The following is a 57,671-nucleotide window of genomic DNA, read 5'->3' as shown; positions in this document are numbered from 1 at the left end:
AACTTGGTGTTTTCAGCTTCTGTATGGTCCTCATAGTCCGGGATCTGCATTTCCTGCCCATGATTGGCAAACAGGTTGTTTACCGCCTGCTGTGTCCCGTTCTCTCCGCTGATCTGCTGTTCGAGCACGGATGAGCTGGTCTGCACCTGCTCAAAACTCTCCATACCCGCGCTCCACGCGGCCTGATAGACTCCATCGAACTGTTCAAGGATAAGCGCTGACTGCTCATAGTCCGGAGCGAGATCGAGTACATCAATATCCATCTCTACTTCCTGAAGCTCCGGCATCTGCACCGTCTCTCTCAGGTCATCTCCCCTGATTCCCTCCAGGGCATTCAGATCAGCAGTGTCATTCTCGCTGATCGTCCCTACCGCGTCCTGTACCTTATGGACTTCCGATAAGACAGAAGACAGGTATAACTCTCCGATCCCGTTGTTCAGGGATGCGTAAATATCCTGTACATGATCAACAGCATCGGCAAGAGCCTCTTTTGTAAGCTCCTGGGAGATCGCATACTCCAGGACCGCTTTCTGCGGAGATGTATTGATCGACTCTACCGCTGCGGAAAATCCGCCCGGCAGGATCAGGTACGCGCTGTATGTACCGTTCTCCAGGCCCTGTTTCGCCGCTTCCATGCCAGTAACCTCATAACTGACGTCCAGCGTTCCGAGCAGTGACTGGCTGTAGATGACAGTCTCTGACCCCTTTTGTACTCCTTCGTCCATATTCACGATCGCAATTAAGTCTGTATCATATTCTTCCTCATTCTCTCTGCTCTCTGCCGGGGGTGCTTCTTCCTGTCTGCCCGGATCACTCTGGCGTCCCAGCCAGTACCCGCCTCCCAGACAAAGTGCAATTACTGAGATTCCCAATACAGCTCTTACCCATTTGTTTTTCACAGTACTTCCTCCATCAAATAACTTTCCCATTCACTGATACAACAGCCACAAATTATTATCTTATGTATTCTACAACGGATACCAGGATTTTACAAGTTTTTGTAAGCCACGATCAGATCCACCATCCTGCTGTAACTCCGCACTCCGTCCGCCTGTCCGTTTACCTTGAGATATGTATCATTGATCTTGTCCGCTGTCTCAGATATCCTGCCCTCATACTCGTCCCAAAAAGCACTGTTTGCCTCCAGGTCCGGTCCCGCCTCCTCTGCGAGGAGCGGCCTCACCTCCTGCCAGCTCTCCTGATCCGCCCGGTACAGTGCATTCATGCAGTACACCCATCCTGAAAGATATCCGCTGTACTGGAAATCTGTCCGCTCTGACCCGATACAGGCAAGAAATGCGATGAAATTCGCTTCTTCCTCCTGCATGAACCCTCTCAGGTGTGAGAGCTCATGGCATGTGGTGAACGGAATGTTATACGCTGTCATATCCCCATTATAATTTGCTTCCACTGTAAATGGCGAATAGATCCCGGTCAGTCCCTGATAAGACAGGATCTCTGATACCAGCAGCTTCTTTGGCTGCGGGTAGTATCCTTCTAACGCAGGGAATTCCTCTGCCAGATCACGCATCGCCTCGACAGCGCCCTCTCCTTCCGGCGCTTCCAGAGTCATCACGCCGCTGCTGTCGCGGTCCACCTCACCGGAAAGGGCATTCACTTCTTCCGTCAGCCACAGGCACACATCCTTCAGCTCCTGTGCCGTGTACCGGTATGTGACGATCCCCTCCTCCTCAGAAAAGGATCTTCTGTGGTAATTGATCCCGCAGCATATGGTATAGAGAAATGCCAGGATACCCGCTGCGAGGAGGATGCAGGAGAGCCAGGATGCGGCGGCCTGCGCTGCATTCTGTACTGCAGTCTGTTCCGTACCCTGTACTGCGGTCTGTTCTGTACTCTGCGCCGCGGCCCGCGCTGCACCGGATGAAACAGCTGTATCTGTGCTGTGCCGCCGGACTGCTTTCTTTTCTTTCGCTCCTTTCACTGTCTTTGAAACCATAACAGCAGTAGACAGGACAAATGCCGCTATAAGTATATAAAGCGTGAGCTCGGATACTGAAAAAGGAAAGATCCCCCACAGCCGCCCGGCGGTATCCACAAAGACAGGGTATATATTTTCTGCATACCACTCCGCGAACTGCGGCCTGGCTGCTGCAAGCGCCATCAGTCCTGCGCTGAGTGCCAGAAGGACCACTGCCGCCGCCAGCCTTGGCCTCAGGCCCCGCAGGCGGGCCGGCCCGGGAGCTGCTGGTTTTTGTCTGTTAAACTGTATCTTCATCTGCTGTACCTTCCGCTTCTGACTTTCTGACTTCATGCTTCTTTTGTACAGACGGCCCCTCCGCCTGTATGGATGAAAACGGTCATGCTTATTATACAGTCTTTCCGGTAAGGGGGCAATGTACTGTATTCGCTTGTTTTGAGTTCTATTTGACAATCTTGCGAAAGGGGGGAGAAATCTGCTCAAAACTGACGGATAAATAACAGGGGCAGGAATGATTCTTACAAAACACTCCTGCCCCTGTGTATAATGATCTGTTTCCCGACAGTTCATTCTTCAATTATCTCTTTAATTCCAAAAGCCTTTTCCGAAACATTTCCGCTTCTTTTTCCATTCCACGGAACTTTCCCATATCCATTTCTCTGATCTGTCTCAGCCCGATCTGCCTGACAGCTTCCAAAGCAGCCTGCCTTTGCGACATCCTTTCCGGCAGGACCGTCAGACAGTTTGCTCCCTCCAGATCATTATATGCCTGAAAGCACTGATTAAAATCCATCACCGGATACAATGAAATATAAGTATTTGTTCTATTGTCAATAAGAAAACCCCAATTCTCCGGATGACGGTCTGTATTCCCCGTAAGATAATCGAGTATATTCATCCCATAATATGTGACTGGATCGATCTTTTTACAAATACTGACCGTATCAAGATCATGATTGCACGCATATACATCGAAGGCAAATTTTGATACCATAGAATATTCTTTTGACGTGATAAGGCTGCTCTCCGTCACTTTCTCCCCCTCAAATTCTGTCTCCTGGTATCTGACCTGAGGCACGTCGAAGCACTGGCATATCTCGCTTGCCAAAAGCTCTCTTCTGACAGCATCCTCCCCGCCGTCTTTCAGAAGACGGAATCCCTTATCATCCCGGATCCATGCTTTTGGAAAACATCCCTTTGTCGACAGATCCGGTGCGGCAAGTTCCTGGTTGGTCACTGTCATCTGGCGCCCGCGCAGCGAGATTTCCACAAATGCATTTCCCAGAGTATTATCATATAAATTGATCTGGCTGAAGCTTATGTGCTCCCGCCCCTTCTTCACCCAAAAAACGTCTGTCAGAGATACACAGTGATATGACAGAGCGATCTCTGCGCGGTCCCGGTCTGTTACAGCCTGAACAGCCCCTATACTGTTTAATATTTCTTTTGCATATTTTCTGTCTAATGATAAAACGCGCGAAGCACACCAATGATAAAAATTATTCAGGTTATTTATCCTTATATCAATATCATTATCAGAATAGTCCTCTTCAAGATACAGATCATATGGCATAAATTTTTCATTTATGATCTCAGCCTTACCTGCCAGAGACACAGTTGCCACGGGCTTTTCCATATGCATGATCTGATATGACTTTTCATATTGCATGGCGGTCTTGCTGTTGGAATTGATTTCTGATGATCGTTTATTCTCCGGTTTCCCCATATTGTCTCTGCCCTTTATCTCTAATTATTTATTTTCCTGTCCCCTGGTCCACACATGTACTACATCTGACCCCGGGCTGCACAGCTCGATCTGGCTCTTGTCTTCATTCAGAGTATACGCAAACTCCAGTGACCCTCCGGGCACAACAAGCTTCAGAAGAAGCGTTCCTTCTGCATCCTGCACCGCACTGAACGTTCCCTCTGTATCCTGGTCGGAACCTTTGACTGTCACACTGTTATCCTCTCCGAACACATAACTGTTTCCGCTCTCGTCTTTCCACTCCCCCACGATCCCTGCCGCGCGCTCATCTTCCATATCCAGGAATTCAAGGTCAGCAGGAACAAGCCGGATATCTTCCCCGTTATTGAGTGACGCGAGGTCAAGCCCGTATCCTGTCTCATCAGATGAGAGCGCATACAGCTCCGACTCATCCGCGCTGTCCAACGTGATCTCCAGAGTGATATTGTTATCTTCATCAAATCCACATTCAAACGTAAAAGGCTCCTCATTCTTCGTGCCTGTTCCGTCCGATCTCATTGTGTAGACATCGTTTTTTCCATCTACTTTCCATGTCTTTATCAGCAGGTTCCTGACCGCTTCGCTGGGTGCGATCAGTCCTTCCTGGCCTGCCTCCTGCATATCCTCTGCATACTGGTCCACTTCCTCCGTGATCGAAGCCGCGGTCTTATCCTTTTCTCCGCACCCTGACATACAGATCGCCGCTGCCAGAGCCAGGATCAATAACTTCTTTTTCATAACTGTCCATCTCCAATACGTGATTAATGATCTTTTACAATTGTACACTATTCTTTAAAGTGCGTACAGTTCTTTTCACATGTATGCAAAAAAAGAATCCGCTTTTATACCTCATAAAAACGAATCCTTCTTTATTATCTTCCATTTGAAAATGGAGAATACGAGAGTCGAACTCGTGACCTCCTGCTTGCAAGGCAGGCGCTCTCCCAACTGAGCTAATCCCCCAAAGTGTTCCCGAGAACTTTTTTAAGATACCATATTCCCGGGAAACTGTCAATAGTTTTTTCTGCATCCTGAAATCTGCCGCTAACCCCCGCCCTTGAATGACCGCTAAAAGCTAAAAACCGAGCAGCCTGAGCAGCAGTGGATTCGTCTCATACAGAAACCTCAGGATCCTGCTCTTCTCCATCATTTCAAAACAAGCTGTTCCCGCATCTGTCGAATAAGCCAGAGTCATGACCAGGAAGCCGACCCACACGATCACTACGGCAAGCACCAGACCAAGCACGCCGCCTGCTATATGGTTCACCAGACCAAGCACAGGCAGTTCTCCGATAATATTTACCGCAAACATCAGTGCCTTGACAATGATGATCGCCAGCAGGAAAGTCACCAGAAATGACACAAGCTGAAGCACCAGCCTTGATATATAAGCAGCTACATACTGTGGGAAACTGTCCGCCCCAAGCTCACTGTATATCGTGCTGTTATTATTTTCCATGAGCTGATCTTTTAAGAACTGCGGGATGGGCGCATCCTCGATCTCCTGGATCTGAGTATCCTTCGGGATCTCCCCGATGATGTCCAACACATCCTCGTATGTAATGCCCAACATCTCCCAGTTCAGATTGTTCAGATTTGCCAGCTGCTCAGGGGTCAGATCCTCCAGAGATGTCCCGCTCAGGTCAAGCTGTGCAAGCTGATCTGTCGGGATCTCCGGCATAAAAGCCTCCACGGTCTTTTTTTCTATAAAATCATCTACCGGCGTAAATTCAGCCAGCGCATCCGCCACATAGGGCGAGAGCAGCAGGACGATCACAAGTGTCAGGACCGTAGAGAGAAGAGATATCCCCAGTTTGAGAAATCCTCTGATATACCCCACTGCTATACAGACTATAAAAATCGTTGCAACAATGATCAAAAGCCAGTTATCCATAACATCTCCTATTTCGTCAGATAAATCACGCGTAATCCATCGACGCTCATCACATAGTACCTGTTTATTCCCGGCGCCTTGAATATTTCCAGCACCTCTGCACTGATGTCTCCTTCAAATTTCTTTATCCCGGCAGCCGTTATGATACAGCATCTGCTGCCATCAAACATAATGACCTCATCTCCGTCAATCTTTACATTACTGTATGTCCCGGAAATCTCCCTTCTGATGACCTGATCCCCGAGTCTGTTATACAGGCAAAGCTCATAGCCGGATTTTTCCTGGTTCAGGAGAATGAATCCGATATACCGGTCCGAGTGGAATACACTCCTGATCTCCTGCCCCAGTTCTATCTCTTTTTCTTTCTCCGGGATATCATTCCCCCTGTATATGACAAAGCGGTCGTCTCCTACGACGACTGAACGGTCGTCTCCTATAAAAAAGATTTCCGCCATCACTGTATCATCGTAATCATCCGACGATACAATATTATCCTGCTTCTCCTGTCCCGTCTCCCCGAAATTATAATAGATGACCCTGGACCTGACCGAAGCGGCGTCCATATACAGATAACTTGCCGCCAGGATATTCCCGTCGTCTGACATTTCTATCGCCACCGGGTATCCCATAGTGCTCATGGTCACCTGCTGCTCTACCAGGATATTCCCCACGGCATCGTAAGAGATGATCTTTGGTGAACTTTCATTTCTCAGGATCGCGGTGACGATACCCTGGCCGGAGACTGCGATCTTTTCGATCGGAAGAGTTGTCTCTATCTCTCCTTTAAGCCCTTTCTCTGTAAATACAAGTATTGTATTCCCGCCGTTGTCTGCCACGGCAAAAACCTTGTCCTTCACACTGATAATAGGATCCTGAAGCTGCGCCGACTGTATCCACTGTTCCTCATTTTTCCGGTTCAGAAAGACGACTCCATCTCTGTTGTAACGTACGATCCCATCCGCAAACTGTGCGTAGCTGCTGGAGTCTGTCCTGCCGCCCGGGTATTCCGACGCGGTCCGCGCCCTGGTGTACGTCTGATTATCCAGAAGAAGATACGTCCCGCATACAGCGAGAAGAATCAGGACAAGCGGCACGAGTATCCTTTTTATTTTTATGACTCGGAACTTCCGTACCTTGTGTTTTATCTCACTCAGATCTTCCGGGGGTGTTAAGATCTTAAACTGTGTTTTTTTCTTTTGCGACATATATCTCCCCTTATTTCCTGATCTCAGGTTCTTGTTGAGCATCCATACTACGTGCGCGGGAAAGGAAGCGCCGCGCAGCGGCATTTACTTTCCAAGCCGTAGGTCCTGGTAGAATCCCTGCGGAGCAGGGCGAAGCGGTGGAACCGCTTCGGATTGCACAACGTGCAATCATTATACCATGTGTTTACGGTAATAGCAATTTTTGTCCCACATAAATCAGATTCCCGTCTGTGATACCGTTCATTTTACAGATCGCGTCCACATGCGACACATCACCATACATTTTGCGGCTGATGATAGCAAGTGTATCACCTTCCTCTACGATATACACACCATCGCTCCCATTCTCTCCGGGAGCCGCGAGAATCTGGGCATCCCCGTCCGCGCCGCTGCCCGCGGCTTTGGCCTCCTCTGCCGCGCCGTCATCCTCTCCTGTACTGCTGTCATTGTCTGGCACAGCAGCACCAGTGTCATTCCCGGCAATTTTCCCTTCTGCCCCGGCAGCTGCTGCCGGCTCTCCATCCCCGTCTGCATCCGAAGCGCTGCCATCTCCGGTTTCCTGCCCGTCTCCGGCTTGTCCCTCGCCATCCTGTTCCTCTGTCACCGCGGTCACTGCCCCGCTCGTTTCCTGAGTCTCCACTTTATCCGATGCCCCTGCCAGCGTATCCAGCGTATTCTGTACGGATTTCATCCGGTCAAAGCTGTTGAGCATGGATACTCCCATAATGATCAGCACAAGCACCAGGCAGGCGCTGGCAGCATACATCACGCCTCCTGTTTTTCTTCCTTTCCGGCTCTCCCCCCGTTTTCTAACCAGATTACGAAAGTCCTTCGCAGCTCTGTCCTCAACAGTCTCTGTGGGAAACGCCCCATTTTTTTTTCGCGAGGAGATCATATAGTTCTGCATGCACGGATTCTTCTCATAATACGTGTAATGCCCGCCGATCTCCATCAGGTCATTCATTTTATGGACATAATAAGTTTCATCCTTTTCCACAGGATCTTTCATGATAAATACAGTATTCTTCTTTGGAAATGATTTTTTGTGCAGCTTCACCGTGGAAGCCTCCGGGATGAGCGGCACCCCGGGATGCGCCACAAACCAGCCCAGCATCTCGCCTTCCTCAAAATACTGCTTACAGTCCTCGTACGCCCGTTTCCATGTATCGTCATCGATCACATATTCATTTCCCGACATCTTCAGGTCATGCATCTGGATCGCTCCATATATGTACACATATTCCTCATCCGTCCCCGGCTGGATATCACCTACAAGGAACGCTCCCACAGGACCCTTGCCTGCCTTCTCGCACTTCTCACACAACTGTGCAAAAAAAGTATCCACATAATCTTCCACATAAATCTTCGGGCTGTCGCTCACATTCCCGATCTGCCTGACATTTTTAGGTAACTGTCTTTTCATTTATACTCATCCTCCTGACAAAAAAATAATTTCCCGGCGTCGTAAAGAGGATAGCACACAGAAAAAGACGATTTTATCAGTTATTGTCAGACGAATTCGACAAAAGGGGTCAGACCCCTTTTCAGAGGGGTCTGACCCCAGTGGCCAATATTTTCAAAAAATTCTCTATTTTTCCTTCCGTCATCCCAGTCTCCCTTTTGCAGAATGCTACCGCCCGCTGCCTCATATAAGGTACATCATCCAGTGTTTTAAAGCTTTTTATATCATTCTCACGTGCAAATATCAGCATCTGCCGCTCTACACGCTGAAAGTCATATTCCTCTTTTTCTTCTTTTATATCAATAAATTCCTGATTATCAAAAATATTGTGAAACTCATAAAACTCTTCCCAATTTCTGAATCTTTGTTTTATGTAAGAAAACACCTCTTCCGAAAGGTACCCCTCTGTCTTCTTTTTATATATTATCGTGTCATAATACTCCGCCGCACTGCTGAACGGATAATCTAGAATTGATGAAACCATATACGCCTTCACAGGATTATTATGTATATAACGGATACAGCTGTACAAATATCCCTCTGTCTCCACTACACTGCTGTAAAACCGCCCCTGAAAAACATGGCCGCTCTCGCCGTATTTATAATTATGGTAAATAGCATAAACGGAGTTAACTTCCTGCATAAATAGCGAAAGGTTCTTAAAATCTGATTTGAGCAGGATGTGGACATGATTGGACATAATACAGTATGCATACACCTTAACCCCAAATTTTTCTGCCCTGCTCCGCATAATTGACCTAAAATATTTCTTATCATCGTTTTTTTGCAGAATATGGTTCTGATTGTTCCCTCTGGATACGACATGATAAACATCTGTGCCACTTTGCTTTCTTTTACTTCTCGGCATACACATTCCTCCTGTTAGATATTGAATTTTTTTCGTCTGAATTATGTTCCGAATCGGATGTGATCTCTTAAGACCTCTCAACACTTAAATGAAACTTCAGAATAAATTAGATGTAAATATAAGATAACATTAAACCAACAATATTTCCAGGATTATTGTTTGGACTTTTTACTTTAGCTTTTTAAAAAGTGAACGGGGTCAGACCCCGTTCACAAATTTTTTTACCTTTTCGTATATACTCTTTGCATCCAGTCCGTATTTTTCGATCAGCTCCAGTGCCGGCCCTGATTCTCCGAACACGTCGTTGATCCCGATCTTTAGCACTCTGGTCGGTGCCTTCTCGCACAGTGCATCGCATACTGCGCTTCCGAGCCCTCCGATCACGGAATGTTCCTCAACTGTAACGACTTTTCCTGTCTCTCTTGCCGCTGCTGCCACAAGCTCTTCATCCAGCGGTTTGATCGTATGGATATTGACGACCTTTGCGTCGATACCGTCTTCGGCAAGCATTTCAGCTGCCTCCAGGCAGTTGTTCACCGGGAGACCTGTGGCAATGATCGCCACGTCTTTTCCCTCTCTTAATACAACGCCTTTTCCCATCTCAAATTTATAATCCGGTCTGTCATTGATCACCGGCACTGCCAGTCTGCCGAATCTTAAGTAAACCGGACCATCGTACTCATAAGCAGCCCTCACCGCTGCTCTTCCTTCTATATAATCAGACGGATTGATCACTACCATACCCGGTATCGAGCGCATCAGGGCGATATCCTCGTTACACTGGTGGGTCGCTCCGTCCTCACCCACTGAGATCCCGGCATGGGAAGCGCCGATCTTTACATTCAGATGGGGGTAACCAATGGAGTTCCTTACCTGCTCGTAAGCCCTGCCTGCTGCGAACATTGCGAATGAACTTGCGAACGGCACCTTTCCCGCTGCTGCAAGTCCTGCCGCGACTCCCATCATGTTCGCCTCCGCGATCCCGCAGTCGATGAAACGTTCCGGGAACACTTCGGCAAACTTGCCAGATCTGGTCGCTTCCGCAAGATCCGCGTCCAGCACTACGATATCCTCGTGCTCTTTTCCGAGCGCGATCAGCTCATCACCATAACTGTCTCTTGTTGCGATTTTCTTTACATCTGACATAACGCTTCACCTGCCTTTTCCAGATCTGCCATTGCGATCTTATACTCCTCATCATTCGGGGCCTTTCCGTGCCATGACGCTGCGTTTTCCATGAAGGAAACACCCTTTCCTTTCAGCGTTTTGGCGATGATCGCCGTAGGCTGCCCCTTGACGGCTCTCGCCTCTTTGAACGCTGACTCGATCTGATCAAAATCATTTCCATCAATATTGATCACATGGAAATTAAATGCCTCGAATTTTTTATCAATTGGGTACGGGGAATTCACCTTGTCGATCTCGCCGTCGATCTGAAGATTATTGTTGTCCACGATCACGACCAGATTGTCCAGTCTGCGGTGTGCGGCAAGCATGGAAGCTTCCCAGACCTGTCCCTCCTGGATCTCTCCGTCTCCGAGCATCGTATAGACACGGTAAGACGCGCCGGAAAGCTTTGCTGCGATTGCCATACCCACTGCTGCGGAAATACCCTGGCCAAGCGAACCTGAAGACATGTCCACGCCCGGGATCTGTTTCATATCCGGGTGTCCCTGGAGATAGGAACCTGTATGGCGGAGTGTCACAAGATCCTCCTTCGGGAAATACCCCCGCTCTGCGAGAACAGAGTAGAGTGCCGGGGCTGTATGTCCCTTGGACAGCACAAATCTGTCTCTGTCTTCCCTGCCTGGATCCTTCGGATCGATATCCATCTCCTCAAAATACAGGTAAGTAAGGATTTCCGCCGCTGACAGTGAACCGCCCGGATGTCCGGCCTTCGCACTGTGAACCGCAGTCACGATATCCTTACGGACCTCATTGGTAATCTTCATCAGCTTTAATTTGTCCATAGTATCTCCTTTTCTTAATATTCTCAATCCTTAGTTCAAAGGGTGCAGTTACTCTCCAAATACTGCTCTGTAATCTTCCTGGAATTTTCTGATGCCTGCATCTGTCAGTGGATGGTGCGTCATCTGCTCCAGCACCTTGTACGGCACTGTGGCAATGTCCGCTCCTGCAAGAGCGCAGTCTGTGATGTGCATGGGATTGCGCACACTGGCTGCGATGATCTCTGTCTCGATCCCCGCCACAGCGAAGATCTCCGCGATCTCTTCCACCAGCTCCACGCCTCTCACAGAAATATCATCCAGTCTTCCCAGGAACGGGGAAACATATGTGGCTCCGGCCCTCGCCGCAAGAAGCGCCTGGTTCGCCGTGAAGATCAGTGTGACATTTGTTTTGATCCCCTCGGCTGTAAGCACCTTTACCGCCTTAAGGCCTTCCACGGTCATCGGGATCTTAACTACCATATTCGGGTGGAGCTTCGCGATCTCACGCCCTTCCCGTATCATCCCTTCTGCGTCCGTGGTCGTGGCTTTTACCTCACCGCTGATGGGACCATCCACGATGGACGCGATCTCAGCGATCACATCCTCAAACCGGCGTCCTTCTTTTGCGATGAGCGATGGATTGGTGGTCACTCCGCAGATCACTCCCATGTCGTTCGCTTTTCTGATATCATCTACGTTTGCAGTGTCAATAAAAAATCTCATTTCAAGCCACCTCCTGATAAATCAGCCTCGTATTCCAGTCTTGATTATAGCCATTAATAAAACGCAGGTCAACCACTGATCCTGCGATCCTTACAGATCTCACTGTTTTTCTTTGCATACAATCCTGCTTTTTACGCTCTGTTTTACCTTTTTTATCCGGATCAGAGCTCTGTGCGCCCTTCCAGCGCGCGGAGGAGCGTGACCTCGTCAATGTATTCCAGGTCTCCTCCCACCGGGACTCCACTGGCGATCCTGCTGACTTTGATCCCCGCGGGCTTGATGAGCTTGCTGATATACATTGCAGTCGTCTCCCCTTCCAGGCTGGAGTTTGTCGCAATGATCACCTCATCCACATCCCCCTGAAGGCGCTCCATAAGCTCTTTGAGCCGGATATCCCCCGGCCCGATGCCCAGCATCGGGGAGATTGCGCCGTGGAGCACATGGTACACACCATTATATTTCCCCGTCTTCTCATATGCTGCAAGATCCCTCGGCGTCTCTACAACCATGATGGTCTTCTTATCCCTGTCCGGGTTACTGCAGATCGGACAGATATCTCTGTCCGTCAGAGTGCAGCACACTTTACAATAACGGACATTCTTCCTTGCATCCACAATGGCCTGCGCCAACCCTTCCACCTGGTCCACCGGCATATTGATAATATGAAAGGCAAGACGCTGAGCGGATTTGCTCCCGATTCCCGGCAGGCGCGAAAATTCCTCGATCAGCCGGCTGATCTGGTTACTGTAATAATCCATCCTGTTACACCTCTGTCGCAAAACACAAATTGAAAGGGGTCTGTCAGACAACTGACATCTGATAGCCCCTTTTGTTTTAGAATTTCGAAATATCGCGAATTTGTTTCCCGAAGGGGTCAGACCCCTGTTAACAGGGGTCTGACCCCTTTTACGAAAATTGTCAGAACATTCCCGGCATTCCCCCGCCGAGCCCTCCTGTCAGCTTTGACATCGCTGCCCCTGTCTCCTCATCTACCTTGCGGATCGCCTCATTGGTCGCCGCCACGATCAGGTCTTCCAGCATCTCGATGTCCTCAGGATCAACGACTTCTTCAGCCAGCTTCACTTTCAGGACTTCTCTCTTGCCGGATACAGTTACCTCGACTGCGCCGCCCCCGGCTGCCGCAGTAAATTCTTTCGCCTCCAGCTCTTTCTGCTGCTCTTCCATCTGGCGCTGCATCCTCTGCGCCTGTTTCATCAGGTTTGCCATGTTCCCCGGCATTCCGCCGCCCGGGAATCCACCTCTCTTTGCCATATTTAATCCTCCACTGTTATCTCCATATTGATCTTCTGTTCTATATCCACGAATGTATCTTCAAAATGCCTGCCTTCTTCCACCTGCCGCACATCGATCTCCACCTTCTTGCCGATCTTCTGCTCGATCAGCCCTTCCAGCTCCTGCACATGATCCTCTCTGCCCACCACGCTCGCCGCCAGGGTATCCGGCAGTACGATGAGCAGGCGGTTATCCCCGCCCAGGCTTAACCGGGCCTTTTTAAGATAACCCCTGACCATGCCGGAAGCTTCGTCCGCGATGGAGCGGAAATTCTTCACGACTTCCTGCACGTCCTCTGGTATGGCGTTCGGAAGCTCCGGCTTCGGTCCGCTATTCCTGCTGCCATATCCTCCGGCAGTTCCTCCCGGAAAACTTTCCCCGCCTCCGGGAATGCCATCGCCATTGACATAGACAATCCGGTCCTTCATATCCGCTGCGGCTTCTATCCCTTTCTCGACTTTTTCCTCCACAGCACGGATCCGCTCGAGGAGAGTATCCTGATCCGGCTCCATGGCAGGCGTGCACAGCTTGATCAGCGCCACCTCCAGCATGACCCTCTTCTGGGTCGCATACTTCAACTGCCCTGACAGTTCGGAGAAAATGCGGATATAACGGAACAGCATATCCGGCTCCACCATCTGCGCCTCTTCCTTAAGCTGCATCAGATTTTCTGTCGATACATCCAGAACATCCTCTATATTATCAGAAGTTTTTACCAGAAGCAAGTTCCTGAGATACCATGTAAAATCCGCCGCAAGCTGGCTCAGCTCCCTGCCCTGCATCACAAGGTCCTCCACCACATCCAGCACGCCGGACACATCCCGGTCTATCACTTTGCGCAGAAGCTGGCTGAACACATCCGTATCCACCGCTCCCAGCACTTCCAGCACATTGTCATAGGTCAGCTTCTGCCCAAGGTAAAAAGCAATGCACTGGTCCAGGAGGCTCAGGGCGTCACGCATAGACCCGTCGGCCGCCTTTGCGATATACCTCAGCGCCTTCTCCTCCACCTCAACATGCTCCGTATCCATAAGTTCCCGCATCCGGTCTGTGATCGTCTCTATACTGATCCGCCGGAAATCATAGTGCTGGCACCGGGACAGGATGGTGATCGGGATCTTGTGCACCTCTGTGGTCGCCAGGATAAAGATCACGTACTCCGGCGGCTCCTCTAATGTCTTGAGGAGCGCATTGAAGGCTCCTATGGAGAGCATATGCACTTCATCTATAATGTATACTTTGTACCGTCCCTCTGTCGGACGGTAGGCAACCTCCTCCCGGATCTCACGGATATTGTCCACACCGTTATTGGACGCCGCATCGATCTCGATCACATTCATCGACGTGCCCGCCGCGATGGACCTGCACATCTCACACTCGCCGCACGGGCTGCCGTCCACCGGATGCTCACAGTTGACCGCCTTTGCAAAAATCTTTGCCACGGTCGTCTTTCCGGTTCCCCTCGTCCCGCAGAAAAGATACGCATGCCCGATACGGTTCGCTTTGATCTGATTCTGCAATGTTGTGATAATATGATCCTGCCCCTTCACATCCCCAAACTCCGAAGGGCGGAACTTTCTGTAAAGTGCCGTATACGACATGTGTTACACCTCTTGTTCTCTATGATTTCTCTACTTAATACCGTATTAATTTAGTTTTTCCGCAGGCAATCTTCTGCAGATAATTTTTTGCAGACGTTTTACCACAGACAATTTTCCGCAGACAATTTACCTCAGACAACAGACCGCGCAGGGATCTGATCCCTGCGCCTCCCTCTGCCCTGTATTTCCTGCCTTCTCCAGCTTACAGTTTCCTGGTTTTAAAACAGTCTCCGTTTACTCGTCGCCAAAGCTGATGCCGATCATGCGCGCCTCTTTGATCAGGCTGCAGTTCGGGTCAACATATTTCAGCTTACCCGCCACTTCTTCCAGCGGCACCTTCACGGTCTCCCCGCCTTTCAGGCCGACCATGTACCCGTACTTGCCTTCCAGGATCAGCTGGGCCGCCTTTGCCCCGACTCTCGTAGCGATCACCCTGTCATACGCGCACGGCTCCCCGCCTCTCTGGGTATGCCCCGGCACTGTGATACGCACTTCCTTGTCCGTCTCCTTCTGGATCTGCTCCGCCAGCTCATAAGCGATAGACGGATATTTTCTCTTCGCCAGCTTCTCCTTGTATTCTTTTTTCTTTAACTTCGCGTCCTCTTTGGAGATTGCTCCCTCAGCCACAGCGAGGATGGTGAACGCCTTCCCTGCCTTTGACCGTCCGTCGATCACTTTTGCAATGGACTTGATATCATACGGGATCTCCGGAAGAAGGATAATGTCCGCGCCGCCGGCGATACCCGCGTGCAGTGTGACATGTCCCACCTTATGCCCCATTACTTCTATAATAAATACGCGGCTGTGGGATGTCGCTGTCGTGTGGATCCTGTCAATGGTATCTGTCGCGATATCCACCGCGCTCTGGAATCCGAACGTCATCTCTGTTCCCCAGAGGTCATTGTCAATGGTCTTCGGAAGTGTGATCACATTAAGCCCTTCTTCTCTTAACATGTTCGCCGTCTTATGCGTCCCGTTGCCCCCGAGGATCACCAGGCAGTTCAGGTTGAGCTTATGGTATGTATGCTTCATAGCCTCCACCTTGTCAAGCCCGTCTTTGTCCGGCACACGCATCAGCTTAAACGGCTGCCTGGATGTACCGAGGATCGTGCCTCCCCTTGTCAGGATCCCTGAGAAGTCCCTTGAAGTGAGCATACTGAAATCCGCATAGATCAGGCCTTTATACCCGTCCTTGAATCCATAGATCTCTACGTCGCTGCGCTTCGAACAGATCCCCTTTACCACGCCGCGCATCGCCGCATTCAGTGCCTGACAGTCTCCGCCGCTTGTCAACATTCCGATTCTTAACATAGTAACACTTCCTCCTTTATCCTTCCGGCCGGCACATGCTTGATATCCCGTTTTTCTCCTGCGGAAAATAATAAGCAGCCGGTCCTTTCCGACTGCTTATTATTATACCCCATTTATCAAAACTGAACAAGGAATTTCATGACAGAGGCTGCATGTCATTCCAAACGTATGCCCGGACTGCTTACAGTCTCTTGAGAAGCTCTTCTCTCTCCTCCTCATATCCCGGTTTTCCGAGCAGAGCGAACATATTTCTCTTATAGCTCTCAACCCCCGGCTGGTTGAACGGATTAACGCCGAGTAAGTATCCGCTCACGCCGCATGCGAACTCGAAGAAATAGAACAGCTCGCCCAGGTAGAACTCATTCTGCTCCGGGATCTTCACCATCAGGTTCGGGACATTTCCGTCCGTATGCGCAAGGATCGTCCCGTTCATAGCGCTCTTGTTGATAAAGTCTACGTTCTTTCCTGCAAGATAATTCAGTCCGTCCAGATCTACCGGCTCTTCATTGATCACGATCTCTTCCCTGGACTTTTCTACATTAAGAACAGTCTCGAACAGGATCCTGTTTCCGTCCTGGATGAACTGACCCATGGAATGCAGGTCTGTGGTCAGGTCTACAGATGCCGGGAAGATCCCCTTCTGGTCCTTGCCCTCGCTCTCGCCGTAGAGCTGTTTCCACCACTCGGATACATAGTGGAGGCTCGGCTCATAGTTCGCCAGCACTTCCACTGTCTTGCCCTTGCGGAGAAGGATATTGCGGATCGCCGCGTACTGCATCGCGTCATTGTCCGCGAAATCATTTTCCAGCGCAGCCTTCCTTCCCGCTGCCGCGCCTTCCATCAGCTTGTCGATATCAGCGCCGCTCACAGCGATCGGGAGCAGGCCTACCGCAGTCAGGACTGAGAAGCGTCCGCCCACATCGTCCGGCACTACGAATGTCTCGTATCCTTCCTCTGTCGCCAGGTTCTTAAGCGCTCCCTTTGCCTTGTCCGTTGTAGCATAGATCCTCTTCGCCGCTTCCTCCTTGCCGTACTTCTTCTCCAACAGCTCTTTGAATACACGGAAGGCGATCGCCGGCTCTGTGGTCGTCCCTGATTTCGAGATCATGTTAATGGAGAAATCACGGTCTCCCACAACGTCCATCAGGTCTTTGATATAAGTACTGCTGATGCTGTTCCCTACATAATAGATCTCCGGAGCCTTGCGTACGTCCTTTGAAACCACATTTGCAAAAGAGTGTCCGAGGAACTCGATCGCAGCCCTTGCCCCCAGATAAGATCCGCCGATACCGATCACGAGCAGGACTTCCGAATCCTGACGGATCTTCTCAGCCGCTTTCTTGATCCGCGCGAACTCCTCTTTGTCATAATCCACCGGAAGGTCGATCCATCCAAGGAAATCATTCCCCGCTCCGGTCCTTGCCAGCAGCTTGTCTTTCGCCTGAGCCGCAAGCTCGCTCATATACTGCATCTCATGCTCCTTAATGAAACCACATGCTTTTGAATAGTCAAATGTTACTTTGCTCATCGTTATCCTTCCTCTCCGATATCTTCTGATATCACTGTCATCATTTGAAGCCCGGCGCCGGTGCCCCGGCTGTCTCCGATACTCTAGGGATATTCTATCAAATCTGTTTTCCTTATTCAAGTAGGACGAAAGGGTTTCCCGACTCCGCCCAAGATCTGCCTAAGCAAGGAATTCTTCCAATATCTGCCGGATCGCCTCCTCCCTCAGCGCAGTCCTCTCACCGTCAGGACTGTTCTCTGCGGCACTGCGCAGTGCCTGCCGGGCGGCCTCTCCTCTCTCAGCCGTCCTCGGCTCTCCCTCGATATTAATGGGGAGCCGCTCCTCCCGGGATTCCTGTACAGCTGGTCCTGTCCTTTCTGCCCCCGGAGCGGAATACAGCGCTTCCTGTCTGTTCTGCTGCGCTCCGGACTGCTGAAGACCAATCTGCTGTGGTCCGGGCTGCTGGGAACCGGGCTGCTGCAGTCCAGCCTGCTGAGATCCAGCCTGCTGCGGCCCGGTCTGGTCATTCTGTCTGACAGCTGCCCGTGCTTTTTTTCCTGCTCCTTTCTCCTGTCCCCTTGCTTCTGTCACAGCCTGTGCCGCTCCTTTGCCCCCGTTTTCCGCTGAGATCACATCGATGGATTCCCGCTCCCTCTGAGTCTGCTTCCGCAGGCGGACCGCACAGATATTTTCCAGGTAATCCACCATGTACATCCTGACCGCATTGATCTTATACGGTTCGTCAGACAGCCTCATGATAACTGAAAGAAGCACCATCTCCGCGATACCGGCCGCAATATATTGGTAAACAGTCTCCGTAAGACCGAGAGAAAGGTAGTTGACCGACGCTCCCAGCGCCGCGAGTATCCCCGCAAACCACACGGTTAAGATTTCAATCTGTCTCCACGTATGGATGCGGAATAAAAAGCCTCTGTATTCATATATGTATTTTTCCACAAAGGCATCGATATTTTCCACAGAATCATGGATCATGCACGCATGTTCATATTTCGCCCGCACAAGCTTTATCAGTCGGTGTGTACTCTTCGGCATATTTCCCGCTGCCCTTACCAGCCTGTACAAAGTCAGCTGGTTGATGATCTTCGCCAGGATCCCCAGCACTCCGATCCCTGCCATCAGATACGCGATGACACGGGGATCCCCCGCCAATCCTTCTAACATAGCAAACCCTCCTGTTTATTTTAATGTCCACAACGCTTCCCCTGTCCTGCGGCGGTTCGGCTTGTGTTTGTGGACATTATAGCCCATCCTTCCCCGGTTGTCCTCAAAAACCGTTCTACATATTTCTACATCAGAAAAGCTCTGTCTTCACATTTTTAACCTCTTTTAAAGAGTTTCCCATATACCTGATATTACATTGATACAGTCCTGATAATCCTTTATACAAAAGGATTTCCCTTCCTGGCGAATACTGAGGATATTCCTGATCTGCGACTGTTCTTAAAATGTCACATCACAGCATAAATAAGCGAATGGTGGCGTTCAAAAATTTTTGTACGGTGGATATTTGTAATTTTTCTGATGATTTGCTATAATTCTCCGTGATAAGGAGGTAGGTAAGTCATGGATTATACACCAAAAGGCGTCTGTTCACAGCAGATCCATTTTGACATCAAAGACAATAAAGTAACGAATGTATCTTTCCGTGGAGGGTGCAATGGGAATCTTCAGGGAATCTCCCGCCTGATCGAAGGTATGGATGTAAACGAGGCAATTTCCCGCATCGAAGGCATCAAGTGCGGATTTAAGGCAACATCCTGCCCGGACCAGCTGGCGCAGGCATTAAAAAAAGCAGTCGGTAAATAGCCGTCTGCCTTTTTTGATATAATGATCCTTATTTTTTTATCCCTCTTTAAGCCCTGAGAGCAGCCGCCATATGTAACGCCGACGATTTGTGGTGTTTCTTCGGAACAGGTTTCTCAAATCAAGAATTTGAATTTTTTTATAGTTTCCGCGGCGATCCACCGGCGGCTGCTCTCAAGGCTTAAAGAAGGGTCTTATTCAATTATATGCAGGTCAGTTGACCCATATGCCATTTGTAAAGGAAGCTGTCTCTTCATAGGAATCTTCCTTTTCCACGATATGGTGAGCTCTGACCCTGTAATAATATCCGCCGTCCACATATACTGTTTTTGCCGTGGACATATAGATATCATTTTCCACATCTTCCATCCAGGAAGTCACATATCCCCACTCATCCACATCTTCCAGGTACCGGTCGACATACACGATGGTCGCGATATAGTCGACTTCATGTGTCGCCGTGGTAGAAGCATAGGCATATACCTTCCCTCTCCCGGCTTTGGAGATTGTACAGTCTCCGGTCATCAGGTGGACTCCTCTTGCCCTGTTGTCAGAATATCCCGTTGAACTTTCCTCGTGGGTAAGGTAAGACCCATCCACCTTCTTAGTTTCAGTTTCCGATGCCTCTGCCGGGATCATAGCGGTCGTCAGTACCATCGCAAAAACTGCCACACTGCTTATGATTGATAAAATCCGCTTTTTCATTTCTTCCTCATTCCTGTCTAAAAATACACTGTTAATATTTCCTATATTAATTAAACAACTGAGAACGAAAAAACTTACGCATTATTTATAAAAAAATCAAATTTTTTACAATTTTCTCAAATTCATCCTTCTGTATATCTCCCATGATCTGATACTGGGCATCTTTATATTCAAAATTTGTCATATATCTCCGGGTTTTTGTTTCAGCTATTTCATATTCTTTTATATATAATTCTCTCCCGTCAGCTGTTTCCACTGGATATTCATCGATTAATTCATCTGTTTTGATCTGTCCGAGCGAAGAATCTTCGTCATTCATATACATTGTATATCTGATAACCTGCCCATCATAATCATACAATAATATAGCCTTGCCCTGTCCTTTATCTAATTCATACTCCTTTAAAAATGTGTTTTCTGGAAAATACCCCCATCTGACTGTTGATATCCCCAATTCATTCCAAATTTCTTTATATACCTGTATTTCATCCACATCTTCTGTCTCATGTGACTCCATCTGCTCAACATCAATATGTGATGCTCTCTCATCTCCCGCCATTTTTTCCCACAGCACTTTCCAATACGACTTACTCCCAACACTTGTCATCACACTTCCGAATACAAGGACAAGCACAGCTGCGATCGCCAGTACTGCATAGCGCTTTTTCTTTTTGCGGTGCACGGTCTTTGACCGCCTGTCATACTCATAATCCTGTATCTTATTGAAGAGAGAGGTTTCCATCTTTTCTGACACAGTGATATCGTCAAGGTCATTTCGTTCCCTGACTTCCTTATCTATCTGTCTGGCTTCTCTGTCAACTTCTTCTCTCAGTGATATTTTTTTCAGTTCTTTCATTCTCTGCACCTTTTTTCTGTCCTATAATTTTCCTTGACATTTCACCAAATAAGGTTAAGATGAAATTAGCTTTAGCCGTGCATTACTACATTTTCTGGAGGTTGCTATATGAAACGAATCATCCTGACCGGCGGCGGTACTGCCGGACATGTCACCCCGAATATCGCCCTGGTACCCAGGCTCAGAGAGCTTGGATATGACATCCACTATATCGGCTCTTATAACGGCATCGAAAAGGATCTTATCGAGCCATTCGGCATTCCTTATCACGGGATTTCCTCAGGAAAACTCCGCCGTTATTTCAGCGTACAAAATTTTACAGACCCTTTCCGCGTGGTCAAAGGCTTTGGAGAGGCCCGCAAACTGATCAAAGAATTAGACCCTGATGTGATCTTTTCAAAAGGCGGTTTTGTCTCTGTACCTGTTGTTCTCGCCGGTAAGCGGTGCAAGGTCCCTGTGATCATACACGAGTCCGATATGACGCCAGGACTTGCGAATAAGATCGCAATCCCTTCCGCGTCAAAAGTATGCTGCAATTTCCCGGAAACTCTGGACTCTCTCCCCGAGGGAAAAGCTGTCCTGACAGGATCTCCTATCCGACAGGAACTCCTCTCAGGGAACAAGATCGCTGCTCTGGACTTATGCGGGTTCACATCAGATAAGCCTGTGATCCTCGTAATCGGCGGAAGCCTTGGCTCTGTTGTCATCAACAATACTGTCCGTCAGAGCCTTCCTGAACTTCTAAAGGATTTTCAGATCATCCACTTATGCGGAAAAGGTAAGGTAGATGACTCTCTCATGGATACAAAAGGTTACTGTCAGTTCGAATATATCAAAAACGAACTCAGAGATATTTTTGCTCTCTCGGATATTGTAATCTCTCGCGCAGGAGCAAATGCGATCTGTGAGCTGCTGGCTCTCAGGAAGCCCAACCTTCTCATTCCTCTGTCTGCCAAAGCGAGCCGCGGCGATCAGATCCTGAATGCCCGTTCATTTGAACGTCAGGGATTCAGTATGGTCCTTGAAGAAGAGAAGCTGTCCGGGGAAACCCTTATTTCTTCTGTCCATGAGCTCTACAAAAACCGCAATACATTCATTAGTGCAATGATGGATTCCGGTCAGCACAATTCCATTGATACGATCATCGGTCTGATCGAGGAAGCAGTCACCGGCAAATAAAGTCTTTTATAATGAGCAGATATCCAGTGGATATCTGTTCATTACTTTCTGTCCATTACTTTCTGCTCATCTCTTCATATTCCACGCCGTATGTTTTGCGTATCCATACTTTTGCTCTGTGGAGGATACTGTGCAGAACCCCGATCTTGACGCCCATGATCTCAGCCACTCTTTCCTGCGGAATATCCATGTAATATGAGAACAGCACTGCGTCATGCCACCTCTGATTCTTCTCCATCAATCCTGATAATATACGGTCATTCAGAGTTTCCTTTTCTGATGTGCGCTCTCTTTCTATGTAGCCTTCTTCTGTACTTTCAGTGGACAATATATTTTCCAGGCCGCTCTCTTCATCATCGATCGATACCAGACGCCCGTACTTTTTCCTGTAATTTACCGCTGAGTTTTTCGTAACAGTATACAGCCACGCAGGGATCTTTTCTCTTTTGAAATCTTTAAATCCTGTGTATAGTTTCAGAAATGTGTCCTGAGTTATGTCTTCTGCCGCATCGTAATTGTAGCCTGAATAAATGTATGCCACTTTCAGGACGAGATTCTTATACTTTTCATAAATCTCGTTAAATTCACGATTACCTGTCAACATAATTTCTCCGGTTTATTTCATTTTATCCAATATCTCATTTTTATCTTCTTCCGTCAGCTCTCCCATATGCCAGCCAAGCCCGACATTATCGCCCTTATATCTCGGGATCAGATGCATATGGAAATGAAATACTGTCTGACCCGCGCACTCCTCATTATTCTGGACGATATTATAACCGTCACATCCAAGTACGTCTGTCATTTTGGTTATCATTTTCTTTGCCAGCATCATAGCCTTTCCTGCAAGTTCCCCGTCGATGTCATACAAATTTCTGAAATGTTCTTTCGGGATGATCAGGGCATGTCCCTTTGAAGCCGGTCCAAGGTCGAGTATCACACGGAAATCATCATCCTCATACAGTGTCGCTGACGGGATTTCACCAGCTGCTATCTTACAGAATATACAATCTTTTTCTCTCATTTTATCTTCCTCTTTTCCACAGATTATTTATGTTAGTAGTATATCCCATTTTCTGGAAAAAGAGAAGGAAATTATCCGAAGAGTCCTGAGGCATCATCACAGTACTCCTGTGCTGTTGTCGAAATGTGTCGCACTGATCCTGTTGAACAGGTGCAGAGGGCATGCTAGACTAAACAATAAGAAAAGCCCGGTCTTCTGACAGTGACAGGAAGGTCCGGATATCACCAGAAAGAGAGGGATTCCCGTGTTCAGTAACATTGATATCAATAAAATGAACCACCTTATGGAAGAAAACAAAGAGGCTAAACAGATCATCTCACAGCTTCTCGAGAACCATCACACTTCCGTATCCATGATCGCGCATGAAATACGGAATCCTCTTACCCTCGTATCTTCATCTCTCCAGGTCATAGAGGCGCAGCACCCGGAAGTCAGACAGTTCCACAACTGGGAACAAATGATGGAAGATGTACAGTTCATGTGCAGCCTGTTAAATGAACTCTCTACTTTTAACAACAGTTCAACGCTCCATCATTCTGTATTCTCTATTGAGAGACTGCTGAAAAACGTTGCCGTTTCTTTTGCTATCTCTCTTGACGCAGATAATTCGGACATCGAGTTTACCTCCCGGATCGTACCCGGTATGGGAGATTTCACCGGAGATAAGATCAAACTGGAAGAAGTTCTCCTGAACCTTCTCCGAAATGCACGGGAGGCAGTCGGCGAAAAGGGCCGGATCTCCCTGTCCGCTGAACGCCGGGAAGACATGATCGTCATACAATGCCGGGACAACGGATGCGGGATTCCCGAGGATCTGACAGATACGATCTTTGAACCATTTGTCACCTACAAAGAGAACGGGACCGGACTGGGCCTCTCATCCTCAAAGCAGACAATAGAAGCTCACGGCGGTACCATATACGCACAGTCTTCCCCTGAAACAGGGACCGTCTTCACTGTCACACTTCCGGTCTGATATATGGAGAATATGGTTTTGGCCGCCGGTAAAGGATCACTGCCAGTATAAATCCGCTGATCAGTCCCCCGATGTGTGCCCAGTTATCCACACCGCTGCTTGTCAGCCCAAAATATAAGCTCAGCGCGACCATAAACAAAAGCCCCTTCCCTGAGAGTCTTCCAAGTCTTCCTTTATTAGCGATCACCACATAAAGGAGAGCTCCCATCAGTCCAAATACTGCACCTGAGGCACCGGCAGAAACAGCATAAGTCTCTGCTGCCACTCCGTGATACAGGGAAAGTATATTTCCACCAAGCCCGCTGATCAGATAAATGATCACAAAGCGCACCTTCCCTGTCTCTGATTCCAGGTTCCACCCGAGGGCTCCGAGCAGGACCATATTATTAAGCAGATGATCGATCCCGAAATGCATAAACATACTTGTAAAGATCCGGTAAAACTCATGATCCTGTGTGACCGCAGGTTCGTACATCGCCCCGTGGAGGAGCATAAATACTGCATCCTCTGTATTTCCTGCTATGGATAAGATCAAAAAAACTCCAACATTAATAATGATCATCGCTGCTGTGCATACAGCTTTTGGTTTCTGATCCACAACAAATCCTCTTTTCTTTTATGATCTTATTATTATAAATGTCCCTCCACTTCCTGTCCATCTATTTCTGTTATGAGATCTTCCCATCTTCCCCATCGTCCTCCCTTGAGTTTTTTTACGGCTTTTCCTATTTTTCCTAAATAAGAGGGTTCTTCCTTTACGATATTCGGATAAACGGTCTTATCTCTCTGTTTTTCATCGTCCTCATCCATACAAAACACCGCCGTATCCGGTATATCCGCTCTCTTCTCCATGCTTCTTTTCTGTTCACTTATATCTTCCTTTTCCTGTTTATACTCGTCCAGGATTTTCCTGAGATCAAAATTATCTTTCAGTGTCTCTCTGTGCAGTCTGTAAGCGAGCAGGATTCCTTCCGTATCTCTGTAATCCAGCCTTTTGACAAAATATTCCGTCATCTCATGAAACATAGTGCAGAGTGTCTTTTTGTTTTCTGTTTTCCCGGCCGGAAGATAACAGAACTTATATTTTCCCTTTTCAAAAAATACAAGGTCAGGCACAAGAAGCAGATTATCCGGCTCCAGCAGATATCCCTTTATTTCATCGATCATTTCTATAAACTGCCCGGTGAAGGTTTCCAGATCTTCTCTTTTTATTTCCCTTGCCCGGTACAGCTTTTCCAGGCTCAGTGCATTTCCCGGGTAAAATGTATACCTGCTCTTTCCTTCGCGCCCGATCCCGGTTACCTTCACCAGAGATTTCAGCTCATTGTGCCTGAGCATCCTCATCTGATAATTTTCTTCATAAGGAAGCTCTGTATCCACATGGACCACTGAGCGGTCCCATTCATTTTCATATATGATTTTCACATGATCCACCTCATTCGTCTGATCTTTTGCTCCGGTCTGACGATCCGCGCCTTTTGACATGCATCAACTTTCAGTAATCCTCTCTGAGCTGAAACTGATACTGTGATCTCCTCAGAAGTTTTCACGACCGACACATCCGTATCTCTCAGATAGATCAATTTGCCATTTACACGCTCTCGGAAAAAAGATTCCAGGTCATAGCTGCTCCCCTTTTTCCGTTCTTCCTGTGCTCCCACTGCCGCTGTCTCTCCTGCCGCTCCGTATATCACCGCTTTATCATGGTAATAAAATACGGTATGTATGATGATCACAAATAAAAAGAGGAACAGAGGCATGATGTATGACATCTCGATCACAGAGCTGGCGTTTAAATATTTCTTTTTGGAGCTCTTTGGGGAGCTCTTTTTGCAGCCGCCTTTCCTCTGCTTCATCTTGTTAATATGTCCCAATAAACATCCCTCCCAGATATGCCGCTGCAAGAAATGGCACGAATGGAAATGACGATTTTCTGTTGAACCGGTGCTTTATCATCATAACTGCTGAGAATACTGCGGCCATGGAAAACGCCCCCAGCAGAAGATACATGAGGTTCCAAAATCCCAGAAAGATCCCGATGATCAGGATCAGGATACTGTCCCCATATCCGAAAGATTCTCCTGATACCCTGCTGATAAGTAGAAAAACGATTCCCATACATCCGCCTGTCGCCAGGAGGACCGGAGAGATTTCCCTGCCGCAGAGACATCCTGCCGCTGCGATAAACAATCCTGACAGGAGAGTTTTTAAAGGAAGTTTTCTGTATTTAAAGTCCATAACAGCAAGTGCCGCTATATAAACCAAAAAGATACACTGGCAGATGAACCACCTGTTTTTTATGATGATATCCGCCGCATTCTCTATTGTACGCATCTGGAACAACCTCCCAATCCTCTGACTTCTGTTCGTTTTACTGCATGTATCGTCCTTTTGAGTCCGCTGCAGTTCAGGGAATTATGATATCTGTCTCCGGTATCAGTGATATATACGTTTCCCACAGGATTACCGAAGCCACATTTTTCACAGGCATGGTATATCCCGCCTCCTTCATTCCGTACTTCCTGTATCTCATCAAAGCTGACCGCCCGGATCGACAGATGAAGATGGGAACACCGGTAATCTTCATGGTAGACATCGCCATTATCTGTCACATATACGATATCTGCCCCGTCACTTCCATCGCCTCCGCTCATATATCCGGTCCATGCACTGATCTTAAATGACTGTTCCAATTCTGCCGAAGGCTGACCGATCAGCGGGATCGGAAGCTGTATTTCATAAGAGACCCTGATATTCATCTCTCCTGTCTGCGTGGATACATACGATCCCATACAGGATATCCCGTCTTTTCCGCCTTTAATGATACTCCTGTCAAGGCGCTCTTCCCCTGTCAGAGCCACAATATCTGATCTCAGCTTCCATACATTAAGGACCGGGATGACCGCCGTATCCTCAGCCGCACTTTTTGCAGCATTCTGTGCAGCGTTTGCAATGCTGAACCTGATACTCTGTAGTTCGATGAGCCAGATCAGGCACAGGACTGCAAACAGGAACAAAGGGATCCCAAATGCCGCTTCTATCGTGACACTGCCTGTGCTTTTTCTTCCTGTTATCTCCGGTGCAGATGCCCTTTCTGATTTCATTGGGGCTATTTCTTTATACGGTTGTATTTTCATCGCAGCCGATTTTCCTTTCTATGAATAACAATGTTAACAGTGGTATTTTCTGCCTGAGGGATGGCAGATTTAAGAAAGAAAGGGCATCTGCACCGGAGATAACTCTGTCATTCGTATCCAAAATATGCGGGATATGTATACGTGATATCCCCAAATATCACTCCGGTATTTTTTAATCCAAGTTTTGTAATACAGCAGTCTGTCCGGAACCAGTCCATTCCCTGTACTGCCGCAAGATTTTCTTCAATGCGGTCAAGCGTCCGCATCGCTGTCTGATCCTGGTCTTCCATAAAGAGAAATATCCTGAGATAGTCTTCATACGTTACTCCGCCTGCAATGTCTCCGTCTCCGTTTTTCCCGGAAGAACTCCCGAGAGTAAGCAGCTCAGGCAGCGATACCTGCCAGTTTTCTTTTGTTTTGACCAGCGCCGCCCTTTTCCCGTTCAGCAGAGTACGGATATCAACAGTGCTTTCCCCCGCTGCCCATGCAAACAGGATCAGCTGTTTTATCACCTCTGTCCCTTCGGGCATCAGGAGAAGAAGGGCTATAGTAGCAGCAAGAGCTTCCGCCTCTGCCTGCTTTCCGGAATCGCCGAGAAGATATACATAGTTCAAAGCAAGCCGTATGAGAAAAACCTTCGTCAGTACTGACTCCAGATTTTCCCTGTCAGAAGCTTTTCCTGAAATAATATACTCCACTTCATATTCGAGAGATCTCGGCTGGTCCTCTTCGGTATCTTTGACATTTATATCTCCGCTGTCATCAGAAGAGACTCTTTTGCCGGCGGCATTCCCGAAATTCTGAAGTATATACTCGTTAAACAGAAGTCTTCCTTCGATACCGTCGATCCCTGTCCGCGCCGGAAAACTTCCATAACCGGTATTAAGACTTCTCACGGATACCTGGTCTTCCAGGCTGATCTCTTTACCTGACAGTTCCATCTCCTCTGGCATTACAACAGACAAGATCCCCGTTTTTTCTATCTGCTCGATACACTGAAAAGGATTTCCGATTTCCTCACTTTCCGCATTCGGATCTTCTTCTGTAAGTTCAGGCATATCAGATGACGCTTCTTCTGCCGCTTTTTTCAATTCTTCAAATTGTTCTGTTACCTTTTCTTCCTCTGCCTGTATCTTTTCTCCTCCAATACACTGCTCTTCCCATTCTGCTGTCATTCCGGTAAAATCCCTGATCAGACCGATCCCATAACATTCCTCCATATATGCGGTCACCTGCTCCCGAAACGCCTGCCCGTGGTTATCTGTCAAAAACTGTATGCCTGTCACCTCATGGTCGGTATTGCCTGAACCATAATAATGCATTCTTCCGATCAGCCTTTCTTCCGAGAAATCACCTGTCTCATAAGTACCTTCTATGGCAAATATCTTATAATCTTCGAGCAGGTTTCTCTGATATTCCCCGAATAGCGAAAATACAGCACGGTCCGTCTCCAGACGGCTCATATTTTTTGAAGTATGGATGACAGTGATCTGCAGGATCCCCAGTATAAAGGATACAGTAAGTATCAGCGCCATGCTCAGGAACACCGTGATCTCCGCTTTCTTCATATCTAAATCCCGGAGCTTTCAGATGTGATCTTGTCGAAGATCGTATTGATCAGATCAATAAGCTGCGTTTTAAATATGAGGAGAAGGGCTATGATGATCACAAGTATCAAAACCAGCTCGATCACTGTGATCCCGGAAACATATCCCGGATGGATAAAAAAGTCTCTGACCTTCTCCTTCATGGACGCAAAAGCGGATACTGCCTTTATCTTTAAGTTGTTTACAGTCATATTCATAGATTCCATCCTCCTATTCCTTTTTTATATATTCCTGTAGCTTAAATACTGATCGAGAAAAAAGCAGGGACGATCACGATCGCAAATACAATGATCAGCATGAGGAATAATGGGATCACAAGCTTTGTGCCTGCTTCTTCCCCAAGTTTTTTCGCCAGATTTTTTCTTTCTTCAAAAGCCTCCTCAGCTTCTCTTCCGAGCAGGTCTGTCAGTCCCTTTGATCCTTTTCTCAGGTTCTGAGAAAGAAGCGTGCCAAACTTTCTGTAAGCAGATACATTACATCTCGTCCCATAATCTTCGTATGCTTCTCCCTCCGGTATGCCTCCCCGGATCTGGTTCATCGTACTGACCATCTCTTCATATGCCTTTCTCCTGCAGATTCCCTTATCTTTTTCTCCCTGTTTTTTCTCATAATCCTGCGCAATGCAAAACCATGCACGCCGTATCGTCATCCCTGCACGGATATACAGATTAAATTTATTAATGATCTGGGGGTAATCGATCTTCATCTGCCGGATCATTCTTTTCTCCTCCTCTTTTTTTCTCTGCGATGAGGATACAACGAACATACAGGAAGCCCCCATCCCGAGGACCAGTATCGCAAACGCACGTTTTTCTGTCCCGTATTTCCACCGGACCGGCTTCCCATCCACACTGTCCGGCAGTACAATATAATCTTCTGTCTTTGTCTTTTCATCAGAGAGAGAGACTTCCTCCATAAGGTTTTCCACTAACTGTTCGTCTTCGCTCAAAAGCGGCGGAAATACGCACACATAAAATTCATGGACAGCCTGTTCTTCCCCGTAACTTAACCTTGCTGTCAGACGTACCCTGGTGCCGGTATCAGGCAATCCATCACTTCCGATCTTTCCCTGGATATCGATCACATCATAATTATCCGTCTCCCACGCTGTCTGTATCCCTGTCCCCGGTATCTCACTGATAAGGTCAAGGTCATACCTTACTTCATCCAGGCTCTGATTTTCTCCAAGGATCAGGCCTTCAAGTTCCTCTCCTGCATCTGAAAACAGCTCCCTGATCTCTTCCGTGCTGTATTTTTTGCCTGACACAGGTATCTCGATCTTCCTGTCTGCCCCGGACTCACCGATCTTTACCTGCATTTCATGGATCGTCTGTTCTTCTCCCTGTTCCCGCTTTAGTACGGTCTCTCCTTTTTCATTTTTCTTTACCGTCCCCGAATTGTCTGACACATAGAGAGCAGCTGCACATATAACCGTTGCTGCCGCAAGGATTCCTGCTTTGATACAGGACGGATGCTCCTTAAAGTATTTTCTTATGATGCTCTTTATCCTTTTCATCGCTCATACCTCGATCCGTATGATCTTCCTGCCATAGACATACGCCCCCATATACACACAGATACAGATGCTCATGACTGCTGCTCCCGCCATATTTCCATAAAGAACATTTAAAAATTCTCCAAATGTCAGTTTCATATAAAGAATGATCGCAAACGGTACCGCGCACATGATATCGAATTCCATCTTCTTCGATGCGAGCATTGTCTGTATCTCCTTTTCCGTATCGATCTTTCCGCTGATGATCTTTACAGCATCCCTTATAATAGCGATACTGTCCCCTCCGCTCCTCTTTGCGGCGGCAAATACATTTACGAAATTTTCTATATCTTCCTGTCCTGTACGCTCTGCAAATCCCCGGAGGACATCTTCCACCGTCATATTCATATCCATCTGCCGTTCCATCCGTTTAAACTCTTTCCTTATCCTTGTTTCTTCCGGATACACAGGGGAAATATCTCTCCCGGCCTCTCTGATAGCATTTTCTACAGAATATCCCGCTTTGAGGGCAGCTGCCATTGACTGGATACTGTCTCTGAACTGCTGTCTTAATTCCTGTTCTTTTTTTCTCGACAGGTCATCCATCCAGTCTTTCATATAGATCACCCATACAGGAAGCAGCAGCGGCGCCGGGATAAAAGAATCATAAAATACATACAGCATTACCATGACTGACGCCGTTGCTTTCAGTATCCCTGCGGCATACTCATATTTACTGATATCCTGCCTCCATAAGCTTGTCCCTGTTTTCGAGTTCACTGACCTTCACAATGCATCCTTTAATTTTTTCATCTCCTCTTCCCTCCTCCCTGAATTCATACAGAGCTTTTGTCTGTATCCCTCCCTGGCTGTATCCCAGTACTTCTTCGATCCTCAATACCCGCCTGCTCTTGTCCCTGAGCCTCCCCAGATGGATAATGATATCAAGAGCCGATGCGATCTGCCGCTGGATCGCCTGAAGCGGAAGATCGATCCCCATCATCATCATCGTCTCGAGACGGCGGAGCATATCCGTGGGATTATTTGCGTGCCCGGTAGACATGGATCCGCTGTGTCCGTTCAGCATTGCCGATGAGATCATATCTACAGTCTCTTCTCCCCGCACTTCTCCCACAATGATCCGGTCAGGCCGCATCCTTAAAGCCGACCGGATCAGATCCCGGATCGTCACTGCCCCTTCCCCCTCCAGGTTCGGGCCGCGCGCCTCCAGCCTTACCAGATTCGCCACTCCCTGTATCTGAAGTTCCGCATTGTCCTCGATGGTGATGATGCGCTCATCCTTTGGGATATAATCTGACATGGCATTTAAAAAAGTAGTCTTCCCGGCGCCTGTGCCTCCGCTCACAAAAATGTTATATTTTGCCTTTACCAGTTTTACGATAAATCCCGCCGCCTCTTCTGTCAGACTTCCCATATGTATGAGCTGATTCATCGTGATCGCATCCGAAGGAAATTTTCTGATCGTCATGACCGGTCCGTTCACAGCCACAGGCTTGAGGACGACATTGACCCTGGATCCGTCCTTCAGCCTGGCATCTACGATAGGAGAAGTCTCATTGACATATCGGTTCGTCTCCCCGACGATCTGCTGGATCACATCGCCAAGGCGGGATTCTGAGATAAAATGCCTGTCCGTCTGAAAGATCTTTCCTTTCTTTTCGTAAAAGATATTTTCTGTCCCATTTACCATGATCTCTGTGATCTCATCATCTTCGATCAGGTCCTGGATGATATCCAGCCTGCGGAACGCGTTAAACAGCTCCCTGCTTATCTTTATCTTCTCGCCCAGGGACAGGAATTCTCTTTTTGCCTCTTCCTCTATCACACACCGTATGATGTCCTGAAGTTCCTCCTCGCCTGTCTCTTTTGTCATATCCATGCGGAGCATGACTTTTTCATACAGCAGTTCTATTCTTGTCATCCTTTTCCTCCGATCTTCCAGGAGACCTGTTGCCTTTTCCCACACGCTTTTTTACAGTCTTTGCCAGGATATCCGCGTACCCGGCAGCCCTCAGATTCTCTTCATACTGCTCCATTTTTGCTTCAGCAGCTCCCTCACAGATATACAGTGTATAGATCCTGTCACATTTCCTGAGGATATCGTACAGCCCGCAGACCGCATCCCCAAGGTCAAGTATGATAACTTCATAGAGACACTTCTCCCGGATCATATCCAGGAGGCGGATCCATTCTTCTGCTCTGACAGACCTCAGATCCTGTTCGTTCTTCATCGGGAATATGTAATCCATCCCGTTTTGCCTCACTGCCATCGACGCCAGCTTCAGCCCCCAGTCATCCCTCTCCTGTTTCAGGAAATACAGCAGATCACCCAGATCCTTATCTGCTCCATCCTGAAAATAATGCCCGACGCCCGAATAACCTTCCAGATTGAGATAAAGTACCGGTATCTGACGCGCCATCTTCTGCCCGAGGCGCAGAGCGAATTTTGTCTTCCCGATCCTGTGGACCGGCGAATAGATCCCGATCATCCCCCGGACCAGAGGCTCATCCCGAATGCGCACTTCCCCACGTTTTTCACGGACATATCCCTCCTGCCGTCTCTGTGCTGCTGAAGGCTCGTGTGTCATGCCTGTCCTTTCCTTCCGGGTATTTCTCCCTCTGCCATTTCCGCTGTCTGCGTATTTCCTTATCATTTTTATCATTCCTTCCGCCGACTGATAGCGGAACAGATAGATTCCCTCCGGTCCATCCTTTTCCCCGGGGATGCCTGTCAGTATAAATTTTTTTCCGGCACAGTACGTGCCTGCCGCCTCATTCCCGCATTCTTCTCCTATCACCAGGATCTCTGCGCTGCCTTTTTCCAGAAAATCCTTCATCTTCTGCGGATCATGGAAAAGGTGGAACTGATATTCACTTTCGAACTGTTCTGAAAGTATCTGGAAAAGATGCTCTGAATACTCCTTCTGTATGTCACAGATCACAAAACACCCTGATACACCTTTTATTTTATTTTCTGACATAATCTGAATTTTGCTGCGGATCCTTGCAGCACGAATAAAGAAATATGACCCTCCGGGGCAGTTTTTTCTCCCCGTTTTTCTGACACATGCTTTCCCTCAAAAGCCTGTGGTCCGGCAGGTGATCCCTGCTGTGTAAGACGCATTATAAACGGCGGATCCTGTTTTGTCCATAGCAAAATCAAGATCCGCCGATTTTTGTAAAAAGCTCACAAAATCTGATAGCACATAATCCCGTAAAGGAGCCCGACCCCAGGAATCCCAAGGGTTCCGGATGTCAAAAAGGATACCGCGTTCATGCCTACATTAATTGAAGAATCAGGTGGGATCACGTACTGGTTGATAAAGAAGATCAGCGCCATACCGATGGCTGCACGTATAAAAAAATTGACAACTGCCGTCATAAACTTCTTTCCCAAATCCTACCATTCCTTTCACGGGATATGCAGGCTGCACCAGCAATGATACAGTACATTTCTTCTGATACAGTCTATTCCCGCCCCGGGATTTTTATTCTTCCAGGCCGAGCCATTTCTCCGCTGCTTTTCCTGCTTCTGCCCGGGAGTAATTCCATTCCCTTAAGGACGGCTCCCCCTGCTGATCCAGAATGTACCTGAAATAAGCGTCCAGGCTTCCCCTGACTTCTGTGTCACTGATCTCATCTTTCTCCAGTTCCGCAAGAACGGGCGCCGTATCCATTGACAAGTTCATGAGATAATACACATCTGTTTCCGAACCTTCCCGCGCGCAGCTGATATTATACTCTGCGATAAACGTGTCCGGCCTGCTGAAAGAAAACAGGATATAGCATACAGATACCACTGCCGTGATATACCTGAACAGCCCGAAATCTCTTCTGTAAATGCTGTATATCACTCCAAAAAAGATGATCATGAGCACTGCCAGGAACCAGAGCACAAGCACGCGCAGAAAAGTAAGGTAATATTCAGACACATACAGGATCATCCGATACGCCGCGGATACGATCATGATACATGTACACGCGGATACCACGGTAAGGATTCCTTTCAGGATCCTGTTTTCATCAAATATCATCTGGCAGATCAGGACCGCCGCAAAATTGATCAGGCTCACGGCAAGAAGCTGCCAGAATCCCTGATGCGCATATTGTGAATAAGTCACCCCTTCCGGAAGTCCTGAATCCAGTCTCAGAAAAAGGAACAGGATCTGGATCCCTGAATAAACCACATACACTGCAGCCATGATGCCTGCAAATGTGATCCCCGCCACGGGGTCTGTCTTTCCCTGCTTCTTTTCCCCCTTTCCGCCAAGATTCATGCGGAAAAGCCCTGCAAAAAACGCATAGATAAATACAAGTCCAAAGAGAAATGTAAACACGATCCCCAGGATATTCCACACATCTATTTTCTCCAGCAGGATGAAAGGATTTAAAATATCAAAAAACCTGTTGAAAATGTGTGAAAAGATCTGGTCCGACGCCATTAAAAGCGGAAGTACAACTGCCAGCACGAGGACCGCTGCCAGTATCCCGAACAATACAGATCTGATCTCTTTTCTTTTTATCCACATGACCGCGGACTTATTTTCGGGATTATCCTCATCTTTTTTCCTCTTTTCCCCGCTTCTGTGGAAAATCTCCCCGACCGACAGTATCCATGTGCCTGCCATTACAAAAAAGTTCTTTACATATTCTGCAAATCCCCATTCCTGATCTTTATAGATCTGATGCGCCATGGACATCATGTAAAGGAGCAGGATCCCCACACAGTTAAAGAAATGAAAAAATATACTGTCTGTCAGGACTGTGGCTGTCCCCAAAAGAAGGATCCCTGCAAAATACCTTATTGTCCCTTTCTGAAACCGGATCCCTGCCTTCTGAAGGAACATAACGGAAAACCCGAGAGAAACTGCCGCGATCACTGGAAATGTGATCCCGGACATATTTTTGTACAGGCAGAAAGTAAATACAGCTGCATAGATCAGGCTCATCATAAGAAACCATCTGCGCTCTTCTCTCATCCGCTGAATAAAAATATTATCCATCCTCTTCCTCCTTCACATATTCTAAAATGTCTCCGGGCTGGCAGTCCAGAGCCCTGCATATCGCATCCAGGGTAGTAAATCTCACAGCTTTTGCCTTGTTATTCTTTAATATAGAAAGATTCGCCATTGTAATATCCACTTTGTTTGCAAGTTCCGTAACACTGATCTTGCGTTTTGCCATCATAACATCCAAGTTCACAACGATCGCCATCTCATGTCCCCCTTATATTGTCAGATCATTTTCTTCTTTATACTTTATCGCTTCTGAGAAGACCAGGCTCAGCACATGGCTGAACAGGCCTGCAATAAAGAAAGTAAGCACAATGATAAAAGTTGCCGGTGTGGGAAGCAGGAACAGTTTTATAAAAAACAGGACTGTGATCAGAAATGCCGCTGCCTCCATGATCCTCAGGCTTTTTGTATTTACATCTGAAAAGCAGTTTCTTCCTATAACAGTGCCGATCATTTTTCTGAGCTGATAAACGATCACAAGACCACAAATGGCGGACATCAGGAATATGAACAGCATGGAAATATAGTGCGCCTCCAATTCTTCTGAATAATACTCCCCGGCCACTTTCAGTGTAAACGGCAGCGAAGCTGCCACCAGGATACCTGTACAGAACATAAAATTCAAAAGATATTTTGTAAATAAAATAATTCCATTTCCCTTCATAATAACATCTCCTTTATTATTTTCATGCTTTGATCTGACCGTATTATAAAGCGCTCATATATTATATGTCAATATATTTTTATTGTTTTTCAATAAATATAATATGTTATTCAATAATTCAACAACAAAAAAACACCTATACCTAAAATCGGTACAGATGTTTTTTTGTTTCTTATATCAATATTGATTTTCTATACTTTTGAAATAAAATAATTTCTTTTATATTTTTATTATTTATTTTACTTTTCTTCTATTTCTTCTGAAATTTCTATATTTTCTCCGTCAATTTCAGCAGAAGCTTTTCGAACCTTTGCCACACTTGCCACTTTTTCATAGTCAGGTAAATTAATCAGTTTCACACCAGAAGTTATCCTTCCGTACTGAGAAATATCAGAGCACTTCATGCGGATCACGATTCCTTCTGTGTTAATGATCATGATCTCGCTGTCTTCATCCACAGCTTTCATTCCCACTACATTTCCGGTCTTCTCAGTGATCTTATAGCACTTGACGCCTTTTCCGCCGCGGTTCTGGGTGGTAAACTCATCCATGCCTGTGCGCTTGCCCATTCCCTTTTCAGAGACAATGAGCATATCTTTTCCCTGGCTGCTCATCTGCATACCGATCACGACATCATTGTCTCCCAGGTTCATGCCGCGCACTCCCATGGATACCCTTCCGGTAGATCGCACGTCTGTCTCATGGAACCGGATGCACTGTCCGTATTTTGTCACGAGCAGGATATCCTGCTGATCATCCGTTACCTTCACTTCGATCAGTCTGTCATCCTCTCTGAGGACGATCGCAGCCAGCCCTGTTTTTCTCACATTTGCATATTCCTGGATCGGAGTTTTCTTCACAAGTCCCTTTTCCGTTGCCATGAAGAGGTATTTTCCTTCTTCATATTCATAGATTGGGATCATTGCCGTAATCTTCTCCTCCGGCATGAGCTGGAGCAGGTTTATGATCGCTGTTCCCCTCGCTGTCCTTCCCGCCTCAGGGATCTCATATCCTTTCAGGCGGTATACTCTTCCTGTATTCGTAAAGAACATGATATAGTGATGCGTTGTTGTCACAAACAATTCACGGATATAATCATCTTCCAGAGTCTGCATGCCCTTGATGCCTTTGCCTCCTCGTTTCTGGCTGCTGAAGGTATCCATGCTCATCCTCTTGATGTATCCCAGGTTTGTCATGGTAATGACCACATTTTCTCTCGGGATCAGGTCCTCCATCGAGATATCGAACTCATCATACCCGATGTGTGTCCTTCTCTCATCCCCGTATTTTTCAGAGATAACAAGGATTTCTTTGCGGATCACTCCCAGGAGAAGTTTCTTGTCCGCGAGGATTGCTTTATACTCCTCGATTTTCTTCATAAGCTCTGCGTACTCTGCTTCCAGCTTTTCTCTTTCCAGACCTGTCAGAGCTCTCAGACGCATGTCAACGATCGCCTGTGACTGCGCGTCGGAAAGTTCGAAGCGCTCCATCAACTCCGCTTTCGCGATCTGGACGGTCTTTGATCCGCGGATGATCCGGATCACTTCGTCTATATTGTCCAGGGCGATGAGCAGGCCTTTTAAGATATGGGCGCGCTCTTCCGCCTTGTTCAGGTCATACTTTGTCCTTCTTGTGACTACCTCTTCCTGGTGCTTCAGATAATATTTCAGCATATCCAGGATATTCATGACCTTTGGCTCATTATTCACAAGCGCCAGCATGATCACTCCGAATGTATCCTGGAGCTGGGTATGCTTATAGAGCTGGTTGAGGATCACATTGGGATTGACGTCGCGGCGCAGCTCGATGCAGATCCGCATCCCCTCACGGCTGGACTGGTCGCTCAGATCCGTGATCCCGTCTACTTTTTTATCTTTCACAAGCTCTGCGATCTTCTCGATCAGCCTTGCCTTATTTACCATGAACGGAAGCTCTGTCACGATGATCCTGTTCTTGCCGTTCTGCATCGGCTCGATGTTAGTGACCGCACGGACTCTGATCTTGCCCCGCCCTGTGCGGTAAGCTTCCTCGATCCCTCTTGTGCCGAGGATCTCAGCTCCTGTCGGGAAATCCGGTCCTTTGATGATCTTTAGGATATCTTCGATCGTAGTCTCCCCGTTCTCATCAATCTGATCGTCAATGATCTTTACTACCGCGTTGATCACTTCTCTCAGATTGTGAGGCGGGATATTCGTCGCCATACCGACAGCGATACCGGATGTACCATTCACAAGGAGATTCGGAAATCTGGACGGAAGGACGGTCGGTTCCTTCTCCGTCTCATCAAAGTTCGGCGTGAAATCAACGGTATCTTTATTGATATCCGCTGTCATTTCCATGGAGATCTTACTCAGGCGCGCCTCGGTGTAACGCATGGCCGCGGCCCCGTCCCCGTCTACGGACCCGAAGTTTCCGTGCCCGTCTACGAGCGGATACCTGGTGGACCACTCCTGGGCCAGATTGACCAGGGCTCCGTAGATAGAGCTGTCGCCATGCGGATGGTATTTACCCATTGTATCACCGACGATACGCGCACATTTACGGTGCGGTTTGTCCGGCCCGTTGTTCAGCTCGATCATAGAGTAGAGGATCCTTCTCTGCACAGGCTTTAACCCGTCCCGCACATCCGGGAGGGCGCGGGAAGCGATAACGCTCATCGCGTAGTCAATGTAGGAAGTCTCCATTGTTTTCTTCAGGTCGACCTCATGGACTTTATCAAAAATATTATCTTCCATTGTTTATCTCCTTTTTATGAAATAAATATCCGGCTGGGCTCCGGGATCTCTGGCTGCTTCCGCTCGGGATCTCCGAAAGCTTCCGCTCCGGGATCCAGTTCAAAAACCTTCGGTTTTTTCACTGGGTTGGCATTTCCAATGCCAACCCTCACATCCGCTGCGAAGAAGAAATCCGAGCGAGCTCGATTTCTTCCTCACACCGGCTGCGATCCCGTCGCTGGTAAATCGCTAGATATCCAGGTTTTTGACGTATTTTGCGTTTTCTTCGATAAATTCTCTTCTTGGTTCGACTTTGTCGCCCATGAGTGTTGTGAATGTGAGGTCCAGTTCTGAGGATGTCTCTTCGTCCATGGTCACGCGGAGAAGGACTCTGTGCTCCGGATCCATGGTTGTCTCCCAGAGCTGCTCTGCATCCATCTCACCCAGACCTTTATAGCGCTGGATCTTATTATTGCTGTCCCTTCCGACTTCAACGAGAATCTGGTTCAACTCCTCATCGCTGTATGCGTACCATACTTTTTTGTTTTTCTCCAGCTTATACAGCGGCGGCTGTGCCAGATATACATATCCTTCTTTGATCAGGTCAGGCATAAACCGATAGAGGAAGGTTAATAATAATGTACTGATATGGGCGCCGTCCACATCGGCATCTGTCATGATGATGATCTTATGATATCTCAGTTTTGAGATATCGAAATCTTCATGGATCCCTGTCCCGAACGCTGTGATCATTGCCTTGATCTCCGCGTTTCCGTAGATCTTATCCAGCCTTGCCTTTTCTACATTGAGGATCTTTCCTCTCAGGGGCAGGATTGCCTGGGTCGCACGGTCTCTCGCTGTCTTTGCGGAACCACCGGCGGAATCTCCCTCTACGATATAGATCTCGCATTTCGCCGGGTCTTTGTCCGAACAGTCCGCCAGCTTGCCCGGAAGGGATGTGCCGTCGAGAGCGGATTTTCTTCTCGTCAGATCCCTTGCCTTCCTCGCCGCTTCTCTCGCTCTCTGCGCCATCACAGATTTTTCAACCGTGATCTTTGCCACATTCGGATTCTGCTCGAGGAATATCTCAAGCTGGGTGCTCAGGACACTGCTCACAGCTCCCCTTGCCTCGCTGTTTCCAAGTTTCTGCTTTGTCTGTCCCTCAAACTGCGGATCCTCGATCTTTACACTGATGATCGCTGTCAGTCCTTCCCTGATATCCTCACCCGCAAGTTTTTCGTTTTCTTTTATAAGTTTATTCTTTTTTGCGTAATCATTAAATGTCTTTGTTAACGCAATCCTGAACCCTTCTACATGGGTCCCTCCTTCAGGAGTTGTAATATTGTTTACAAAGCCATACGTATTTTCACTGTAAGAATCATTGTGCTGCATGGCAATCTCTACCGCCACGCCGTCTTTCATCCCCTCGCAGTAGATGATCTGGTCGTACAGAGGAGTCTTGCTCCGGTTTAAGTATGTGACGAACTCCTTGATCCCGCCTTCGTAGTGGAAGACATGTTCCCTGAGTTCCTCTCCTCTCCAGTCGCGCAGGACGATCCTGAGTCCCTTTGTGAGGAATGCCATCTCACGGAATCTCTGTTTCAGAGTGTCATAGTCGAAGATTGTGTCATCAAAGATCTCTGCATCCGGATAAAACGTTACTTTTGTCCCGGTCCTGTCCGGCTCGCAGTCGCCGACGATCTTCAGCTTATAGATCACTTTTCCTCTCTCATAGCGCTGCTTATAGATATGACCTTCATGGCAGATCTCGACTTCCAGCCACTCTGAGAGGGCATTTACGACAGATGCACCCACGCCGTGCAGACCTCCGGACACCTTGTATCCCCCGCCGCCGAATTTTCCGCCGGCATGGAGCACAGTGAACACGACCTCAACTGCTGGAAGCCCTGCCTTGTGGTTGATCCCGACCGGGATCCCGCGTCCGTTATCGCTGACCGTAACAGAATTATCCTTGTTGATATCGACCTGGATCTCATCGCAGTAACCGGCAAGCGCCTCGTCCACAGAGTTGTCCACGATCTCATACACAAGATGATGGAGTCCTCTTGTGGAAGTGCTGCCGATATACATACCCGGTCTCTTTCTTACAGCTTCCAGGCCTTCCAGGATCTGGATCTGGTCCGCCCCATATTCAGCGTCAAATTCTGTACTTGATGCACCCATGTAATAACCTCCTAATTTGCATTTACTGCATGCCCGTTTTTAATGTGGAATATTTTGTTGATCGAAAATCTGTGGTTTACAAATTCATCCAGCCCGGTACATGTGATTATCGTCTGTATATCATGAATACTGTCCAGTAAATAGTTTTGCCGGTGTTTGTCCAGTTCAGACAATACATCGTCCAGCAAAAGGACCGGCGTATCATTGATCACTCTTTTTACCAGTTCGATCTCTGACAGTTTCAGGGACAGGGCTGCTGTCCTCTGCTGTCCCTGGGAACCGAATCTCCTGACATCGATTCCGTTTTGGGTCGTAAAACAGATGTCATCCCTGTGCGGTCCCACAGTCGTGCTCTTCATCCTGATATCCCTGTCCCTGTGCTTTGCAAGAGCTTCCTCAAGAGACATATTACCTGTGCCGGACTCATACGAAAGAGTGATACGCTCTTTCCCACCGGTTAATTTATAATGCATATCAGAAATAATTTCGTTTACCTGGCAAATAAATTCTTTCCTTCTTTCCAGGACTTTTGTGCCGTAGGAAACAAGCTGCATATCCCATATATCCAGAGTTTCCATGAGATTTTTCTGTCCATATATATCTTTCAGCAGGGAATTTCTCTGATTGATGATGCGATTATAATTTGAAAGATTATTGAGATAAATCTTATCGAGCTGCGACAATTCCAGGTCAATAAACCTTCTTCTCCCCGCCGGTCCTTCCTTTATGATGTTCAGATCCTCCGGTGAAAAGAAGACAAAATGGACGATGCCAAACAGCTCTCCTGCCCGCCTGATAGGGACTTTATCGATTGCGATCCCTTTTGGGCTGTTCTTTTTCAGATGCATATCGATCTGAAAATTTATCCCTCTCTTTTCGATCGTTGTCTCTATATGGGATTCATCATATCCGAACTGTATGATATCCCTGTCCTTTGTCCCACGGTGGGACTTTGTCGTCCCGGAGAGATAAAGGGCTTCCAGGATATTTGTCTTTCCCTGGGCATTGTCCCCGTACAGGATGTTCGTGTTCGGATCAAATTTCAAATCTAAAAGGTCATAATTTCTGTAGTTTTTCAGCTTAAGAGATTTGATTACCATAACTTTCCCATCTAATCTATTTTACACTTTTTCCGGCATTTTTTCAACCGATTATCCGATGCGGAGCTCTTTTCCGTCATATAAGACGACATCGCCGCTGTGCAGCTTTCTCCCTCTCCGGGTCTCTGTCTCGCCGTTTACCATGACCAGACCGTCCTGGATGACTTCCTTTGCCTCAGCTCCTGTCTCTGCCATGCCGGCTGCTTTTAAAACCTGTCCGAGCCGGATGAAATCTTCTCCGGCTCTCAACTGAAACAGTTCCATTTTTCTCTCCTTTACCACTTCTGTGCCTATACTGCTGCGTTAAAATTCACCGGGAGGATCAGGTAAATATAGCTCTGTTCCTCGTCCTTGATGAAGCACGGTGCCTTTGCATTCATAAAATAAAGATCCACTTCTTCATCATCGATCACACGCAGCGCGTCGATCAGGAATTTCGGATTAAATCCGATCAAAAGGTCCTTGCCTTCTTTCATGCACATGATCTCTTCGTCCATGGATCCGATCTGTGATCTGATCTTAAATTCCATAGACTCATCCCTGATATCAATGATGATCGGCTTCTTGTCTCCTTCTTTGATGAGAAGGGTCGCACGGTCGATACAGTCAAGGAGCTCCCTTTTATTGATCCGTACCTTTGTCTCATAATCGCTGGAAAGCATCTGGTCGATCCTGAAATACTCTCCTTCGATCAGCCTGGATACGACGACCGTCCTGTCAAATTCAAATACAATATGGTTCCTTGTAAAGGAGATATCCACGTCCGCTTCCGCCTCTCCGCCGATGATCTTGCTGATCTCCTGGAGCGTCTTGCCGGGCACGATCACTTTCTTCGGAGAGTAGGAGTCTTTCAGCTCGATCTTGCGGATCGAGATCCTGTGCCCGTCAAGGGAAACGACCTTCAGGATATTGTCGTCGATCTCAAAGAGCTCTCCTGTCATCATTTTATTCGTATCGCTGTCCGCGATGGAGAAGATCGTCTGGCGGATCACTTCTTTCAGCGTAAATTCGGAGACCGTGATAAAGTCATCCTTCTCTACGGCCGGAAGATAGGAGAAATCATCTCCAGGCTGGGCCGCGATATTGAACTTCGCCTTTTCACATGTGATAAGAGCCTGGCTCTCACCCTGGGTCTCGATCACGATCTCGCTGTCCGGGAGCTTTCGTACGATTTCCGAAAAGATCCTCGCGTTCAGGGCGATGATTCCCCTCTCTATGATCTCACCGTCAATGGAAGTTTCGATCCCGAGCTCCATGTCGTTCGCAGTCAGTTTGATGATATCCATGGAAGCATCGATCAGGATGCACTCCAGTATGGGCATCGTCGTTTTTGACGGGACTGCTTTTGATACAATGCTGACGCCTTTTGCCAGGTTTGATTTTGTACATATGATCTTCATGTGATAGTAACTCCTTTCTTTGCCGGTGGCGTATGCGCCGGCAGAATGTCCTCCCGGTCAGAAGGGATTTCACGGTGTGTGGAAAATCCTTCCGGGGGCGCTTATATGTATTTTGATATAAAATCAATTCCGCATCCGTCTTATTAGGGGCTGTGAAAAAGATGATAACTGCTTCAAAGCCCGTTAAAATAAGGGATTGTCGCTTTGGATAACTCTGTTGGGAACGACTGGGGAGCGTGAGGACAGTGTGGGGAAATCTTCCTGGGCCATAACGCCCCGAAAAGATTATCCTCCGCTGTTTCCATCATAACCCACCGGTCTTCCACATAGTTATCCACAATTAAAGCGGATTTATCTTCTTCATAATAATATTCACTGTATTGTTAAGAGCTTCATCTGTCTTGATCTCTGCTTCGATCTTTTTGATCCCGTGTGTGACTGACGCATGGTCTTTACCTCCGAGGAATGCCCCGATGGCTTTTAAGGACGTATCTGTCATGACACGGCAGAGATACATCACGATCTGACGTGGAAGAACGATCTCTGCGTTCCTCTTCTTCCCTTTGAGGTCAGCTACAGGCACATTGAAATGCTCTGAAACGATATCAAGGATCAGCTCCGGTGTGACGACCCGGTTGTCGTCCGGGGATATCATGTCTTTCAGAGCTTCAGCCGCGAGAGGGATGTCGATCGGCTTATTCTCAAGGTTGGAGAGCGCGATCAGCTTGTTCAGCGAACCTTCCAGCTCACGGATGTTTGATTTGATATTATTCGCGATGTACTGCATGACATCGTCCGGGATATGATAGCGTTCCAGTCCGTCGAGCTCTTCTTTTTTCCTTAATATAGCCATCCTGGTCTCATAGTCAGGAGAGGAGATGTCTGCGATCAGGCCCCACTCGAACCTGGTCCTGAGACGGGCCTCCAGTGTTTCGATATCTTTTGGCGGCTTATCGCTCGAAATGATGATCTGCTTTCCTGACACATGCAGATGGTTGAATGTGTGGAAAAACTCTTCCTGCGTACTTTCTTTTCCGATGATAAACTGGATGTCATCGATGAGCAGCACGTCATTGTTCCTGTATTTTTCCCTGAATTTTGTCATCGCCAGCTCGCTTCCGGTCTTACCTGACTTAAGAGCCTCGATCAGTTCATTCGTAAATGTCTCGCTTGTAACATAGAGGACATTTTTTGAAGGGTCGTTCTCAAGGATAAAATGGGCGATGGAATGCATAAGATGCGTCTTTCCAAGCCCGACGCCTCCGTAAATGAAAAGAGGGTTATACGCCTCTCCGGGCGACTCTGCCACAGCAAGGGAGGCAGCGTGTGCAAAGCTGTTATTGCTTCCCACGACGAAGGTGTCAAATGTATATTTTGGATTTAAGTTTGCCCTTTCAAAGACTGCGTTCGCCCTGCTTTTCTTTATCAGGTTCTCTTTTTTCTCCTGGATCACAGTCTGATTGTCCGTGACAAAGGCAACTTCATACTCGATCCCCGTTACTTCTGCAATGCAGACCTTGAAGGGGAGAAGATATTTCTCTTCTATATGCTCCAGGCTTGCGCGAAGTTTCACAAGGATGTAAACCGTGTCATCCGTCACTTCGTACACCGTAAGAGGAGCGATCCACGTATTATAAGAAATGTTTGATGAGCAGTATTCAAGCTTCATCTTATTTAATATCTGGTCCCAGTTTTGTTCTACAATGTTCATCAAAAGTAACTCCAATCAATAGAATAGAGAGATATTAAGGCAAAATCTCTCTATTACATTTTACATCAAAAAGGTGGCTGAATCAACGAAAATAATATGTGTATAACTTTATCAACAGTTTTAACACCCTGAAAATAAAAGGTTGCATCAGAAAATAATTTTTATCTACATTTTATTTTGCAGTTATCCAACACTTATACACGAGTTATCCACATTATCTTTCAGAATTATCCCCATTGTGTGGATAAGAGTTGATAAAAATGTGGATAAATATTTGTTCCAACCCCTTGATTTTGCTTGACTTATGCGCTTTTTTTCACTATAATTAAGAGCAGTGTCTTTTTGGGTAAAGATGCGGAAAAATTTGTTAATCATTGTGAATACTTTAATTATAAAGTATGTCAGTCAAAGGGAGGTGTATGGGGATGAAGATGACATTTCAGCCGAAGAAGAGATCAAGATCCAAGGTTCATGGTTTCAGAGCAAGAATGAGCACAGCAGGCGGAAGAAAAGTATTAGCTGCCAGAAGAGCAAAAGGAAGAAAACAGTTATCAGCTTAGGCCGCATATATGTGGCCTTTTCTTCTATTTATTATTAGTTGAAAAGAAGAAAAAGAAAGAGGAAAAGAATGAGATTTTCCGAATCTTTAAAGAAAAACAGAGATTTTCAGACAGTTTATAATAAAGGAAAATCTCTGGCCAACAGTTATCTTGTCATGTATGTGATGGATAACGGGCTGGAGAAGAACAGACTGGGGATCTCCGTGAGCAAAAAAGTCGGGAACAGTGTTGTAAGGCACCGCTTAACGCGGCTGATCCGAGAAAGTTACAGACTGTCCGAAGAGCATTTCCGAAGTGGGATCGATATAATAGTGATAGCAAGGGCAGGCGCGAAAGAAAAAGGATACCATCAGATTGAGAGCGCGCTCATCCACCTCGGGAAACTTCATAAAATATATAAATAAAATAAGGCTGCAGAAAAAAGCAGTCCTGAAAAAGGAAGTGGCGCGGATGAAACGGTTCCTGTTATGGCTGATCCGTTTTTACAGAAAATATTTATCCGGTCTGAAAGGCTACAGTACGTGCAAGTATTATCCGACCTGTTCACAGTACGGGCTTGAAGCGATTGAAAAGTACGGCGCTTTCAAGGGCGGGGCCCTTGCCGTATGGAGGATCCTGCGCTGCAATCCATTTTCAAAAGGAGGATATGATCCAGTACCTTAAGGAGGACAAGTAATGGAAATTTACGGGCTTTTAGCTGTTGGCGGAGGAATCTACGACCTGCCGGTCATCAAGCAGATATCATGGGTGCTTGGCCAGGTCATGAACGGGCTTTATAATCTGATGAGCCTGATCGGGATCGATAATATCGGTATCAGCATTATCATCTTCACGGTCATTGTATATACGATCCTGATGCCCCTTACGATCAAACAGCAGAAATTTTCCAAAATGCAGTCAGTCATGCAGCCTGAACTGCAGAAGATCCAGAAAAAATATGCAAACAAAAAAGACCAGGCTTCTATGATGAAGCAGCAGGAAGAGATGAACCTGGTCTACGACAAATACGGAGTAAAGATGTCCAGCGGATGCCTGCCGTCACTGATGCAGATCCTGATCCTGTTCGGACTCTACCCGGTAGTTATGTATGTGCCGGAATATGTAACAAAGGTAAGGAATGTATTCCTTCCTCTTGTGGAAAAGATCCAGGCTACATCAGGGTATCAGGAAATCATTGAGTCTGTGTCAAAGACAGTCGTTCCGAATATTAATTCATTCGACCTGACAAAGCCAAGCGAATTATCGACAGTGCTGTATAAATTCCAGTCTTCAACATGGGATGCGCTGGGAGATAAGATCCCCGGGCTTCAGGGGACGATCGACAAGACAGTATCTGACCTTGCGGGAATGAACAATTTCCTGGGGATCAACATCGGTACACATCCGTGGGAGCTCTTAAAGGACGCCCTCGCGGCGGCGTCAGTCATCGGCGTGATCCTGGCGGTCATCATCCCTGTACTCGCAGGTGTGACACAGTTTATCAGCGTGAAGCTTTCCCAGATGGGCGCTTCGGGAGCTATGCTCCAGGATTCGGATAATCCGATGGCAAGCTCCATGAAGACAATGACATATACAATGCCCCTGATCTCTGTTGTATTCGGTTTCACACTCCCGGCAGGTCTCGGCCTTTACTGGGTAGCCAGTGCAGCGGTGCGCAGCATCCAGCAGCTGGCAGTAAATAAGTACCTGAAAAAGAAGAGCGTGGAAGATATTATCGAAGAGAACCGCAAAAAGGCTCAGAAAAAGCGCGAGAAAAAAGGAACCTCAGCGGAAGAGATCAACAGGATGGCTACAAAGAGCACTAGAAACGTAGGAGTTTCCACTGCAAAGAAATCCACCGCTGATCCGGATAAGGAAGAAAAGATCAGGAAAGCACAGGAACTTGCAAAGAGTGCAAAACCCGGCAGCCTTACTTCAAAGGCCAACCTCGTAGCGCGTTATAACAGCGGACATAAGACAGAGGATACGGCTGAGGAGAAGAAAGAAGAGAAGGCTGAAAATACAAAAGGGAAAAAGAAAAAATAAGTTGTCTGTCCAAGAGCAGGTCAAATAGAAGAACTGCATATGAGAAAGGAAGGAATCGGGATGAAAGGTAGTATCAGAGTATCGGCAAAGACACTGGACGATGCGATCACAGAAGCATTGATCCAGCTCGGAGTAACAAGCGACAGACTTGAATATAATGTGATCGAAAAGGGAAGCGCGGGATTCCTTGGGATCGGAATGAAGCAGGCTGTGATCGAGGCCTGGAAAAAAGAAGAAAAGACAGAGGAGCCTGATATCTCAGATTTCAGGGAGGCTGTAAAAGAAGAGATTTCTTCCATCCTGGACGAGCCTGTGAAAAAGGAAGAGCCAAAAAAAGAGAAGAAAGAGCCTGTAAAAAAGGCAAAAGACAGACCCGCGAAAATGCCGAAAGAGAAAAAGGCTGAGGAAAAGAAGGAAGAGCCTGCGAAGCCGGCAAAAGAAGAGCAGGTGCTCGCAGAAGTCGAAGAGCAGACGATAAAAGCAGTAGAACAGTTCCTGAAGGATACCTTAAAGGCAATGGACATGGAAGTTGAGATCACATCTTCCATCGACGGGGACGGCGCCCTTTATGTTGACATGAAGGGGGAGCATATGGGGATCCTGATCGGAAAGAGAGGCCAGACACTGGATGCTCTCCAGTACCTGGCAAACCGTGTGGCAAACAAACACCAGGCAGGTTATGTAAGGGTTAAGCTCGATACAGAGAACTACCGCGCGAGAAGGGAAGAGACACTGAAACATCTGGCAAAGAACATCGCGCATAAAGTAAAGAGAAACAGAAGGCCTGTTGTACTCGAGCCGATGAATCCTTATGAAAGAAGGATCATCCATTCTGCACTGCAGTCTGATCCTTATGTGACAACACACAGCGAAGGAGAAGATCCTTACAGAAAGGTAGTAGTCACACTGAAAAGATAATCTAACTCGGAAGCGAAAGGACGTTTGACGCTTCACGGATACTTTCGTGAAGGAGCCAGCGTCCTTTTTTAAAACTGGCATCATGAGAGAGAAACTCTTGCCGGATACCCATGTACCGGGAGAGGATACGGAGTCTGGAAAGTTATGAAAAAAGAAACGATAGCTGCGATCTCCACAGGAATGACGAATTCCGGGATCGGGATCGTCCGCATCAGCGGGGAAGACGCATTTGCCGTTGCGGACAGAGTATACAGGGGAAAACAGAGACTGTCAGATGCAGAAAGCCATACGATCCACTACGGTCATATCATTGACAGCGGGGAAACTGTGGATGAAGTACTCGTCATGGCAATGAGGTCTCCCCGCACTTTTACAGGGGAAGATACCATAGAGATCAACTGCCACGGCGGGACATTTGTCGTCAGGAGAGTGCTGGAAACAGTGCTGAAAAACGGCGCCCGCCCGGCAGAGCCCGGGGAGTTCACAAAGAGGGCATTCTTAAACGGTAAGATGGATCTGTCCCAGGCAGAGGCGGTCATCGATGTGATAAATTCGGAAAATGAGTATGCGCTGCAAAGCTCTTTAAGTCAATTAAAAGGAAGTATAAAAAACAAAATAATTGATATAAGAAATAAAATAATTTATCACACTGCGTTTATAGAATCAGCCCTTGACGATCCGGAGCATATAGAAATCGACGGATACGCGGATACTTTACTGGAAGCAGCAGAAGAGATCATACACGATCTGGAAGAAATGATCAGCTCCGCTGATAATGGGAGAGTGATCCGAGAGGGGATCAACACGGTGATCCTCGGGAAGCCAAATGCAGGAAAATCGTCCCTTCTGAATGTGCTGGCAGGGCATGAGAGAGCGATCGTAACAGACATAGAGGGGACAACAAGAGACATCCTTGAGGAACAGATACGTCTCGGGGATCTGAGCCTGAATGTGATCGATACGGCGGGGATCCGGCAGACAGAGGATGTGATCGAAAAGATCGGGGTCGACAGGGCGATGGAATACGCGGGAAAGGCGGACCTTATCATCTATGTCGTGGACGCATCGAGGGAGCTTGATGAAAATGACGAGAAGATCCTGCCTCTGATCAAAGATAAAAACACGGTGATCCTTCTGAATAAGTCGGACCTGGATACAGTAGTCACTGAAGAGATGATAAAAAAGAAGGCAGGTTCTATATGCTCCGGCTTCTCGGAAGAGGGAAAAACCAAAAAGGAAATCCCGGTCATATCCGTTTCCGCAAAAGAAGAAAAAGGAATTGAAAAGTTAGAAAAGAAATTAAAAGAAATGTTTTTAAACGGAATAGTTTCTTTTAACGACCAGATATGTATCTCAAATGTGCGGCAGAAAAATGCTCTGGCAGACGCAGAGGAAAGTATGAAAAAGGTAGTTGAGAGTATCAATGCAGGGATGCCGGAGGACTTTTATTCCATTGACCTGATGGATGCTTATGAGGCGCTTGGAAGTATTACGGGAGAATCAGTAGGAGAAGATTTGGTAAATGAAATATTCAGCAAATTCTGTATGGGAAAATAGTGACAGGTATGATATCGCAGTGATCGGGGCAGGACATGCCGGATGCGAGGCGGCGCTGGCTGCAGCAAGGCTTGGGTTTCGCACTGTCATGTTTACTGTGAGCGTGGACAGCATCGCGCTCATGCCGTGCAATCCGAATATCGGGGGCAGTTCGAAAGGACATCTCGTCAGAGAAGTAGACGCCCTGGGAGGCGAGATGGGAAAGGTCATTGACCGGACGTTTATCCAGTCGAAAATGCTCAATAAGTCAAAGGGGCCGGCGGTCCATTCTCTGAGGGCGCAGGCGGATAAGGCGGATTACAGCAGGGCCATGAGGCAGGTACTTGAAGAACAGGAAAATCTGGACATCCGTCAGATGGAGGTTACGGATATCCTTACAGAGGACGGAAAAGTGACAGGAGTGCAGACCTATTCGGGATGCATTTATCCTTGTAAGGCTGTCGTGCTCTGTACGGGGACCTATTTAAGGGCAAGGTGTATTTACGGCGATGTGAGTATGCACACAGGGCCGAACGGTCTCCAGAGCGCGGATCATCTGACGGAGTGCCTGAAAAATCTCGGGGTAAAGATGTACCGGTTTAAGACGGGGACTCCGGCGAGGATCGCGAGAAACTCTATCGATTTCAGTAAGATGGAAGAGCAGAAGGGGGATGAGAGAGTTGTTCCCTTCTCCTTCACAACTGACCCGGAAAGCGTCCAGATCGACCAGGCGTCCTGCTGGCTTACTTATACAAATGAGAAAACGCATGAGATCATAAGGGAGAATCTGGACCGGTCTCCGCTTTTTTCCGGTGCGATCGAGGGGACAGGGCCAAGATACTGCCCATCGATCGAAGACAAGGTTGTAAAATTCCCTGATAAAAACAGGCATCAGGTATTTATCGAGCCGGAAGGACGGCATACAAATGAAATGTATGTGGGAGGGATGTCCAGTTCCCTTCCGGAAGATGTGCAGTATAAGATGTACCGGAGTGTGCCCGGCCTGGAGAATGCGAAGATCGTCAGGAATGCCTATGCGATCGAGTACGACTGCATTGACGCAAGGCAGCTTAAGAGCACTCTTGAGTTTAAAAATATTGAAGGGCTTTTCAGCGGAGGGCAGTTCAACGGAAGCTCCGGTTATGAGGAAGCAGCAGCCCAGGGATTGATCGCGGGGATCAATGCCGCGCGGAAACTGCAGGGAAAAGACGGGATCATCATTGACCGTTCCCAGGGGTATATCGGCGTCCTGATCGACGATCTTGTGACAAAGGAAAGCCATGAGCCGTACCGCATGATGACTTCAAGGGCGGAATACCGGCTTCTTCTGAGACAGGACAACGCGGATATCCGCCTGACCCGCATCGGATATGAGGTGGGTCTGATCAGTGAGGAACGGTATCAGAAATTGCTTGAGAAAGAGCGGATGATCGAGGAAGAGAGGAAACGTGTCGAGCATACAAATATCGGTACTTCCCCGAAAGTCAGGGAAGTGCTGGAACGATACGGAAGCACGCCCCTGAGCTCCGGGACAACGCTTGCCGAGCTGATCCGCCGGCCGGAACTTTCCTATGAGAAACTCCGGGAGATCGATGAGGAGAGGCCGGAACTCCCTCATGACGTACAGGAACAGGTGGACATCAATATTAAATATGACGGCTACATCAAACGGCAGATGCGCCAGGTAGAGCAGTTTAAAAAGCTGGAGAATAAAAAAATACCGGAAGATATCAATTACGATGAAATACAGAGCCTTCGGATCGAAGCAAAGCAGAAACTGGATCAGATCCGGCCCGCTTCCATCGGACAGGCGTCCAGGATATCAGGTGTATCCCCGGCGGATATATCAGTGCTGCTTGTGTATCTGAAAATGTCATAAAAGTACAAGCCGTAAACAGGGAGATATATCCCCAAAACGCAGACTTGTGCAAAGAGTCAGAATCTTAGTAATGATAAAAAGTCAGGATTGGAAATATGGATAAATTTGCAGAAGAATTAAAAAAGACAGGGATTACTCTTACAGAGAGACAGAGAGAACAGTTTGACCGATATTATGAACTTCTCGTCGAGCGCAATAAGGTCATGAACCTTACAGGGATCACGGATTATGACGAAGTGAATCTAAAGCATTTCACAGATAGTCTTACAATTGTAAGATTAAAAGATATGTCAAAGATATCTACTCTCATCGATGTCGGGACAGGCGCTGGATTTCCGGGAATACCGATAAAGATCGCGTTCCCGCATATAGAAATAGTCCTGCTTGATTCGCTGAATAAAAGACTGAAATTTCTTGATGATGTGATCCGGGAGCTGGATCTGGAAGAAATAAGGACACTGCACGGCAGGGCAGAAGATTACGCAAAAAAAGCAGAATACAGGGAAAAATTCGATCTGTGCGTGTCCAGGGCAGTGGCAAATCTTTCCACACTTAGCGAGTATTGTCTCCCGTTTGTAAAAAAAGGCGGTTCATTCGTTTCTTATAAAAGCGGTGAGGCGGATGAGGAGATAAGATCGTCAGAAAACGCGGTCAACATACTCGGAGGGAAAATAGAAAAGATAGAAAAATTCATGCTGCCGGATACAGATATCGGGCGGGCACTCGTACAGATCGATAAGGTAAAGAATACGCCGGGAAAATATCCAAGAAAAGCAGGAGTGCCGGCAAAAGAACCGCTTTAAGCTGTATTTGTGGGGGAGCCATCAGTGGTGTAAACGGTCCGAAAACAGTGAAGCGCAGGTGTCGAGGGTGTATTCAGCGCGGGAATATGGGCGACTTCGGCTCCGGGGCTCCAGGGCAGCAAAAACTAAGAAATCCGGGATTATGCTAAAAACAGAGATCAGCAGGGAGCAACTGACGTTGCCTCAGACAAGCCCCCTGCTGATCTCAACGCATAGTCCCGGATTTCAAGTTTTTGCAAGAATACAACAAGAGAGGCACAGCTCGCTGTGCCAAATCGAACGACTAACTCCCTCCCGGAAGTCCAGCCTGAACTGCCGCTTATTTTAAATTTCTGTTTCTCCGCTGAAGTTCCCCTTTAGCTTAACTTTCGAAATCCTGCATTTGTCCGCGGGGACCTTCCGATCGGATGCGCACAGAAAACCGTTCCCATTTGATGCGCCTTTTGCGGCGGACGGGGATATGGCGACGGTGACTTGGAGTAATCTATTGGAAAGACTTAAAGGGAGAAAGCGTGGCGTTAATTGTCCGGCGGATGCCTGAGGCGGAGCCGAATCTTCCGCCGGACAATTGCTTTTAGCCATGTTTTCTCCCTTTTACGTCTTTACCAGATTACGGAACCGGAACCTGAGCCATATCCCCGTCCGCCGCAAAAACGTCCTGAATTATATAGAAGGTTTTCGGACGCTTCACCAATCAGCCGACTCCCCACAATTACAGATTTCTACTCTTCTTCGGAAAAGAGTATCTGTATCTGTTCTATGAATTCTTTCGGCTTTTCCACATGTGGAAGCTGTTTTGTCTCATCTATCCCCACTATTTCAATAGAAGGAAGCTGATTTTGGTATTGATTTGCTGATAATGTATTTTCCGGGTTGGAATTTCCCACTATAATAAAAATACTGTTATTTAACTTACTTAGGCAGCACAAGATGTTTGCGTTTGTAAATCTTGATTTTTTGCAGGCATAAAGATATTTTGAATGAGCTTTATGCTTGTGGGAAGATTCAAAGCAGGTTAAAATATCTTTCTCATCTACCTTATTATGATCATAAAAATATGAAGAAACAAATTTTTGAGATATTGTTTTCTTATTTACACTCATATTATAGATAAAAGTGCCTATTATAGGTGCTGACAAAAGATATTTAACTGTCTTTGTACGCTTTGTAGGTATTTTGGCAAGTGATACAAGATTCTGCGGGTTGATCATAGCCACTTTATTAATGATCGTATCATCATTAGAGCATGCCATCAGTACAAAAGGCGATGAATCTCCGGAAACAATGACATCAGTCTTTTCCCCTATAACGTGTTTGATAAAATCAGTTATCAACTGTACATATAAAAAGTTCGTATAAGTCAGGATAGGATGATCTGAGCATCCGCATCCTAAAAGATCAAGAGAGTAAACAGTATATGTTTTTGCAAGCGATGATTCTATTTTATTCCACTCATGGGAAGAAGAACATACATCAAGGTTGTGCACAAGGAGAAGAGGAGAACCGGAACCTTTTTTCTTATAAGCAATCTTTCCAAATCTCCATTCATAATATTCGTAAGTCTCTTCATTAAGCCTGTTGTCAGCTGTTGCAATATAATTAAAAAGTCGGTTTACAACATGCATTGTACCGAGTGCTGTCCCGATAAATACAGCTGCTAAACTGATATTTTTCTTCCAACTCACAAGTATTCACCACCCTTTTTTTGTTTTCTATTATTATACTACATGGATAAATTCAATTCAAGAATAGCTAAATGTTTCACGTGAAACATTTGGCTGAATATTAAACCGATAATATTTTTCCGTTACATCTGGATTTTGTTCGTTTGTAGTAAGTTGAAAAATGTGCGAATGTGTTATCATGTCATCAGGTAAATTAACAATGTTTCACGTGAAACATTAATGAAAAATAGATAAAATAATGTTTCACGTGAAACATTTTATAGATTAATAAATTGAAAAGTGTTATAATGAATAAGTATCTGAAAAAGAGGTTTTGTGAGGAGGCAAAAATGGGGAGAATCATTGCAATTGCCAATCAAAAAGGAGGAGTAGGAAAGACGACTACTGCCATTAATCTTTCTGCTTCTCTTGCGAGTATGAATAAGAAAGTCCTTGCGCTTGACATGGATCCTCAGGGAAATATGACGAGCGGACTGGGCGTTGATAAGGACGAGGCAGAAAAAACGGTTTATGACCTTATTATAGGCAATGCCGGGATTGAAGAATGTATTTGCAGAGATGCTTTGGAAAATCTCGATGTACTTCCTTCGAATATTAATCTCTCCGCCGCAGAAATTGAATTGATAGGCGTTGAAAATAAGGAATATATTTTAAGAAGTGAAGTTGAAAAAGTAAAAAATGATTATGATTTTATTGTAATAGACTGTCCGCCGGCGTTAAGTATGCTGACTATAAATGCAATGACTACCGCTGACTCGGTGATCGTACCGATACAGTGCGAATACTATGCACTGGAGGGATTGAGCCAGCTGATACATACAATAGAACTTGTACAGGAAAGATTGAATCCTGAGCTCGAAATAGAAGGCGTCGTGTTTACTATGTATGATGCCAGGACGAATCTTTCATTACAGGTAGTGGAGAATGTCAAAGATAATCTTAATCAGAATATCTATAAGACAATTATCCCGAGAAATATCAGACTGGCTGAAGCGCCAAGCTATGGCATGCCGATCAATCTCTATGACCCAAAATCAACAGGGGCGGAAAGCTATATGCTGTTAGCGGAAGAAGTTATTCATAAAGGAGAAGAATAGTTATGGCGGCAAAAAGAAATGGATTGGGAAAGGGATTGGACAGTCTTATCCCGGATAAAAAGGTGAAACCTGCAGTTTCAGATAAAACAGAAGGAAAAGAAAAAAAAGAGGAATCCGGTAAAAGCGGTGAAATCCTGGTGAAGATCAATGAAGTTGAACCGAACCGTGAACAGCCGAGAAAAGATTTTGATGAAGATTCTCTTATGGAATTAGCTGACTCTATCAAGCAGTTTGGAATTCTCCAGCCTCTTCTCGTACAGAAGAAAAAAGATTATTATGAAATAATTGCCGGAGAGCGAAGGTGGAGAGCAGCAAAGATCGCAGGGATAAAAGAGGTTCCTATTATCGTTAAGAATTATACGGATCAGGAAATTGTGGAAATCTCTCTTATCGAAAATATCCAGCGGGAGAACCTTAATCCAATCGAAGAGGCGATGGCATACAAGAGACTTCTTGAAGAATTCAACCTGAAACAGGATGAAGTTGCCGAGAGGGTTTCTAAGAGCAGGACTGCTGTTACAAACTCAATGAGACTTTTAAAATTAAGCTCCAGAGTACAGCAGATGATCGTAGATGATATGATCAGTACCGGACATGCACGGGCTTTGCTCGCGATCGATGATGAAGAACAGCAGTATATGCTTGCAAATAAGATCTTCGATGAAAAACTGAGTGTCAGGGAAACAGAAAAGCTTGTTAAAGCATTGAAAAATCCTAAAAAAGAAATAAAGAAAACAGTGGTCGAACACACGTTTGTGTACGAGAATCTGGAAGAGCAGATGAAAAATATCATCGGAACAAAAGTAAGTGTGAATCCAAAAGCGAATGGAAAGGGTAAAATAGAGATAGAATATTATTCGGAAGAAGAATTGGAACGTATCTATGACCTGATCATGTCGATCCATGCGAAATAGTCAGGTCAGTAAAACCGGGGAGTTGTATGATTAAAAGGAGATGTAGGAAAGAATGGATGGGATATTGGGCAGTTTAGGGATCGACCCGTTTTATATTTTTGTGGTCCTTTTTATAATGCAGATCATACTTATCATCCTGCTCGTACTGCTGGGTGATAAATATAAAAGACTGAAGAAAAGTTATTCCGTTTTTATGCGCGGCAAGAATGGAAAAAGCATCGAACAAACAATATTTAATAAATTTGAAGAACTGGAAGAAATCTCGGACCTGGTCAAGATCAATGAAAAGGAAATTGAAGACCTGAGAAAAAAGGTGGAATCCCATTATCAGAAAGCTGGGATCGTAAGATATGATGCATTCCATGAAATGGGAGGAAATCTGAGTTTCGCCCTGACTATGCTGGATGAAAATGATAATGGATGGATCTTAAATGCCATGCACAGCCGGGAAGGCTGCTATACTTATATCAAAGAGATCGTAAGAGGAGAAAGCTATATCGAACTTTCAGAAGAGGAGAAGCAGTGCCTTGAAAAAACGATCTATCAGGAAAAATACGATATAAAAGACATGGAAAAATAAAAGAAATGAGAGGATAAAAAAGTGTTAGACATTAAATTTTTAAGAACAAATCCGGATGTAGTAAAACAGAATATCAAAAATAAATTCCAGGATGAAAAGCTTCCTCTGGTGGACGAAGTGATCGGACTGGATAAGAGAAACCGTGAGATCAAGCAGGAAGTGGAGGCTCTCCGCGCTGAAAAGAATAAAGCGTCCAAACAGATCGGGGCCATGATGGCTCAGAAAAAGTTTGAAGAGGCGGAAGCACTCAAGAAAAAAGTGGCAGAGAGCGCAGGACGTATCGATGAATTGTCCACAGAGGAAAAAGATGTAGAGGAAAAGATCAAAAAGATCATGATGACGATTCCGAACATCATCGATCCGTCTGTGCCGATCGGAAAAGATGACAGTGAAAATGTCGAGCTGGAAAGATTCGGAGAGCCGGTGGTACCGGACTTTGAGATCCCGTATCACACAGAGATCATGGAGTCCTTTAACGGGATCGACCTTGACAGTGCGAGAAAGGTCGCGGGAAACGGATTTTATTATCTCATGGGAGATATCGCAAGACTGCATTCGGCTGTGAT

Annotated in this window: 58 protein-coding genes and 1 tRNA gene (2 of these 59 only partly in view); 15 read left to right on the top strand and 44 right to left on the bottom strand. The window is 46.8% G+C overall.

The features are described 5' to 3' along the window. From B5G27_RS08405 to B5G27_RS08320, 18 genes are all read right to left on the bottom strand, one after another. On the bottom strand, positions 1–899 hold the beginning of the coding sequence (locus B5G27_RS08405; protein WP_087178441.1) for a YhgE/Pip domain-containing protein. 1,354 nt of this gene lie to the left of the window's left edge; only the first 899 of its 2,253 coding nucleotides appear in the window; the start codon lies at positions 897–899; its stop codon lies off the left edge, out of view. Between the two features lie 89 nt (positions 900–988). Then, a complete protein-coding gene (locus tag B5G27_RS08400) occupies positions 989–2,236 on the bottom strand; it encodes a DUF3810 domain-containing protein (protein ID WP_242958272.1) in 1,248 nt (415 codons plus the stop codon). Between the two features lie 280 nt (positions 2,237–2,516). Next, a complete protein-coding gene (locus B5G27_RS08395) occupies positions 2,517–3,608 on the bottom strand; it encodes a hypothetical protein (protein ID WP_087178499.1) in 1,092 nt (363 codons plus the stop codon). An 81-nt stretch (positions 3,609–3,689) separates the two neighbouring features. Beyond that, positions 3,690–4,421, bottom strand: a complete 732-nt coding sequence (locus B5G27_RS08390) for a hypothetical protein (RefSeq protein ID WP_087178440.1) — start codon at positions 4,419–4,421, stop codon at positions 3,690–3,692. Positions 4,422–4,573: 152 nt separating this feature from the next. Next, positions 4,574–4,646, bottom strand: a tRNA-Ala gene (locus B5G27_RS08385). Between the two features lie 112 nt (positions 4,647–4,758). Further along, entirely contained in the window at positions 4,759–5,577 is an 819-nt protein-coding gene (locus B5G27_RS08380; RefSeq protein ID WP_087178439.1) for a CvpA family protein, read from the bottom strand. A gap of 8 nt (positions 5,578–5,585) precedes the next feature. Further along, the gene (locus tag B5G27_RS08375) at positions 5,586–6,782 is read right to left on the bottom strand and encodes a DUF5711 family protein (RefSeq protein WP_087178498.1); all 1,197 of its coding nucleotides are present in this window, start codon (positions 6,780–6,782) and stop codon (positions 5,586–5,588) included. 184 nt (positions 6,783–6,966) lie between these two features. Next, positions 6,967–8,205, bottom strand: coding sequence for a LysM peptidoglycan-binding domain-containing protein (locus B5G27_RS08370; RefSeq protein WP_087178438.1), 1,239 nt, complete (start codon positions 8,203–8,205; stop codon positions 6,967–6,969). A 121-nt stretch (positions 8,206–8,326) separates the two neighbouring features. Beyond that, on the bottom strand, positions 8,327–9,112 hold the full coding sequence (locus B5G27_RS08365; RefSeq protein WP_162611221.1) for a transposase: 786 nt from the start codon (positions 9,110–9,112) through the stop codon (positions 8,327–8,329). A gap of 198 nt (positions 9,113–9,310) precedes the next feature. After that, positions 9,311–10,258, bottom strand: a complete 948-nt coding sequence (locus B5G27_RS08360; protein ID WP_087178436.1) for a transketolase family protein — start codon at positions 10,256–10,258, stop codon at positions 9,311–9,313. Further along, entirely contained in the window at positions 10,246–11,082 is an 837-nt protein-coding gene (locus B5G27_RS08355; RefSeq protein WP_087178435.1) for a transketolase, read from the bottom strand. The genes B5G27_RS08360 and B5G27_RS08355 overlap by 13 nt, the downstream gene beginning before the upstream one ends. 48 nt (positions 11,083–11,130) lie before the next feature. Beyond that, entirely contained in the window at positions 11,131–11,784 is a 654-nt protein-coding gene (gene fsa, locus B5G27_RS08350; protein WP_087178434.1) for a fructose-6-phosphate aldolase, read from the bottom strand. Positions 11,785–11,945: 161 nt separating this feature from the next. After that, positions 11,946–12,542, bottom strand: coding sequence for a recombination mediator RecR (gene recR, locus B5G27_RS08345; RefSeq protein WP_087178433.1), 597 nt, complete (start codon positions 12,540–12,542; stop codon positions 11,946–11,948). 160 nt (positions 12,543–12,702) lie between these two features. After that, positions 12,703–13,056: a YbaB/EbfC family nucleoid-associated protein gene (locus B5G27_RS08340; protein WP_087178432.1), complete on the bottom strand. Its 354-nt coding sequence runs from the start codon at positions 13,054–13,056 to the stop codon at positions 12,703–12,705. A 2-nt stretch (positions 13,057–13,058) separates the two neighbouring features. Then, positions 13,059–14,678 carry a DNA polymerase III subunit gamma/tau gene (dnaX, locus tag B5G27_RS08335; RefSeq protein ID WP_087178431.1) on the bottom strand — a complete coding sequence of 540 codons (1,620 nt, stop codon included), beginning with the start codon at positions 14,676–14,678 and terminating at the stop codon, positions 13,059–13,061. A 234-nt stretch (positions 14,679–14,912) separates the two neighbouring features. Further along, complete coding sequence (locus tag B5G27_RS08330) at positions 14,913–15,989, bottom strand: 6-phosphofructokinase (RefSeq protein WP_087178430.1); 1,077 nt, start codon at positions 15,987–15,989, stop codon at positions 14,913–14,915. Positions 15,990–16,170: 181 nt separating this feature from the next. Continuing rightward, on the bottom strand, positions 16,171–17,517 hold the full coding sequence (locus B5G27_RS08325) for a glucose-6-phosphate isomerase (protein WP_087178429.1): 1,347 nt from the start codon (positions 17,515–17,517) through the stop codon (positions 16,171–16,173). Between the two features lie 159 nt (positions 17,518–17,676). Beyond that, positions 17,677–18,678, bottom strand: a complete 1,002-nt coding sequence (locus tag B5G27_RS08320) for a hypothetical protein (protein ID WP_087178428.1) — start codon at positions 18,676–18,678, stop codon at positions 17,677–17,679. 402 nt (positions 18,679–19,080) lie between these two features. On the opposite strand from B5G27_RS08320, the gene B5G27_RS08315 reads away from it, so the two are divergent. Next, a complete protein-coding gene (locus tag B5G27_RS08315) occupies positions 19,081–19,323 on the top strand; it encodes a TIGR03905 family TSCPD domain-containing protein (RefSeq protein WP_087178427.1) in 243 nt (80 codons plus the stop codon). A 210-nt stretch (positions 19,324–19,533) separates the two neighbouring features. Here B5G27_RS08315 and B5G27_RS08310 read toward each other — a convergent pair whose 3' ends face one another. Continuing rightward, positions 19,534–20,025 (bottom strand): DUF6147 family protein, encoded by a 492-nt coding sequence (locus B5G27_RS08310; protein ID WP_087178426.1) that lies wholly within the window; start codon positions 20,023–20,025, stop codon positions 19,534–19,536. An 85-nt stretch (positions 20,026–20,110) separates the two neighbouring features. Then, positions 20,111–20,881: a DUF4367 domain-containing protein gene (locus B5G27_RS08305; protein WP_087178425.1), complete on the bottom strand. Its 771-nt coding sequence runs from the start codon at positions 20,879–20,881 to the stop codon at positions 20,111–20,113. Positions 20,882–20,989: 108 nt separating this feature from the next. Here B5G27_RS08305 and B5G27_RS08300 point away from each other — a divergent pair, with 108 nt between their 5' ends. Continuing rightward, a complete protein-coding gene (locus B5G27_RS08300) occupies positions 20,990–22,060 on the top strand; it encodes an undecaprenyldiphospho-muramoylpentapeptide beta-N-acetylglucosaminyltransferase (protein ID WP_087178424.1) in 1,071 nt (356 codons plus the stop codon). 55 nt (positions 22,061–22,115) lie between these two features. Here B5G27_RS08300 and B5G27_RS08295 read toward each other — a convergent pair whose 3' ends face one another. Both B5G27_RS08295 and B5G27_RS08290 read right to left on the bottom strand, forming a co-directional pair. Then, entirely contained in the window at positions 22,116–22,664 is a 549-nt protein-coding gene (locus tag B5G27_RS08295; RefSeq protein WP_087178423.1) for an RNA polymerase sigma factor, read from the bottom strand. A gap of 12 nt (positions 22,665–22,676) precedes the next feature. After that, positions 22,677–23,084 carry an HIT family protein gene (locus tag B5G27_RS08290; RefSeq protein WP_087178422.1) on the bottom strand — a complete coding sequence of 136 codons (408 nt, stop codon included), beginning with the start codon at positions 23,082–23,084 and terminating at the stop codon, positions 22,677–22,679. Positions 23,085–23,328: 244 nt separating this feature from the next. Here B5G27_RS08290 and B5G27_RS08285 point away from each other — a divergent pair, with 244 nt between their 5' ends. Further along, positions 23,329–24,060, top strand: coding sequence for a two-component system sensor histidine kinase NtrB (locus tag B5G27_RS08285; RefSeq protein WP_087178421.1), 732 nt, complete (start codon positions 23,329–23,331; stop codon positions 24,058–24,060). On the opposite strand, the gene B5G27_RS08280 is transcribed toward B5G27_RS08285, so the two are convergent. From B5G27_RS08280 to dnaA, 21 genes are all read right to left on the bottom strand, one after another. Then, on the bottom strand, positions 24,044–24,658 hold the full coding sequence (locus tag B5G27_RS08280) for a rhomboid family intramembrane serine protease (protein ID WP_087178420.1): 615 nt from the start codon (positions 24,656–24,658) through the stop codon (positions 24,044–24,046). The genes B5G27_RS08285 and B5G27_RS08280 overlap by 17 nt on opposite strands. A 32-nt stretch (positions 24,659–24,690) precedes the next feature. Further along, complete coding sequence (locus B5G27_RS08275) at positions 24,691–25,485, bottom strand: DUF6382 domain-containing protein (protein ID WP_087178419.1); 795 nt, start codon at positions 25,483–25,485, stop codon at positions 24,691–24,693. Further along, positions 25,482–25,934 carry a TadE family protein gene (locus B5G27_RS08270; RefSeq protein WP_242958270.1) on the bottom strand — a complete coding sequence of 151 codons (453 nt, stop codon included), beginning with the start codon at positions 25,932–25,934 and terminating at the stop codon, positions 25,482–25,484. The genes B5G27_RS08275 and B5G27_RS08270 overlap by 4 nt, the downstream gene beginning before the upstream one ends. Then, positions 25,921–26,394 (bottom strand): prepilin peptidase, encoded by a 474-nt coding sequence (locus tag B5G27_RS08265; protein ID WP_087178418.1) that lies wholly within the window; start codon positions 26,392–26,394, stop codon positions 25,921–25,923. Before B5G27_RS08265 ends, B5G27_RS08270 begins: the two co-directional genes overlap by 14 nt. Beyond that, positions 26,382–27,164, bottom strand: a complete 783-nt coding sequence (locus B5G27_RS08260) for a pilus assembly protein (RefSeq protein ID WP_191374613.1) — start codon at positions 27,162–27,164, stop codon at positions 26,382–26,384. The genes B5G27_RS08265 and B5G27_RS08260 overlap by 13 nt, the downstream gene beginning before the upstream one ends. Before the next feature lie 140 nt (positions 27,165–27,304). Continuing rightward, entirely contained in the window at positions 27,305–28,765 is a 1,461-nt protein-coding gene (locus tag B5G27_RS08255) for a DUF5702 domain-containing protein (protein ID WP_087178416.1), read from the bottom strand. A gap of 2 nt (positions 28,766–28,767) precedes the next feature. Further along, entirely contained in the window at positions 28,768–28,947 is a 180-nt protein-coding gene (locus B5G27_RS08250) for a Flp1 family type IVb pilin (protein WP_242958277.1), read from the bottom strand. 95 nt (positions 28,948–29,042) lie between these two features. Next, positions 29,043–30,320: a type II secretion system F family protein gene (locus B5G27_RS08245; RefSeq protein ID WP_087178414.1), complete on the bottom strand. Its 1,278-nt coding sequence runs from the start codon at positions 30,318–30,320 to the stop codon at positions 29,043–29,045. A gap of 3 nt (positions 30,321–30,323) precedes the next feature. Next, positions 30,324–30,941: a type II secretion system F family protein gene (locus B5G27_RS08240; protein WP_087178496.1), complete on the bottom strand. Its 618-nt coding sequence runs from the start codon at positions 30,939–30,941 to the stop codon at positions 30,324–30,326. 91 nt (positions 30,942–31,032) lie between these two features. Beyond that, positions 31,033–32,241, bottom strand: coding sequence for a CpaF family protein (locus B5G27_RS08235; protein ID WP_087178413.1), 1,209 nt, complete (start codon positions 32,239–32,241; stop codon positions 31,033–31,035). Further along, the gene (locus tag B5G27_RS08230) at positions 32,216–33,301 is read right to left on the bottom strand and encodes a hypothetical protein (RefSeq protein ID WP_206608988.1); all 1,086 of its coding nucleotides are present in this window, start codon (positions 33,299–33,301) and stop codon (positions 32,216–32,218) included. Before B5G27_RS08230 ends, B5G27_RS08235 begins: the two co-directional genes overlap by 26 nt. 206 nt (positions 33,302–33,507) lie before the next feature. Next, on the bottom strand, positions 33,508–33,702 hold the full coding sequence (locus tag B5G27_RS16895; RefSeq protein ID WP_087178412.1) for a pro-sigmaK processing inhibitor BofA family protein: 195 nt from the start codon (positions 33,700–33,702) through the stop codon (positions 33,508–33,510). A 106-nt stretch (positions 33,703–33,808) separates the two neighbouring features. Beyond that, positions 33,809–35,323, bottom strand: a complete 1,515-nt coding sequence (locus tag B5G27_RS08220) for a DUF4153 domain-containing protein (protein WP_087178411.1) — start codon at positions 35,321–35,323, stop codon at positions 33,809–33,811. After that, positions 35,316–35,534, bottom strand: a complete 219-nt coding sequence (locus B5G27_RS08215) for a helix-turn-helix domain-containing protein (protein ID WP_087178410.1) — start codon at positions 35,532–35,534, stop codon at positions 35,316–35,318. The genes B5G27_RS08220 and B5G27_RS08215 overlap by 8 nt, the downstream gene beginning before the upstream one ends. 12 nt (positions 35,535–35,546) lie before the next feature. After that, entirely contained in the window at positions 35,547–35,999 is a 453-nt protein-coding gene (locus B5G27_RS08210) for a DUF2975 domain-containing protein (protein WP_087178409.1), read from the bottom strand. A 239-nt stretch (positions 36,000–36,238) separates the two neighbouring features. After that, a complete protein-coding gene (gene gyrA, locus B5G27_RS08205; RefSeq protein ID WP_087178408.1) occupies positions 36,239–38,734 on the bottom strand; it encodes a DNA gyrase subunit A in 2,496 nt (831 codons plus the stop codon). A gap of 228 nt (positions 38,735–38,962) precedes the next feature. After that, positions 38,963–40,897 carry a DNA topoisomerase (ATP-hydrolyzing) subunit B gene (gyrB, locus tag B5G27_RS08200; protein WP_087178407.1) on the bottom strand — a complete coding sequence of 645 codons (1,935 nt, stop codon included), beginning with the start codon at positions 40,895–40,897 and terminating at the stop codon, positions 38,963–38,965. Positions 40,898–40,908: 11 nt separating this feature from the next. After that, a complete protein-coding gene (gene recF / locus B5G27_RS08195) occupies positions 40,909–41,997 on the bottom strand; it encodes a DNA replication/repair protein RecF (protein ID WP_087178406.1) in 1,089 nt (362 codons plus the stop codon). A gap of 51 nt (positions 41,998–42,048) precedes the next feature. Continuing rightward, positions 42,049–42,261 (bottom strand): RNA-binding S4 domain-containing protein, encoded by a 213-nt coding sequence (locus B5G27_RS08190; protein ID WP_087178405.1) that lies wholly within the window; start codon positions 42,259–42,261, stop codon positions 42,049–42,051. Between the two features lie 26 nt (positions 42,262–42,287). Next, a complete protein-coding gene (gene dnaN, locus B5G27_RS08185; protein WP_087178404.1) occupies positions 42,288–43,397 on the bottom strand; it encodes a DNA polymerase III subunit beta in 1,110 nt (369 codons plus the stop codon). 340 nt (positions 43,398–43,737) lie between these two features. Further along, positions 43,738–45,108 carry a chromosomal replication initiator protein DnaA gene (gene dnaA, locus B5G27_RS08180; protein ID WP_087178403.1) on the bottom strand — a complete coding sequence of 457 codons (1,371 nt, stop codon included), beginning with the start codon at positions 45,106–45,108 and terminating at the stop codon, positions 43,738–43,740. A gap of 425 nt (positions 45,109–45,533) precedes the next feature. Here dnaA and rpmH point away from each other — a divergent pair, with 425 nt between their 5' ends. The 8 genes from rpmH (at position 45,534) to rsmG (ending at position 52,829) form a co-directional block, all read left to right on the top strand. Continuing rightward, complete coding sequence (gene rpmH, locus B5G27_RS08175; protein WP_004613283.1) at positions 45,534–45,668, top strand: 50S ribosomal protein L34; 135 nt, start codon at positions 45,534–45,536, stop codon at positions 45,666–45,668. Between the two features lie 68 nt (positions 45,669–45,736). Further along, positions 45,737–46,072 carry a ribonuclease P protein component gene (rnpA, locus tag B5G27_RS08170; RefSeq protein ID WP_087178402.1) on the top strand — a complete coding sequence of 112 codons (336 nt, stop codon included), beginning with the start codon at positions 45,737–45,739 and terminating at the stop codon, positions 46,070–46,072. 46 nt (positions 46,073–46,118) lie between these two features. Further along, positions 46,119–46,331 carry a membrane protein insertion efficiency factor YidD gene (yidD, locus tag B5G27_RS08165; RefSeq protein WP_206608987.1) on the top strand — a complete coding sequence of 71 codons (213 nt, stop codon included), beginning with the start codon at positions 46,119–46,121 and terminating at the stop codon, positions 46,329–46,331. A 12-nt stretch (positions 46,332–46,343) separates the two neighbouring features. After that, positions 46,344–47,693, top strand: coding sequence for a YidC/Oxa1 family membrane protein insertase (locus tag B5G27_RS08160; RefSeq protein ID WP_087178401.1), 1,350 nt, complete (start codon positions 46,344–46,346; stop codon positions 47,691–47,693). 60 nt (positions 47,694–47,753) lie between these two features. Further along, the gene (gene jag, locus B5G27_RS08155; RefSeq protein ID WP_087178494.1) at positions 47,754–48,611 is read left to right on the top strand and encodes an RNA-binding cell elongation regulator Jag/EloR; all 858 of its coding nucleotides are present in this window, start codon (positions 47,754–47,756) and stop codon (positions 48,609–48,611) included. A gap of 144 nt (positions 48,612–48,755) precedes the next feature. Next, positions 48,756–50,168 (top strand): tRNA uridine-5-carboxymethylaminomethyl(34) synthesis GTPase MnmE, encoded by a 1,413-nt coding sequence (mnmE, locus tag B5G27_RS08150; protein WP_087178400.1) that lies wholly within the window; start codon positions 48,756–48,758, stop codon positions 50,166–50,168. Then, the gene (gene mnmG, locus B5G27_RS08145) at positions 50,134–52,026 is read left to right on the top strand and encodes a tRNA uridine-5-carboxymethylaminomethyl(34) synthesis enzyme MnmG (RefSeq protein WP_087178399.1); all 1,893 of its coding nucleotides are present in this window, start codon (positions 50,134–50,136) and stop codon (positions 52,024–52,026) included. Before mnmE ends, mnmG begins: the two co-directional genes overlap by 35 nt. Positions 52,027–52,121: 95 nt before the next feature. Further along, positions 52,122–52,829, top strand: coding sequence for a 16S rRNA (guanine(527)-N(7))-methyltransferase RsmG (gene rsmG / locus B5G27_RS08140; protein WP_087178398.1), 708 nt, complete (start codon positions 52,122–52,124; stop codon positions 52,827–52,829). A gap of 722 nt (positions 52,830–53,551) precedes the next feature. Here rsmG and B5G27_RS08130 read toward each other — a convergent pair. Beyond that, positions 53,552–54,514, bottom strand: coding sequence for an alpha/beta hydrolase (locus B5G27_RS08130; protein ID WP_206608986.1), 963 nt, complete (start codon positions 54,512–54,514; stop codon positions 53,552–53,554). A gap of 329 nt (positions 54,515–54,843) precedes the next feature. Between B5G27_RS08130 and B5G27_RS08125 the strand changes: the two genes are divergently transcribed. The 4 genes in view from B5G27_RS08125 to serS are tightly spaced (at most 52 nt apart) and all read left to right on the top strand, a layout consistent with a single transcriptional unit that may run on beyond the window. Further along, complete coding sequence (locus B5G27_RS08125) at positions 54,844–55,611, top strand: ParA family protein (RefSeq protein ID WP_087178396.1); 768 nt, start codon at positions 54,844–54,846, stop codon at positions 55,609–55,611. A 2-nt stretch (positions 55,612–55,613) separates the two neighbouring features. After that, positions 55,614–56,525 carry a ParB/RepB/Spo0J family partition protein gene (locus B5G27_RS08120; RefSeq protein WP_087178395.1) on the top strand — a complete coding sequence of 304 codons (912 nt, stop codon included), beginning with the start codon at positions 55,614–55,616 and terminating at the stop codon, positions 56,523–56,525. Positions 56,526–56,577: 52 nt separating this feature from the next. Continuing rightward, a complete protein-coding gene (locus tag B5G27_RS08115; protein WP_087178394.1) occupies positions 56,578–57,105 on the top strand; it encodes a DUF4446 family protein in 528 nt (175 codons plus the stop codon). A 21-nt stretch (positions 57,106–57,126) separates the two neighbouring features. Further along, positions 57,127–57,671 carry the 5' end (the start) of a serine--tRNA ligase gene (gene serS, locus B5G27_RS08110; RefSeq protein ID WP_087178393.1) on the top strand. Its footprint extends 742 nt past the window's final position, so only the first 545 of its 1,287 coding nucleotides appear in the window; it begins with the start codon at positions 57,127–57,129; its stop codon lies off the right edge, out of view.

This window comes from Lachnoclostridium sp. An76 (assembly GCF_002161355.1).
GTDB lineage: Bacteria > Bacillota > Clostridia > Lachnospirales > Lachnospiraceae > Mediterraneibacter > Mediterraneibacter caccavium.
Note: the sequence above shows the minus strand (reverse complement) of the source record. Positions and strands in the feature narration are given on the sequence as shown.

Coding starts and splice junctions, on each gene's coding strand:
- gyrB (WP_087178407.1), bottom strand. CDS start 40,897: ATGGGTGCATCAAGTACAGAATTTGACGCTGAATATGGGGCGGACCAG.
- recR (WP_087178433.1), bottom strand. CDS start 12,542: ATGGATTATTACAGTAACCAGATCAGCCGGCTGATCGAGGAATTTTCG.
- B5G27_RS08295 (WP_087178423.1), bottom strand. CDS start 22,664: ATGTTGACAGGTAATCGTGAATTTAACGAGATTTATGAAAAGTATAAG.
- B5G27_RS08370 (WP_087178438.1), bottom strand. CDS start 8,205: ATGAAAAGACAGTTACCTAAAAATGTCAGGCAGATCGGGAATGTGAGC.
- B5G27_RS08265 (WP_087178418.1), bottom strand. CDS start 26,394: ATGCGTACAATAGAGAATGCGGCGGATATCATCATAAAAAACAGGTGG.
- recF (WP_087178406.1), bottom strand. CDS start 41,997: ATGGTAATCAAATCTCTTAAGCTGAAAAACTACAGAAATTATGACCTT.
- B5G27_RS08260 (WP_191374613.1), bottom strand. CDS start 27,164: ATGAAATCAGAAAGGGCATCTGCACCGGAGATAACAGGAAGAAAAAGC.
- B5G27_RS08300 (WP_087178424.1), top strand. CDS start 20,990: ATGAAACGAATCATCCTGACCGGCGGCGGTACTGCCGGACATGTCACC.
- B5G27_RS08380 (WP_087178439.1), bottom strand. CDS start 5,577: ATGGATAACTGGCTTTTGATCATTGTTGCAACGATTTTTATAGTCTGT.
- B5G27_RS08235 (WP_087178413.1), bottom strand. CDS start 32,241: ATGACAAGAATAGAACTGCTGTATGAAAAAGTCATGCTCCGCATGGAT.
- B5G27_RS08255 (WP_087178416.1), bottom strand. CDS start 28,765: ATGAAGAAAGCGGAGATCACGGTGTTCCTGAGCATGGCGCTGATACTT.
- B5G27_RS08375 (WP_087178498.1), bottom strand. CDS start 6,782: ATGTCGCAAAAGAAAAAAACACAGTTTAAGATCTTAACACCCCCGGAA.
- dnaX (WP_087178431.1), bottom strand. CDS start 14,678: ATGTCGTATACGGCACTTTACAGAAAGTTCCGCCCTTCGGAGTTTGGG.
- B5G27_RS08120 (WP_087178395.1), top strand. CDS start 55,614: ATGGCGGCAAAAAGAAATGGATTGGGAAAGGGATTGGACAGTCTTATC.
- rnpA (WP_087178402.1), top strand. CDS start 45,737: ATGAGATTTTCCGAATCTTTAAAGAAAAACAGAGATTTTCAGACAGTT.
- fsa (WP_087178434.1), bottom strand. CDS start 11,784: ATGAGATTTTTTATTGACACTGCAAACGTAGATGATATCAGAAAAGCG.
- mnmG (WP_087178399.1), top strand. CDS start 50,134: ATGAAATATTCAGCAAATTCTGTATGGGAAAATAGTGACAGGTATGAT.
- B5G27_RS08305 (WP_087178425.1), bottom strand. CDS start 20,881: ATGAAAGAACTGAAAAAAATATCACTGAGAGAAGAAGTTGACAGAGAA.
- yidD (WP_206608987.1), top strand. CDS start 46,119: ATGAAACGGTTCCTGTTATGGCTGATCCGTTTTTACAGAAAATATTTA.
- gyrA (WP_087178408.1), bottom strand. CDS start 38,734: ATGGAAGATAATATTTTTGATAAAGTCCATGAGGTCGACCTGAAGAAA.
- B5G27_RS08320 (WP_087178428.1), bottom strand. CDS start 18,678: ATGTTAGAAGGATTGGCGGGGGATCCCCGTGTCATCGCGTATCTGATG.
- B5G27_RS08340 (WP_087178432.1), bottom strand. CDS start 13,056: ATGGCAAAGAGAGGTGGATTCCCGGGCGGCGGAATGCCGGGGAACATG.
- dnaN (WP_087178404.1), bottom strand. CDS start 43,397: ATGAAGATCATATGTACAAAATCAAACCTGGCAAAAGGCGTCAGCATT.
- B5G27_RS08290 (WP_087178422.1), bottom strand. CDS start 23,084: ATGAGAGAAAAAGATTGTATATTCTGTAAGATAGCAGCTGGTGAAATC.
- B5G27_RS08400 (WP_242958272.1), bottom strand. CDS start 2,236: ATGAAGATACAGTTTAACAGACAAAAACCAGCAGCTCCCGGGCCGGCC.
- B5G27_RS08220 (WP_087178411.1), bottom strand. CDS start 35,323: ATGGATAATATTTTTATTCAGCGGATGAGAGAAGAGCGCAGATGGTTT.
- B5G27_RS08310 (WP_087178426.1), bottom strand. CDS start 20,025: ATGAAAAAGCGGATTTTATCAATCATAAGCAGTGTGGCAGTTTTTGCG.
- B5G27_RS08365 (WP_162611221.1), bottom strand. CDS start 9,112: ATGCCGAGAAGTAAAAGAAAGCAAAGTGGCACAGATGTTTATCATGTC.
- B5G27_RS08125 (WP_087178396.1), top strand. CDS start 54,844: ATGGGGAGAATCATTGCAATTGCCAATCAAAAAGGAGGAGTAGGAAAG.
- B5G27_RS08215 (WP_087178410.1), bottom strand. CDS start 35,534: ATGGCGATCGTTGTGAACTTGGATGTTATGATGGCAAAACGCAAGATC.
- dnaA (WP_087178403.1), bottom strand. CDS start 45,108: ATGAACATTGTAGAACAAAACTGGGACCAGATATTAAATAAGATGAAG.
- B5G27_RS08315 (WP_087178427.1), top strand. CDS start 19,081: ATGGATTATACACCAAAAGGCGTCTGTTCACAGCAGATCCATTTTGAC.
- B5G27_RS08390 (WP_087178440.1), bottom strand. CDS start 4,421: ATGAAAAAGAAGTTATTGATCCTGGCTCTGGCAGCGGCGATCTGTATG.
- B5G27_RS08250 (WP_242958277.1), bottom strand. CDS start 28,947: ATGAAGGAGAAGGTCAGAGACTTTTTTATCCATCCGGGATATGTTTCC.
- B5G27_RS08395 (WP_087178499.1), bottom strand. CDS start 3,608: ATGCAATATGAAAAGTCATATCAGATCATGCATATGGAAAAGCCCGTG.
- B5G27_RS08160 (WP_087178401.1), top strand. CDS start 46,344: ATGGAAATTTACGGGCTTTTAGCTGTTGGCGGAGGAATCTACGACCTG.
- mnmE (WP_087178400.1), top strand. CDS start 48,756: ATGAAAAAAGAAACGATAGCTGCGATCTCCACAGGAATGACGAATTCC.
- B5G27_RS08330 (WP_087178430.1), bottom strand. CDS start 15,989: ATGTTAAGAATCGGAATGTTGACAAGCGGCGGAGACTGTCAGGCACTG.
- B5G27_RS08115 (WP_087178394.1), top strand. CDS start 56,578: ATGGATGGGATATTGGGCAGTTTAGGGATCGACCCGTTTTATATTTTT.
- B5G27_RS08190 (WP_087178405.1), bottom strand. CDS start 42,261: ATGGAACTGTTTCAGTTGAGAGCCGGAGAAGATTTCATCCGGCTCGGA.
- rpmH (WP_004613283.1), top strand. CDS start 45,534: ATGAAGATGACATTTCAGCCGAAGAAGAGATCAAGATCCAAGGTTCAT.
- jag (WP_087178494.1), top strand. CDS start 47,754: ATGAAAGGTAGTATCAGAGTATCGGCAAAGACACTGGACGATGCGATC.
- B5G27_RS08210 (WP_087178409.1), bottom strand. CDS start 35,999: ATGAAGGGAAATGGAATTATTTTATTTACAAAATATCTTTTGAATTTT.
- B5G27_RS08355 (WP_087178435.1), bottom strand. CDS start 11,082: ATGGACAAATTAAAGCTGATGAAGATTACCAATGAGGTCCGTAAGGAT.
- rsmG (WP_087178398.1), top strand. CDS start 52,122: ATGGATAAATTTGCAGAAGAATTAAAAAAGACAGGGATTACTCTTACA.
- B5G27_RS16895 (WP_087178412.1), bottom strand. CDS start 33,702: ATGACGGCAGTTGTCAATTTTTTTATACGTGCAGCCATCGGTATGGCG.
- B5G27_RS08245 (WP_087178414.1), bottom strand. CDS start 30,320: ATGAAAAGGATAAAGAGCATCATAAGAAAATACTTTAAGGAGCATCCG.
- B5G27_RS08230 (WP_206608988.1), bottom strand. CDS start 33,301: ATGTCAGAAAATAAAATAAAAGGTGTATCAGGGTGTTTTGTGATCTGT.
- B5G27_RS08325 (WP_087178429.1), bottom strand. CDS start 17,517: ATGAGCAAAGTAACATTTGACTATTCAAAAGCATGTGGTTTCATTAAG.
- B5G27_RS08360 (WP_087178436.1), bottom strand. CDS start 10,258: ATGTCAGATGTAAAGAAAATCGCAACAAGAGACAGTTATGGTGATGAG.